The 57,671-nt window shown below is 29.2% G+C and carries 40 protein-coding genes and 1 tRNA gene; 15 read left to right on the top strand and 26 right to left on the bottom strand.

The genetic code is table 4. The annotated features are described in order from the left end of the window. Positions 1 to 15: 15 nt before the first annotated feature. Both rsmG and MOSC01_RS0101600 read right to left on the bottom strand, forming a co-directional pair. Complete coding sequence (rsmG, locus tag MOSC01_RS0101605; RefSeq protein ID WP_010321074.1) at positions 16 to 624, bottom strand: 16S rRNA (guanine(527)-N(7))-methyltransferase RsmG; 609 nt, start codon at positions 622 to 624, stop codon at positions 16 to 18. A gap of 18 nt (positions 625 to 642) precedes the next feature. Next, a complete protein-coding gene (locus MOSC01_RS0101600; protein ID WP_010321073.1) occupies positions 643 to 1,635 on the bottom strand; it encodes a ribose-phosphate pyrophosphokinase in 993 nt (330 codons plus the stop codon). Positions 1,636 to 1,718: 83 nt separating this feature from the next. Here MOSC01_RS0101600 and MOSC01_RS0101595 point away from each other — a divergent pair, with 83 nt between their 5' ends. The 5 genes from MOSC01_RS0101595 (at position 1,719) to MOSC01_RS0101575 (ending at position 4,821) form a co-directional block, all read left to right on the top strand. Continuing rightward, complete coding sequence (locus MOSC01_RS0101595) at positions 1,719 to 2,966, top strand: TatD family hydrolase (RefSeq protein ID WP_010321072.1); 1,248 nt, start codon at positions 1,719 to 1,721, stop codon at positions 2,964 to 2,966. After that, entirely contained in the window at positions 2,947 to 3,732 is a 786-nt protein-coding gene (rsmA, locus tag MOSC01_RS0101590; RefSeq protein ID WP_010321071.1) for a 16S rRNA (adenine(1518)-N(6)/adenine(1519)-N(6))-dimethyltransferase RsmA, read from the top strand. Before MOSC01_RS0101595 ends, rsmA begins: the two co-directional genes overlap by 20 nt. 115 nt (positions 3,733 to 3,847) lie before the next feature. Continuing rightward, positions 3,848 to 4,285 carry a 50S ribosomal protein L13 gene (gene rplM, locus MOSC01_RS0101585; RefSeq protein ID WP_010321070.1) on the top strand — a complete coding sequence of 146 codons (438 nt, stop codon included), beginning with the start codon at positions 3,848 to 3,850 and terminating at the stop codon, positions 4,283 to 4,285. A gap of 1 nt (position 4,286) precedes the next feature. Beyond that, entirely contained in the window at positions 4,287 to 4,682 is a 396-nt protein-coding gene (rpsI, locus tag MOSC01_RS0101580; protein WP_010321069.1) for a 30S ribosomal protein S9, read from the top strand. A 62-nt stretch (positions 4,683 to 4,744) separates the two neighbouring features. Continuing rightward, positions 4,745 to 4,821 (top strand) — tRNA-Ile (locus tag MOSC01_RS0101575). 71 nt (positions 4,822 to 4,892) lie between these two features. Here MOSC01_RS0101575 and MOSC01_RS04415 read toward each other — a convergent pair. Next, positions 4,893 to 5,753, bottom strand: coding sequence for an L-threonylcarbamoyladenylate synthase (locus MOSC01_RS04415; protein ID WP_010321068.1), 861 nt, complete (start codon positions 5,751 to 5,753; stop codon positions 4,893 to 4,895). Between the two features lie 15 nt (positions 5,754 to 5,768). Beyond that, a complete protein-coding gene (uvrB, locus tag MOSC01_RS0101565) occupies positions 5,769 to 7,763 on the bottom strand; it encodes an excinuclease ABC subunit UvrB (protein ID WP_010321067.1) in 1,995 nt (664 codons plus the stop codon). Between the two features lie 215 nt (positions 7,764 to 7,978). Between uvrB and MOSC01_RS0101555 the strand changes: the two genes are divergently transcribed. After that, complete coding sequence (locus MOSC01_RS0101555) at positions 7,979 to 9,127, top strand: hypothetical protein (protein WP_010321066.1); 1,149 nt, start codon at positions 7,979 to 7,981, stop codon at positions 9,125 to 9,127. Between the two features lie 22 nt (positions 9,128 to 9,149). Next, entirely contained in the window at positions 9,150 to 11,027 is a 1,878-nt protein-coding gene (locus MOSC01_RS0101550; protein WP_010321065.1) for a DUF2779 domain-containing protein, read from the top strand. Positions 11,028 to 11,910: 883 nt separating this feature from the next. Here MOSC01_RS0101550 and ruvB read toward each other — a convergent pair. The 13 genes from ruvB to MOSC01_RS0101475 all read right to left on the bottom strand — a co-directional run bounded on the left by ruvB (position 11,911) and on the right by MOSC01_RS0101475 (position 35,021). Then, a complete protein-coding gene (ruvB, locus tag MOSC01_RS0101545; RefSeq protein ID WP_010321064.1) occupies positions 11,911 to 12,882 on the bottom strand; it encodes a Holliday junction branch migration DNA helicase RuvB in 972 nt (323 codons plus the stop codon). Continuing rightward, positions 12,860 to 13,525, bottom strand: a complete 666-nt coding sequence (gene ruvA / locus MOSC01_RS0101540; RefSeq protein ID WP_010321063.1) for a Holliday junction branch migration protein RuvA — start codon at positions 13,523 to 13,525, stop codon at positions 12,860 to 12,862. The genes ruvB and ruvA overlap by 23 nt, the downstream gene beginning before the upstream one ends. Before the next feature lie 103 nt (positions 13,526 to 13,628). Continuing rightward, complete coding sequence (locus MOSC01_RS0101535; RefSeq protein ID WP_010321062.1) at positions 13,629 to 15,056, bottom strand: hypothetical protein; 1,428 nt, start codon at positions 15,054 to 15,056, stop codon at positions 13,629 to 13,631. A gap of 2 nt (positions 15,057 to 15,058) precedes the next feature. Next, positions 15,059 to 17,317: an ATP-dependent helicase gene (locus tag MOSC01_RS0101530; protein ID WP_010321061.1), complete on the bottom strand. Its 2,259-nt coding sequence runs from the start codon at positions 17,315 to 17,317 to the stop codon at positions 15,059 to 15,061. 2 nt (positions 17,318 to 17,319) lie between these two features. After that, positions 17,320 to 17,961 (bottom strand): RDD family protein, encoded by a 642-nt coding sequence (locus MOSC01_RS0101525; protein ID WP_010321060.1) that lies wholly within the window; start codon positions 17,959 to 17,961, stop codon positions 17,320 to 17,322. Positions 17,962 to 17,971: 10 nt separating this feature from the next. Continuing rightward, positions 17,972 to 19,321, bottom strand: a complete 1,350-nt coding sequence (gene asnS, locus MOSC01_RS0101520) for an asparagine--tRNA ligase (RefSeq protein WP_010321059.1) — start codon at positions 19,319 to 19,321, stop codon at positions 17,972 to 17,974. A 768-nt stretch (positions 19,322 to 20,089) separates the two neighbouring features. Beyond that, on the bottom strand, positions 20,090 to 22,768 hold the full coding sequence (locus MOSC01_RS0101510; protein WP_010321057.1) for an ABC transporter substrate-binding protein: 2,679 nt from the start codon (positions 22,766 to 22,768) through the stop codon (positions 20,090 to 20,092). Positions 22,769 to 22,776: 8 nt separating this feature from the next. Then, on the bottom strand, positions 22,777 to 28,872 hold the full coding sequence (locus MOSC01_RS0101505) for a PDxFFG protein (RefSeq protein WP_010321056.1): 6,096 nt from the start codon (positions 28,870 to 28,872) through the stop codon (positions 22,777 to 22,779). Continuing rightward, entirely contained in the window at positions 28,859 to 30,190 is a 1,332-nt protein-coding gene (locus tag MOSC01_RS0101500) for an ABC transporter ATP-binding protein (protein ID WP_010321055.1), read from the bottom strand. Before MOSC01_RS0101500 ends, MOSC01_RS0101505 begins: the two co-directional genes overlap by 14 nt. After that, complete coding sequence (locus MOSC01_RS0101495) at positions 30,180 to 31,589, bottom strand: ABC transporter ATP-binding protein (protein WP_010321054.1); 1,410 nt, start codon at positions 31,587 to 31,589, stop codon at positions 30,180 to 30,182. The genes MOSC01_RS0101500 and MOSC01_RS0101495 overlap by 11 nt, the downstream gene beginning before the upstream one ends. Further along, positions 31,590 to 32,555, bottom strand: coding sequence for an ABC transporter permease (locus MOSC01_RS0101490; RefSeq protein ID WP_010321053.1), 966 nt, complete (start codon positions 32,553 to 32,555; stop codon positions 31,590 to 31,592). It lies immediately after the preceding gene. Next, positions 32,555 to 33,655: an ABC transporter permease gene (locus MOSC01_RS0101485; protein WP_010321052.1), complete on the bottom strand. Its 1,101-nt coding sequence runs from the start codon at positions 33,653 to 33,655 to the stop codon at positions 32,555 to 32,557. Before MOSC01_RS0101485 ends, MOSC01_RS0101490 begins: the two co-directional genes overlap by 1 nt. Positions 33,656 to 34,070: 415 nt before the next feature. Beyond that, the gene (locus tag MOSC01_RS0101475) at positions 34,071 to 35,021 is read right to left on the bottom strand and encodes a hypothetical protein (protein ID WP_237700253.1); all 951 of its coding nucleotides are present in this window, start codon (positions 35,019 to 35,021) and stop codon (positions 34,071 to 34,073) included. A gap of 231 nt (positions 35,022 to 35,252) precedes the next feature. On the opposite strand from MOSC01_RS0101475, the gene MOSC01_RS0101470 reads away from it, so the two are divergent. Then, a complete protein-coding gene (locus MOSC01_RS0101470; RefSeq protein WP_010321050.1) occupies positions 35,253 to 36,869 on the top strand; it encodes an ABC-F family ATP-binding cassette domain-containing protein in 1,617 nt (538 codons plus the stop codon). 51 nt (positions 36,870 to 36,920) lie between these two features. After that, the gene (gene mnmE / locus MOSC01_RS0101465; RefSeq protein WP_010321049.1) at positions 36,921 to 38,249 is read left to right on the top strand and encodes a tRNA uridine-5-carboxymethylaminomethyl(34) synthesis GTPase MnmE; all 1,329 of its coding nucleotides are present in this window, start codon (positions 36,921 to 36,923) and stop codon (positions 38,247 to 38,249) included. 381 nt (positions 38,250 to 38,630) lie between these two features. Here the strand turns inward: mnmE and MOSC01_RS0101460 are convergent, their stop codons facing one another. Further along, a complete protein-coding gene (locus MOSC01_RS0101460; RefSeq protein WP_010321048.1) occupies positions 38,631 to 40,535 on the bottom strand; it encodes an AAA family ATPase in 1,905 nt (634 codons plus the stop codon). A 420-nt stretch (positions 40,536 to 40,955) separates the two neighbouring features. Between MOSC01_RS0101460 and MOSC01_RS0101455 the strand changes: the two genes are divergently transcribed. The 4 genes from MOSC01_RS0101455 (at position 40,956) to MOSC01_RS0101440 (ending at position 45,446) form a co-directional block, all read left to right on the top strand. Next, a complete protein-coding gene (locus MOSC01_RS0101455; RefSeq protein WP_010321047.1) occupies positions 40,956 to 41,822 on the top strand; it encodes an ROK family protein in 867 nt (288 codons plus the stop codon). Positions 41,823 to 41,958: 136 nt separating this feature from the next. After that, entirely contained in the window at positions 41,959 to 42,840 is an 882-nt protein-coding gene (locus tag MOSC01_RS0101450) for an N-acetylneuraminate lyase (protein WP_010321046.1), read from the top strand. A 51-nt stretch (positions 42,841 to 42,891) separates the two neighbouring features. Next, positions 42,892 to 44,736, top strand: coding sequence for a sodium:solute symporter family transporter (locus tag MOSC01_RS0101445; RefSeq protein ID WP_010321045.1), 1,845 nt, complete (start codon positions 42,892 to 42,894; stop codon positions 44,734 to 44,736). 11 nt (positions 44,737 to 44,747) lie between these two features. After that, positions 44,748 to 45,446 (top strand): N-acetylmannosamine-6-phosphate 2-epimerase, encoded by a 699-nt coding sequence (locus MOSC01_RS0101440; RefSeq protein WP_010321044.1) that lies wholly within the window; start codon positions 44,748 to 44,750, stop codon positions 45,444 to 45,446. 76 nt (positions 45,447 to 45,522) lie between these two features. Here the strand turns inward: MOSC01_RS0101440 and MOSC01_RS0101435 are convergent, their stop codons facing one another. The 8 genes from MOSC01_RS0101435 to alaS form a co-directional block, all read right to left on the bottom strand. After that, on the bottom strand, positions 45,523 to 46,356 hold the full coding sequence (locus MOSC01_RS0101435; RefSeq protein ID WP_010321043.1) for an HAD family hydrolase: 834 nt from the start codon (positions 46,354 to 46,356) through the stop codon (positions 45,523 to 45,525). Between the two features lies 1 nt (position 46,357). Then, entirely contained in the window at positions 46,358 to 47,824 is a 1,467-nt protein-coding gene (lysS, locus tag MOSC01_RS0101430) for a lysine--tRNA ligase (RefSeq protein ID WP_010321042.1), read from the bottom strand. An 84-nt stretch (positions 47,825 to 47,908) separates the two neighbouring features. Further along, a complete protein-coding gene (gene ftsH, locus MOSC01_RS0101425; protein ID WP_010321041.1) occupies positions 47,909 to 50,173 on the bottom strand; it encodes an ATP-dependent zinc metalloprotease FtsH in 2,265 nt (754 codons plus the stop codon). A 29-nt stretch (positions 50,174 to 50,202) separates the two neighbouring features. After that, the gene (tilS, locus tag MOSC01_RS0101420) at positions 50,203 to 51,096 is read right to left on the bottom strand and encodes a tRNA lysidine(34) synthetase TilS (RefSeq protein WP_010321040.1); all 894 of its coding nucleotides are present in this window, start codon (positions 51,094 to 51,096) and stop codon (positions 50,203 to 50,205) included. Next, positions 51,074 to 51,628 (bottom strand): aminoacyl-tRNA hydrolase, encoded by a 555-nt coding sequence (gene pth / locus MOSC01_RS0101415; protein ID WP_010321039.1) that lies wholly within the window; start codon positions 51,626 to 51,628, stop codon positions 51,074 to 51,076. Before pth ends, tilS begins: the two co-directional genes overlap by 23 nt. A gap of 1 nt (position 51,629) precedes the next feature. Continuing rightward, positions 51,630 to 52,094 (bottom strand): hypothetical protein, encoded by a 465-nt coding sequence (locus MOSC01_RS04120; RefSeq protein ID WP_010321038.1) that lies wholly within the window; start codon positions 52,092 to 52,094, stop codon positions 51,630 to 51,632. Then, on the bottom strand, positions 52,084 to 52,524 hold the full coding sequence (ruvX, locus tag MOSC01_RS0101405) for a Holliday junction resolvase RuvX (RefSeq protein WP_010321037.1): 441 nt from the start codon (positions 52,522 to 52,524) through the stop codon (positions 52,084 to 52,086). Before ruvX ends, MOSC01_RS04120 begins: the two co-directional genes overlap by 11 nt. Next, entirely contained in the window at positions 52,500 to 55,151 is a 2,652-nt protein-coding gene (alaS, locus tag MOSC01_RS0101400; RefSeq protein ID WP_010321036.1) for an alanine--tRNA ligase, read from the bottom strand. Before alaS ends, ruvX begins: the two co-directional genes overlap by 25 nt. Before the next feature lie 72 nt (positions 55,152 to 55,223). On the opposite strand from alaS, the gene MOSC01_RS0101395 reads away from it, so the two are divergent. Both MOSC01_RS0101395 and MOSC01_RS0101385 read left to right on the top strand, forming a co-directional pair. Further along, positions 55,224 to 55,907, top strand: coding sequence for a 16S rRNA (uracil(1498)-N(3))-methyltransferase (locus MOSC01_RS0101395; protein ID WP_010321035.1), 684 nt, complete (start codon positions 55,224 to 55,226; stop codon positions 55,905 to 55,907). Positions 55,908 to 56,125: 218 nt separating this feature from the next. Further along, complete coding sequence (locus tag MOSC01_RS0101385) at positions 56,126 to 57,502, top strand: FAD-dependent oxidoreductase (RefSeq protein WP_010321034.1); 1,377 nt, start codon at positions 56,126 to 56,128, stop codon at positions 57,500 to 57,502. The last annotated feature ends 169 nt before the right edge of the window (positions 57,503 to 57,671 follow it).

Raw genomic sequence — 57,671 nt, 5'->3', positions numbered from 1 at the left:
AGTATATTAAATTTTTTATATTTTTTTAAATGCTATAAAAATTTTTTTATCAAGATTATTAGCGAATTCTACTACCTGATAATCACAATTTTTGCAATTTTTGAGCTCTTCAAAAATTTTTGGTCCTTTAATAAATGCAAATATCGTATTTTTAGACTTGATTTTATTAACAATTCTATCGAGTTTTTCTAGATTTGCAACCGCTCGGGCTGTCACAAGATCAAAATTATCGTTTTCAATTTCTTGGACAGATTTACAAACTAAATTAAATTTAATTCCCAGAGTTTCAGATACTTTTTTTAAAAATTGGCACCTTTTTTGCATAGACTCACAAATAGTCAAGTCTATTTTTGGATCAAAAATTAAATACGGAATTGAAGGAAAACCTACACCAGCTCCGATATCTAAAATTCTTGGCTTTTCTGAAATGTTTTCTTTTTTCAAAAAATTTCTTATAAAATTCATTGTAACAATGGACTCAAGGATACCTTCTTTTCAAAGAATATCCCCTGAAAAACCAGTTAAATTAAATTTTTGATTATAAAATTCGATTAATTTTACGTATTGCTCAAGTTTTTCAAATATATCTAAATCAACAAGTAACTTTACTTTTTCTTTATACATAAAAACATTGAAAATATTTTAATTTTTGTTTGCTGAAATTAATTTTTCCTTAATTTCCTCATAAATACTTGTAATTGATTTTGAATGGATGCATGCTAGTATACTTTTTGACAAAAATTCAGCTAAAGATGTAACTAGTAATTTATCAAATTTTTCTACAAGTTGTCTATTATCGATTGAATCAGTAATTATTACCTTGTCAATATTTTCATTTTCTTGAAATTTGTCAAATCCGTGGCTAAAAACACCGTGTGTTGCTGCTAAAATTACTGATTTTGCACCTTTTTGTTTAACAACATTTGCAGCATTTATTATAGTTCCACCTGTATCGATAATGTCGTCAATTATAATGCAATCTTTATTTTCAACGTTTCCAATTAATCCTAGAACCTCAGTTTGATTTGTCCCGGTTCTTCGCTTGTCAATAACGGCAACATTTGTTTGTTTTCCTAAAATTTCTGCTAAAATTCTAGCTCTAACAGCACCACCATGATCCGGGGTTACAACAACATAATCCTTGTTTTTGCCAACAAGTTCATTTGCAAGAATATATTGGCCATGAAGTTCATCGACTGAAATATCAAAAAATCCTTGAATACTTGGATTGTGAATATCAACCAAAATTAGTTTAGTTACACCTGCTTTTTCAAGTAAATTAGCTACTAATTTTGCAGTAATTGGTTGTCTTCCGGATGATTTTCGATCCTGTCTAGCATAACCATAATATGAAAGAACCACAACAATTTCTTGAGCGTAAGCTCGCTTTAAAGAGTCAATGAAAATTAAAAGTTCCATTATATTTTCATTAACTGGTCTTGATGTATTTGCAATAACAAAAACCGTTGAATTTCTAACAGTTTCATTAGATTTTAGCAAAACTTCGCCATCAGCATAGACTGTTCGATCAATCCCTGAGAGCGGAATTCCAGTTTGAATTGAAATTTTTCTTGCTAAATCTAGTGAATTTTCCATTCCAAAAAGAATTACGCTTTTCTTTATATCTATGTTCATTTTTCGCCTTGTTTATTTTTTTATTTAGAATATAATTATATAATAAAATATAATTAATTTTAATAATATTTCGAAAAGTTATAATGTATTTAAAAATCGAGCAATTTTCACCGCGGCATTTGAATTTACTTCTAAATTCGATTAAAAAATTTAATTTAGAAGTAAATTTAAAAACTAAAAATGGCAAAACTAATGTCACCAATTTGGATTATTTCCAAAATTTTGAAAATAATCATGAATTTACTGTTGTTGACTTTGACAAAAATTTAGACTTTAGTTTAGCACATTTTATTATTTCTAAAAAAGAACAAACTTTTTATTTAAGTTTGATTTTTTTTAGTCAACTTTTGGATTCTAACTGAATTAACATTATTGGCGAATTTATACTTGATTTTATTAAAAAACACTATAAATTAGGAGATTTTTATCTTAAAATTGACCAAAAAAGTGTAGTTTTCAAAAATTTTTTTGCCCCTTGGTTTCAAGAAGAAAAATCTTCATTTTTGACATTCCAAATTAAGGAAATTGAAAAATATAACTTTACCGATGTACACTGCCATCCTTTTTTGGAATATTTTCAAAACCCAAAACAAGAAATTACCAAGTGATTTGATGATAATATTGGTCTTCTCTTTGTTGTTGGAACTTCTTGAGAGGATCTTGAAGAAATTAAACCAATTAGTTCATATTCTGATAAAATATATAAAATTATTGGAATACATCCAAATTTAATAAAAACAACAGATAATTATAATAACCTTTCAAAATACATTGACAAAAATGTGGTAGCAATTGGCGAAGTTGGTCTTGATTTTTATTATGAAAATAACCCTGGCCAACAAGAACAAATAAATGCACTTTTGGCCCAAATTGAAATCGCAAAAAGCAATAATATCGCTGTAATGTTGCATATTCGCGACAAACTTGGCGAATTTAATGCAATTAATCAAATACTTTTAATAATTGACAAATTTCCTGAAATTAACTTTATTTTTCATAATTTTTCAACAAATTATGAAAAATTTACAGAAATACTTAACAGAAAAAATTGTTATTTTTCCTTTTCAGGAGTAATAACCTTTAAAAAAAGTGTTGAACTAAGAAAAATAGTATCTCAAACTCCGATTTCAAGAATTTTATGTGAAACTGATACGCCATATTTAAGTCCCGAACCTAATCGCCAAGTTTGGCCCAATACATCTCCGCAAATTGAAAATACCTATCAAACAATAGCTAATTTGAAAAATTTAACAAAAAGGCAGCTTTCTAAAATAGTTTATGAAAATGCGCTAAAAATTTTTAAGGTAAAAAATGCTGAAAATATCGCCTAAAAAACATCTAGGTCAAAATTTTTTAAAAGATGAAAAAATTGCCCAAAAAATTGTAAGTAGTATTGACCTAGCAGATAAAAATATTGTTGAAATAGGACCTGGAACTGGTTTTTTGACTAAATTTTTAGTCCAAAAAGCTAAATTTTTGACTTGTTATGAAATTGACAAAAATTTAATTCCACTGCTTGAAAATAAATTTAAAAACAAGAATATAAAAATAATTAATGAGGATTTTTTACTTTCAGATCTGAATTTTTCAGAAAAACAAATAGTTATTGGAAATCTTCCTTATTATATAACATCAAAAATTCTATTTAAAATATTTGATAATTTTGAAAAATTTGATGAAATCTTAATAATGGTCCAAAATGAGGTTGCCGATAGAATTATTGCAAAACCAGGCTCACCATCTTACTCAAAATTATCACTAGCCTGCCAATATGTTGCTGAAGTAAAAAAGTTTTTCGTTGTACCTCCAAGTTCTTTTTTTCCGGTTCCAAAGGTAAATTCTGCTATTGTTCATTTTTCAATAAGAAAAAATTTAAACCCTGAAAAAGTTGCACAATTTTTTAAATTTACAAAATTGTGCTTTCAATTCAAGCGAAAAACATTATATAATAATCTCAAAAATTCTTTATCACAAGAGGAAATTGAAAAAATTTTTAATTTTTTCAATTTTGACCCAAAAATACGGCCACAAGAAATAAATTTTGAAACTTACGCTAGACTTTCAAATTTTTATTTTGATAATATTAAAAATAAATAATTTTTATTTTTTTGTTTTTAATTTCAAAAAATAGTGTATAATTTTAAAAATCTCCCTCCCTTAGTCGTTACATTATTTTTATAAAAATCTTTTTAAAAATTATAGAAAGGTAGTCATGAGACAAACTACGTTTATAAAACCAAATGAAGTTGAAAGAAAATGGTTTGTTATTGATGCAGAGTCACAAATTTTAGGGCGTTTAGCCGCGTTTGTCGCTAGCCGTTTACGCGGAAAACACTCTCCGCTTTTTACTCCTAACGTTGATATGGGAGATAAAATAATCATAATTAACGCTGAAAAAATTTTGTTAACAGCAAAAAAAGAAGACCAAAAATTATATTATAGACACTCTGGTTATCCTGGTGGTTTAAAAGTTAGAACCGCTAGAGAACTTCGTGCAAAAAAACCAATTGCTTTAATTGAAAAAGCGGTTTATGGTATGCTACCTCACACAAAACTAGGGGACAAACAAAGAAAAAATCTTTATGTTTATGCCGGAACTGAACACCCACACCAAGGTCAAAACCCTGAAAAATTAGAGGTCAAATATTAGAATGAATCAAGAATTAACTTATTATGGAACAGGAAGAAGAAAATCTTCAGTTGCTCGTGTTATTTTAAAACGCGGAAATGGTCATTTTAAAATTAATAACCGAATAGCAAAAGAGTACCTAAAATCTGATATTTTAATTAAAGACGCTCTACAACCACTAGCTATTACAAATACAATTTCTGAATTTGATATTCGTGTTAATGCTCATGGTGGTGGAATTTCTGGTCAAGCCGGTGCGATTAGATTAGGAATTGCAAAAGCTTTATTAGAGATTTCAGCTGATTATCGTCCAAGTCTTAAAATGTCTGGAATGTTGACGCGTGATGCTAGAGCTAAAGAACGTAAAAAATTTGGATTGAGAAAAGCAAGAAGAGCACGTCAATTTTCAAAACGGTAATTTTTTCTTCCTTTTTAAAAAAATATGATATAATTATATATTGCTATAGTTATATCACCTTCGGGAGCGTAGCTCAGACGGTTAGAGCACACGACTGATAATCGTGAGGTCGATGGTTCGATCCCATTCGTTCCCACCATATCTAATTGACTTTAAAAAAACCTTTTTTTCTAAAGGTTTTTTTTTTTTTTTATTTTTAAGTAGTAAATTTTAAATTCGAATTCACATTTTTAGATCAATATCATAAATTTTTGAGGGATGACCTGAACCACGGCCAAAATCGTAAAATTTTGTGATTTGTCAAAATAATTGGCGCGCTTCTTTAAAATTAAGAGGTTTTTGACCAGAAATATTTGCGCTAGTAACAAAAGCAGGCCCATTTTTTATAAATAAGTCTTGGCACTTTTTCAGCCTAGGAATTCTAAATGATTTTTTTTCAATTATAAAAGTAACCGCGCCAGGTCAATATTTTTTGCTTTTTTGTTTAAGAATTTTGTAATTACTTGGACTGATTAATGGCTGTATTTGCGATATTTTTCCTACCAAAGTTACGATTTTTTTGCTAACATCTCGGTTTTTTATTTTGTAAATTGCTTCTAGATCCAAATCATGATAAAACGAACCAAGTCCAACAACAGTATCTGTAGAACAAATAAATAGTTTAGAATTTTTATAAATTTGTTCCTTAAAAACGACATAATTTTGCGCAAATCAATCGCTAAATTCTTTATCATCTTCAATAAAAATGACAAGATTATTGATCTGGTATTTTCAAAACAAAATGTGGAAATTATTCAATAATTTTAGAATAAATATTTTATTTTTAGACAAATTAAGTCCGTTAGATAAATTGTTTTTTAAAATTAAATTTTGGCTTGCAAGTCAAAATAAAAAATTATTAAAATAAGAAATTTTTAAATTAAAGCAAAAATTGAATCTGATAGCTTTAGACTCCAAATCTAAAAAAAATGCTGTAAAAACAGGCGTTTTTACTTTTATTAGCATTTTTTTTAGACTATCATAAAAACATAGCGATGAGAGCGATTTATTATAAAATAATTCCAATTTCATTTTAACACTTTATTTTTAAAATTGATCTGCTTTTTGCTTAATTTCGGCAATTAGGTCCCGAATTTGAATAGCTTCTTCAAAACGGTTGGCATTAGAGGCGTTTCTCATTTCTTTTTCTAAAATTTGTATCTGTTTTTCGATCTCTTTTTTATTCATTTTTTTCTCATGAAGAACTTTGCTTAATTTTAGAGCATTTGGATTTATACTTTCAGGAATCGGTTTTTTTATTGTTTTTGGAATTATTTTATTTTCCTGATTGTGTTGTATTTGAATTTTTCGTTTAGCTAAATTGTCATTAATAACTTCTTGAATTATTTTTGTAATTCCATCTGTAAAAAGGACTACTTTTCCTGATTGATTTCGAGCAGCACGGCCAATTATTTGAATTAATGATGTTTTTGATCTTAAAAAAGAGGCAAGACCTGCATCTAATACAAGAATCAATGAAACTTCCGGAATATCAACACCTTCACGAAGCAAATTTATCCCAACAATTGCATCAAAAATTCCTTTTCGTAATTTAATAATAATTTCATCACGCTCAAAAGTTGTCATTTCTGAGTGCAAATAATAAACATTGTGTAATTTTTTTTCTTGCAAATATTTGCTAATTTCCTCAGCGTTACGTTTTGTTGTTGTTAAAATTAAAGTTCGTTCCTTTTTTTCTTTTTGCAAATCTAAATATTTAGAAATTTTTGCCATTTGGTTATCAGTATTTTCAATTATAATTTCAGGATCAAGCAATCCGGTTGGCCTTATAATTTGACTAACAACTTCGCCATCAGTTTTTTCAAGTTCATATTGAGCTGGTGTGGCTGAAACAAAAATTTTAGGCTGCCTAAATTGTTCAAATTCATGTAATTTTAAAGGCCGATTATCAAGTGCCGAAGGAAGACGGTAACCATAGTCAACTAATGTTTGCTTGCGACTTCGATCACCTTTGAACATTCCATCAATTTGTTTGATCATCTCGTGAGACTCGTCAATAAAAATTAGGGCATCTTGCGGCAAATAGTCAAGCAAAGAAAATGGTTGCTCATCTTGTTGACGGCCGTCAATATGACGGGCATAATTTTCAATTCCAGAACAAATTCCAAATTCACTTAAAGAGTCAATATCGTTATTAACTCGGTCTTTTAGCCTTTGTTTTTCGACAAGTTTATTATTTTGCTCAAAAAAAAGTAAGCGCTCTTCAAGCTCAATTTTAATAGATTCAATTGCTTTATCAATTATAGTTTTTTTAACACTATATGCAGTGGCAGGATAAATTGTATAGACCGAATAAGTTTTTATTAGCTTTTTTGAGACTGGCTGAATTGTGCTGATTTTTTCGATTGTATTGCCAAAAAATTCAACTCTGATGTTAAAAGTTTCATCTCAAGCTGGCGAAATTTCAATTACATCACCTTTTAGTGAAAAAAGTCCCGGTTTTTGCTCAACTAAGTTATTAAGATACTTAATTCGCGTTAATTTTAGGGCTAATTCTTTTGGTTTTATTTCTTGACCGACACTTATAAGCAAAAAATTATCATGATATTCATTCGGGTTTAGAGTTCCATAAATTGCCGAAACTGAAGCAACAACAATAGTATCATTTCGTTCGATTAACGAATTAAGAGCAGACATTCTCATTGCTTCAAGATCAGCATTTGTTTTACTTGTTTTTTCAATATAAACATCTTTTGAAGGAAGGTATGACTCAGGTCGATAAAAATCAAAGTATGATACATAAAATTCAACCCGGTTTTCCGGAAAAAATTCCTTAAATTCAGTATATAATTGAGCAGCAAGCGTTTTATTGTGCGACAAAACTAATACTGGTTTGTTAAAGTACGCAATTACATTCGCCATAGTAAAAGTTTTTCCAGAACCAGTTACACCCATCAAAATTTGCGATTCTTTACCAGTTTCAATGTTTTGAATTATGCTTTTTATTGCTTTGGGTTGATCGCCACTAGGTTTATAATTTGCTGTAAGGTGGAATTTATTAAATTTTTTTTCACTTATCATTTGAAATCAGACCGTTTTTTGCAGAATAAAAGAAATTTTAGCACAAATTTATTTTATTCTATTATATTTATTTTTGTGGACCTTTGCGTGATTAATTTTTTTTCTGTTTTAGACAAAAAAAGGAAAAAAATTAAATTTTAAATACTATTAAAAGCAATAATTTTAGCAATTTGTGGTATAATTTTTTTATTTAGGAATGAGAGAAAAGGGAAATTATGAAAAATTTTAAAAGAAAACTAAAATTTTTGACGCTTCAGACAGGTTTATTTTCTTCCGTGCCTGTTATTTTTGTTGCATGCTCAAATGCCGAAATTCCAGAAATTTCAATTCAGAATATACAATCAAAATCTGTCGAACTTTTGTTAAATAATATTTCACTAGCTCCACAAGAAAATTTATCTAAAACATTCAAAGTTGAATTAAGAAAAGAAAACACTGACAATTATGAGCAGGTTAAATTTTCAGCTTTTCGCGCACTCCATGAAAATAAGCCCAAAGTTTTACTAAAAATTAACAATTTAGACTCAAAAACTAAATATGTTGTTAGAATTACTCGCATTAACGGCCAAGAAGAAGAGCAATTATTTGTTCGCGGAAATGTTTTTCAAACTAATCCAAATCCAACAATAATTCCTGGTTCATTTCAAAAACTTGATTCAACTGACCCTTCGAGCCAATATAGTTTTAAGGTTTCACTTTCTGATACAACTTTGACATCACAGCAAATTGATGTTCAATATAGAAAGGCGAGCGCACTTCGATCTAATCCTGAAACACAAAGTTTTACACATAACTTAAGATCTGATCAGTCTTTATATGTAAACCTCAAAAATCTTGAACGAGACACAACTTACATAATTTCGGGACTTTATGATCAAAAAGGTAACATGCTAAGTTTTGATGAGAATTTATTCCCACTAACTTTTAGAACCGATGGTGATATCGTTGGCGTCAAAGTTTCTAATAGTAAATTCGCAGGACAAATTCATAGTGACCTTCAAAATATTGATGTTGATTTTAAAGTTAAATTTAGCCCTGGAGTAGTTAAAATTAACACTGTAAATAATTATACTCTTGTTTTTAAACGTGAAAATACAGGGGTTCAAACCGGTTTTGATCAAATTAACAATAAAGATATTGAATATTTAGCAAATTATGTCAGACCTGTAGAAAATGAAGATAATACTTTTATTTTTAGAGTAAAATTGCCTTGAAGATCACAAAATAATTTTTATAAAATTGTTGGCGGTTATAATAAGCTTTTTACTGATAGTCATATTTTTGATCAAAATCTTGTTGATTCACCAAATATTTTAAAAGTTAACCCGGCAATTTTAGAGCAAAAATTTCAAATAGATACTTAATTATTAAGGGTTTTGTATTTAAATGGAAAAAATTAATTTTTCTCATTACTTAAAATTGCATACTCAACAAAAATATTTTATTTGAAACAATCCAGATGCACAAAATTCAGATGAAATTGACTTAGATGATGATGATTTCGATCAAAAACTTTGAGATTTTGACTCTTTTCATGAAAATCAAATAAAATTTCCCGAATTGCATGAGAATATTTTTAAAAGTTTCAACAAAACATTTTACTTTTATATAAAAGAAAGGTTTGCTGACAAAAAAATTTGTCTTGTTTCTAAAATTTTAATTGATGAAAAAATTGAGCAAACCGTTGATTTTTATAAAAATCAAAAATGTGATATAATCTTTAACCCTGCATTTGAATATAAAAACGCATCGGCTAAGCCGTCAGTTTTTTTTGTTTTTAACAAAAAATTAAGTATTTTAAAACTTTCTACCTCAACTAAAGTTAAAGATTATTTAAGAGCAAATTGGGATTTTTGAATATCTAATTATATGCTTCGAGAAATCAGCGGTGATTTAAATCCGATTGATGAAGTATCTTGTTTTTTAATTAACACAGTTGAACATCCAAAAAAAAATAAAATTGAATTTCATGAAACATTCTGAATTTCAAGGTATAAATCAGCAAAAACTATATCAAAAGCTGATTCTGAAAGTGGAAATATTTTTCTTGCAAAAAAAATTGCAAAGCAAAATGGTCTTAGTTTAGATGAGTTTTGAGATAATACATTTTTAGAGAACAATAAAATAATAAAAAACTTATTCAGAAATCAAATTGAAAAAATTTCTAAGGTTAAAGATAAAAAAGTTGTTCACATGATCCCTGTCAATACTGCTATTGATGAGATTCTTGATGCTAAAAATGTAACAAAATTTACTAAACCTAGCGAAATTGATAACAGTGCCTTTGAAAAAAGTCCTAACTTTGCTTTCCTGGTTGAACAGTTTTATCCTCAACTAACCGGTATTAGCGGAACACTTTTAAATTCTAGAAGAATTTTATCACTTGTTAATGATGAAACTAAGCTCATTTCTTTTGAAAAAAATTCATATTGATATAATTTTTTCAAAAAAAGTAATTCAATAATTATTAATGAAATTGAAAATTTAGAAACCTTCATTAATAAAATGAATGGGAAAAAAATTGTTTGGTATGATTTTGAAGCTCTTTCTTTACCTTTTCCAGCTATGGATTATGCCCAACCTTTTCAACAAATTGTTACCCAAGTTTCAATTGTTGTCACTGATAATGGAGAAATTTTGCCTCAAGATTTTGACGAAACTAATGTTGTTTTTGATCCTAAAACTTATAGTTGGGATAATTTTTGCAAAATAATTGATAAAATTTATCTTGAAAGCGCTGATTTTTACGTTGTTTTTAACAAATCATACGAACTTACAAGACTTAAAGAAATGGTTAACATAATTTTTATGCATTACCAAAGTAATAATCCATATCATGAGGCAATTGAAAAAATTCAAAGATATCAAAAAAAAGTTGATGAAATAATTGCCAAAACTATTGATTTAAAGGACCCATTCTCAAAATATTGAGTTGTAATTTCTGATCTTAAAGGTTTTTACTCAATTAAAAAAATTGAAAATTTTATTAATGAATATAATTATAATTTAGATCACTTAATAACACCTTATAAAAAATTAGCTGTAAAAAATGGTCTTGAAGCAATGATTAAAGCTGTTGATCGTTATTTCAATTACATTGGAGACATGGAGTGAATAGAAACTAGAAAAAATTTACAAATTTACTGCCAAAATGATGTTATAGCGATGATAATGGTTTGAGATTTTTTAAAATTTATTTATGAAAATAGGGATAAAATGGGACATATTGAAACAAAAACACCTAAAAAGGTTGCGCTTTTTTAGATATCCCGAGTTTCCCAATTTGATAAGATAATTTCAAAAAAGTCTTGGGTTTTGGACACTTTTTTAATTTTTTTGGCAAAAGTTAATTACATATTTTCTACTAATTTATTAAGATATCAAAGTAAAAATCATACCTATTTCAAATATTCAGGTCAGTAGGAACGTCATCAAACTGGCAAACTCAGGAAAAATAACTATCAAGGCAAAACACTGAATTTTAAATCTAACACTCATGAATGCAAAATCTACTTATTAATCAAATAAAGCAAACTAAAAAAGCTAAAATTTTAACTTAAAAAGCAAAATTATAAAATATTTAAACTACTTTTTTTAGTTTAAAACACCGGCAAAAATCAATTTATGGACAAAATAACAAAAATCATAAAAAAATACAACTGCTATTTAAACTCAATGTAAAAAGAAAACTCGTTTTTATTTAAATTGAGCCTAAAAAACAAAGATTTGAAGTTTTAAAAGAGCCATAATTAAAAGCCATAAATTTCTAGATTTCTAAACGGTTAAATTTAAGGCATTCCATCATATTTAAAAATATAATGGATAATTTTCATTATCTTATTTTAATACGACAAAAAACATAACTAATTCCTCCTTAATTCAATATCAAAATTTATTAATTATTCTTAAGTGTGGTTTATTATAACATAATTTTATTTTAGACCAAGCATTTTTTTTTTTTTTTTTGCAAAAGGTTAATTTTAAAATAACAAAAATTAAGATTTTAGGTAAAAAAAGGATTTACCGCTATTTTTGCATATTTGTATTCAATAAAAAGTGAATTTTTGCCATCAAACTAGGAAACTCAGGAAAATAGGGATAAAATAGCACAAATTGAAACAAAAACACCTAAAAAGGTTACTCTTTTTTAGGTGTTTTTTTCATCTTTAGTAGTTAAATCAGTTAAATATTGCTTACCTTTTGAAGTTATTCGGCGACCTCTAGGAGTTTTTTCAATTAATTCTTTTTCAATTAGTGGCGGCTCGATTATATTAATAATTGTTTGACGATGTTCCTTTAAAACATTAGCGAGAACATCGAGTGCGACAGATTTTCCTTTAAAAATTTTGAATAGAGTATTTAAATATTCAATGTTTATTTGAGAGAGGCCTTGGTTATAAATACCAATGCTGTCAAAAGTTTTGTTAACAATTTCGCGGTCAATTTTCTTTTTATTCAAAACAAGCGCAAAATCACGAATTCTTTTTAATAAATTATTAGCAATTCGAGGCGTGTTATTTGAAAAACTAGCAATGTATTTAATAATTTCCTTGTTGATTTCCAGTTTCAAAATCGCTGCAGAATTTGAAATAATTTGAACCATTTCATCAGTTGTATAGTTGACAATTTTGGCAATATAGCCAAATCGATTTTGCAAAGGTGTTGAAATTTGTGCTAGTTTTGTTGATGCGGCAATCAGTGTAAAATGCGGCAATTTCATTCGCATAATTTTTTGTTCACCGTCAACCCCAATTTGTAAATCAATAACAAACTCCTCCATCGCTGAATATAAAAGCTCTTCAATATTTTTATTAATTCCGTGAATTTCATCAATAAAAAGAATTGTGTCTTGAGAAATATTTGCTAAAATAGCAAGAACATCGGCCTTTTTTTCGAGTAATGGTCCTTGTACATACTTAATTTTGGATTCAAGAACGTTGGCTACAATATTTGCTAGTGTGGTTTTGCCGGTTCCAGGAGGCCCATAAAATAAAATATGGTCTAAAGCTTGTTTGCGTTTTTGAGAAGATGAAATTAAAATTTTCAGTGTTTCAACCAATTTGTGTTGGCCAATAAAATTATCAAAATTTGTTGGTCTAACTTCTAAATTCTCTGGCATTTGAAATAATCTTGATAGCTTGTTCTATTAAGTTCTCGAAATTTTCATTAGGCTCAACTTTTGTGAGTGCATAATTAATTTGGTTAGGTTTAAAACCAAGCATTTTTAAAGTTTCTTCAAGTTCGGATGATGTTTTTTCTTCGACTGAATTATTTTGGAGAATTTCATCATTCAAATCATCGGTTTTATCAACTTCTTTAGAATCAGTTTCAAGAATATTTTCCTGATTTTGTTTTTTGTCATTCTCAAGAAATTTTTTGTATTTTCCATGAAATTCAAAAACAATTTGCTTAGCATTTTTTTCGGAAAGATAAGGAATTTTTGCAAGACCTTTTCAATCATTTGCGGCTATTAAATTAATTGCGTTTTGCAAACCGCTGTTAAGGATAGAAATAGCAGTTTTTGGACCAACTCCTTGAATTGAAATTAAATCTTCAAATAAAATTCTTTCACGGAAGCTTGCAAATCCGTAAGTTATTTTTGAATAATCATTTTCATATTCGTAAAGATAAATTTTTCTATTTTCATCGGTATTAAAACGGTCAATCCGCGGAACATACAGTAAATATCCACTCCCTTGATTTTCAATAATTAAATAATTTTTATTTTTTGAGACAATTTTTCCATATTGATAAATTTGCATTTTTGCTCCCTTATAGTAATTTGTTGCAACCTAAATTAATTTTTTAACTATTTTTGGCCAAAAAAAGGAAAAAATTAGGAAAAAGAAGCAAATTTTATTATTTTTACCAATAATAGAGAGGAAAATTCTTATTCCCAAAGTTAAATTTGGTTATATCTTGCTTTTTAAAAACAACTTTTACTTTTTCACGACGGGCATATTCGCCAAGCGATGAAACAACTATGTCATTTCCATCACTAAAATCGGTAAAATCATTAAGATTCTTAATAAATAAAAAAGGCGGTTTATTAATTGCTAGATAATAAAAAAGCTTAGAATCAACTATTTTTTGATAGCAAATATTAGGAATATGACTAATATTTGTTTCTGGTATATTAATTTCTGTTTCAATTAAAAATGTTAATTTTTGAAAATCAATTGCATAATTACGCATTTTTTGTGCGATTATATAATTAATTTTGTAAATATTTTGCGAATGATCATATAAAGGGTTTTGGGTTAAAAATTTTAATAATTCATCGATTTTTTGGTTGCTATGAAAGTCTAAATCAAAGACGCTATAAACAGGGTTTTTATTGTCAAATTGATAAATATGCGCAAGAAAATGATTTTGTATATTAAATATTTGTTGAGCTTGTGTTTTGCTGTCAATAATTGACTTAAACTGTTGACTACTTGAATTTACTTCGAGAAATGAGGTTTTTTTTGCTGTTATTAGGTTAAAAAATTTTTTTATTTCTATTTTTCAGTCATAATTTATTTGAGTGTCTAAATTTATAATCACTCAAGACAAAAAATTACCTAAATTATGGGCTTTTGCAAAATTTTTGTATGAATTTCTAATTTTTTCCAGCATTTTAGGTGATTTTGCACATATTTGCATAATCAAAATATTTTCAAAGTGAAAAATGGAAAAATTAGAAATTTTAACAAAAAAGGGTAGAATTTTGTTGTAAGAAATATAAAAATTTTTAGCAAAATCGTCCGTTATTTCAAAAGGAAAACTAAAGCTTACCAGAAAACTTGGGTTGGCGAAATCAAGAATTAGTTTGTCAACTAGTCGATTTTTAAAGGTTTTTTGGTATTTAGCGATATCAAAAATTGATTTTTGTATTTGGGCTAAAACAAAACCATTTTTTGATTTATCCTGAAAAAAAACTTTAAAATTATTGTTAAAAAGAAATCTTTTTTGAAATTTGATTGTAATTGAACCTTTTTTTCAATTATCAATTCGTGAAAGGAATAATTTTTGATATGGTTCTTCAAGGAGCGAAATAAAATCAGATTGACTCACCCAAAGCCCTGTTAGTAAATTGTTGTTTTCAACAATATATTTCAAACTAGGAAGTGAAAAAACATCGCTAACACGGATTCTTTTTAAATCAGAATCATAAGTGAAAGGAATTAAAGGGAGAATTTTTGTTTTTTTATTATTGGCAAAAAGTAAAACTATAATCAAAAAGCAAACAAAAAAAATACTAATTAGCAAAATTAGCGCAACTATTAAATAAGTTTGAATTTGTGGAGACATTTTTACGAAATTTTTTCAATGGACTTATGAGTTTTAACAAGTGTTTTTATCCCTTTATCACCAGGAATATCGAAAAATTTGACCAAAATTGAGTCAGCGCGCACTTCCAAAATGATTCCTTTACCAAATTTTAGGTGAGCTATATGATTTCCAGGCATAAACTCGACATTTTCTGAATCAGTTTTTTGGTAATTAAGCTTTCCAGTTGCATCAAGTTTACGAAACTGATAAAATTGTTCAGCCTTAATTTTCATCTCTTTAATAAATGGAGAAATTGAATTTTGACTAGATTTTCAACGACGACCATGATCATTATAAAAAGTACCACGAAATCCGTTTGTTATATATAAAACTTTTTTTGCCCTAGTTACTGCGACAAATGCTAGCCTTCTTTCTTCTTCGTATTCACTCTCAAGATTTTGGTCAATAACTTTTTGTGAAGGGAAAACTCCTTGATTCATACCAACTAAAAAAACATACTCAAATTCAAGCCCTTTTGAAGAATGAACTGTTAATAAATTAATTCGATTTGGGGTTTCGGTTTGTTCAAAATGAGAAATAACTGCAAAATCAAGGTAATCGGCTAATTTTTTGTTAGGATTTTGGATTTGCCAATTATCAAGTGATTCATAGTATTTTTCCAAAAGTTCTTTTGTGTCAGATTCTTGTTTAGGATCTTTGATTGAACTAAAGTAGTTAATTTTTTTCAAAAAAGAGTCAAGAACTTGCGAAAAAAGTTTAAAAACTGTCGGATTTTTTTCTTCAATTTCAGATTTGAATCGTCTTGCGGCGGTTATTCTTTCAAAAAGATTTTTAATTTTGGCTTGATTTTCAATAGTTAACGGAATTTTACCATGTTCTTCTTTTAAATTGATTTTTCCTGAATAGTATTTAAATAAAAAATCGTACAAATTAAGTTCAAATTTAGCTGCTAAATCATTTAATTTACTAATTGTGATAGCGCCAATTTTTTTGGCCGGCACATTAATAATTTGTTCAAAAGCATAAGGGTCAGAATTTTCAATGACTTTTAAAAAATAAATAGCTTCACGAACTTCTTTTTTTGCAGCAAGAGGAGAATTTCCGTGTTTTATATAAGGGATATTGTGGGCATCAAGTTTGTCAATAATTTGTCGAAAATAGAAATTTGAGCGCGCTAAAATTGCAATGTCTCGATAATTTACTTTGTTTTTTGTAATTAAATTTTGGATAGTCTCATAAATTCAGTCAACTTCAGCGCCTCTTTCATTACCAAGATCTTCAAAATGAATATCAATCTTTTCAGTTGAGTGAGCTACTAAATTCTTTTTTATTCGGTTTTTATTATTTGAAATTAAATGGTTAGCCGCATCAAGAATATTTTGTGTTGAGCGGTAATTTTTGTCAAGAATTACTGTTTGTAAATCAGGATAGTCATTTTCTAAATTAAGAATAAGCGATGCATCAGCACCTCTTCAAGAATAAATAGTCTGATCAGGGTCGCCAACAACAAATAATTTTGTATTATCCTTAATAAAAAACTTTAAAATAGAGTACTGAATTAACGAGGTGTCTTGAAATTCATCAACAAGCACAAAGTCAAATTTTTTCTGTCAACGCTGGGCAATTTGTGGATTTTTTTCAAATGCTATTTTGGTATAAAGTAATAAATCGTCAAAATCAATTATGTTATTTTCCTTTGTTTTTTCAATATAATTTTTATAAACATTGGCCTTAATTAATTCAACTTCAGTATTTGCTTGCTTGAGTGCTTGGCTTGGGGATTGCTCTAAATTTTTGGCTCTTGAAATAAATTCAATCGCTTGAAATGCGGTAATTTTTTTATCATCTTTTTCTTCAGATGTTTTAAGATTTGCGCCTAAAAGTTTTTCTATAATTTTACGCTGATCTTGCTCATCAATTATATTAAAACGATAGTCATTTATTTGAATTTCATCAATTTCAACGATATTTTTTGCTTCAGTTCGCAAAATCAAATTGCAAAGCGAGTGAAAAGTTAAGATTTGGATATCTTTTGCCTTTTCGTGAACAAGTTTTTCTACACGTGTTCGCATTTCTTCGGCAGCTTTATTTGTAAAAGTTAGAGCCAAAATCCGATTGGGATATGCCAATGATTCATTAATAATATAGGCAATTTTTTTTGTTAGAACAGTTGTTTTTCCTGTTCCAGCACCTGCAACAATTCTCAGATGCGAACTATTGCTAATAACAGCGATTTTTTGTTTGTCATTTAGCTGTGAAAGAATATTTTGTGATGACATGATTAATTAACCTCCCAATGAATTGGACTAAAATTTGCATGAATTGATCTTAAATAATCCGCTTTTATAGGCGTTTGTTTCAAGCAAATAGTTGTTTTAGAAAAAGAATCAATAATTGTTAATTTTTTTGAACCTAAAATTGAGAGGTTGTTTACAATTAAGAAGAAAAAGTTAATTTTTGAAAATAAAGCGGGAAAACTTAAGCTAACTTGTTGAAAAAAAGTTAAATTTTGGCTTGAATTTTTAAAAGTTTGGAAAAAGTTAAGATCAATTCCGAAACTCAGATCTAAAATAATTGAGGAAAATAAAAGCGAAAATATTCAATTAAGACTTAAAAATGCTTCCCTTTTTAGTAAAATTCAGAATTTTTTTAAAAAATTAAGGTTTTCATCGAAAAAAACAACTTTAGTTTTTGTTAAAAAAAGTCCAATTGTTTGCTTTAAAAAAATAATTAAAAAAATGCGATAAAAAATTACAAATAAAAAAACACTTAGAATTCAAAGATAAAATTTTATTTTTGACCATTCGGTTAATACTAAAAATAGGTAAAAAAATACTAAAAAAGTAAGAAAAAGAAATACAAAATCAATTAATCCTGCAAATAAACGTCTTCAAAAACCTGCTTTTACAAAATCAATTTTCAATTTTATCCTCTTACATTAAAATATTTTTATTTGTTCTTGGGAAAGGTATTACATCGCGAATGTTATCAATTCCAGTAACAAACATTAGCAATCTTTCAAAACCAAGGCCAAAACCACTTGAGCCCGGGTTACCAAATTTACGCAAATCAAGGTATCATTGAAAATCCTCAACTTTCATGTTCAATTCGTTAATTCTTTCGTGTAGTTTTTCATAACGAACTTCACGTTGGGAACCGCCTATTAACTCGCCAATTCCTGGAACTAAAAGATCAAAAGCTGCTACAGTTTGGCCATCATCGTTCTGGTGCATGTAAAATGCTTTTAGAGATTTTGGATAATTAATTACAACAACAGGGGCGCGAAAAATTTGTTCACATAAAAACCGTTCATGCTCAGTTTTTAAATCAGCACCAAAAAACAAGTTTTTTTCCTCGAATTGATCTTTGTGATCAGAAAGTAATTTAATTGCCTGTTCGTAAGTTACTTGTGCTACTTGAGAATCACAAAATTGAATTAAACGTCGGCGAAGGTTTTTATCACCAACTTTTTCTAGAAATGCAAATTCATCTTTGTTGCGAATTATTACAGATTTTATTACTTTTTGAAGCAATTTTGTCGCTAATTCAATAATTTGTTCAAGATCAAAAAATGCCACTTCAGGTTCAATCATCCAAAATTCGGCAGCATGTTTTCTAGTATTTGATCGCTCAGCGCGAAATGTAGGGGCAAAAGTGTAGACTTTTTTAAAACCAAGAGCATAGGCTTCAGCATGAAGTTGACCTGTAACGCCTAAAGTTGTTTTTTTGTTAAAAAAGTCTTTTTGCTCATCGTCAACAATAAAAGTTTCACCAGCACCTTCACCATCGTTTGAGGTTAAAATTGGTGCTGAAAAATTAACAAATCCTTGACGACGAAAAAATTTATGAATTTCATAAAAAAGTGAAGATCTTAATCTCATTATCGCACGAAAAAGTCGAGTTCGGTGACGAAAATGTGGAATTTGTCTTAAAACTTCCAAGGAAATTTCTTGATTTTGAATCGGAAAATTATTGTTATAATTGCGGCCTTTGGCCTCTAAATCCTCAACTAAAACCTCACCATTTTGTTGGCGTTCAGGAGTGCTTGAAAAAACGCCACTAATTTCAATAGCTTCACCAATTGCTAAATTTTCTACTTTTGTAAAGTCAATATTATCACTCTTAAGAACACATTGTAAATTTTTAAATGACGAACCATCATTTAGTTCGACGAACATTATTTTTAGATTACCGCGAATATTTGTAATTCAACCTTGAACTGTAATTTTCTTCTGATCATACAACTCAGGATGTATAAAAATTTCATTAATTGATACCGACATTTTATTTACCCCATTTTTCAAATATTAAATATTATACCAGAAAATACTGGTATTTTATTTATTTTTTTAACTTCTATAAAAATTAGACTAAAATCCCGAGTTTCCAGTTTGATGAGATAATCTTAAAAAACTTTCCGGTTTTGGAAGCTTTTTTAACTTTTTTAGCAAACTCAGGAAAAATAACTATCAAGGCAAAAACACTAAATTTTAAATCTAACACTCATGAAAGAAAAATTCAACTACTATTTAAACTCAATGCAAATAGAAAACTCGTTTTTATTTACATTGAGCCTAAAAAAATATATGAAGTTTTGAAAGAACAATAAAAAAAGCCTTAAATTTATAGATTTCTAAACGGTCAAATTTAAGGCATCCCATCATATTTAATAACATAATGGAAAATTCGCACTGTCTGATTTTTTAGACAAAAAACATAACTAATTCCCCCTTAATTCAATATCAAATTTATTAATTCATTCTTAGTGCCTCAATTATAACAGAATTTTATTTTTGACCAAGCATTTTTTTTTTTTTTTTACAAAGGGTTAATTTCAAAATAATAAAAATTAAGATTTTAAGTCAAAAAAACCGTATTTACGGGTATTTTTGCATATTTAATTTCACTAAAAAGTGAATTTTTGTCATCAAACTGTCAGACTCAGGTATCTACCACATTTTTTAAATAATAAATACTATACCAGAAATTACTGGTATTTTATTTATTTTTTAACTTATTTGAAAATTAAATTAGATTAAAAATTGCAAATTTTAATCCTTACCATCTTCAGGAGTTACAAAATTGACCTTAATATTCTCAACGTCAAAAGCAAACTGGAATGAATTACCTGATCCGGCCCTAATTCGGTTGATAGTTCAAAAAGTATCAACCTCCATAATTGGAATAATTGGCGAAAATTCACGAATTATTTTTTCAAAAACCAACACAAATTCAAAAACTCTATTCTGAGTTCAACCTTCACGTCTTTCCTGAGGAGTAAAAATTGCATTAAAGAATGAATCAATTCTGTTGTTATATTCATCTAATGACTCAGAGAATTCTGGAACTAAAATTGGTTTATTATTATAATCAGTGGCAGGAATTTTTTGATCTACATCAAGGTAGACTTGTTTAAAAACAGTGTTTCCTTGGGCGTCAACTTTCAATTTTCGGGTAATTAATTCTTCAAATTTCTTTAAAAAAATGTCAGAAATTTCGAGTCTTTTAGCAATTTCAGCCCTTTGCTCAGGTGAAATTTCATTTCACATTTTTCAATAAGTCATTGAAGAGGCTGGATTTGATTCAAGTCCTGAGAATTTATTATCACTAGGTGAAATTTCATCTGTGTTGAAAAACGCTTTTATATATGAATGAGGTTGAGAACCACCGATATTGAAAAAGTCAAAGTTTTTCATTGTTAAATCAAAGTCACCAGTTGAAAGTCTTTGTTGGTAAATTCCATCAGGAAGTCTAATAGGGTCAATTTCGATAAAATTATTCGTATTTCGGGCTAAAATATCCTGCAGACCGATAGCAACTTTTTCTTCGGCATCATCTTTATAAATGAAACTCAATTTAACTTTTCTAACGGTCGGATTATTTTTTTTGAATCTTTCAAGGAAAAAATTTGCAGCTTGCGGACTATAAGAAGTATCAACTCGTGGCACAGATTCAAATCAAACTCCTTTTGCTAAATGTGAGCCATAATTTTGGGCTAAAACTGGAAATTCAATTTGTTTTCCGTTTGAGTCTAAAAGTTCTGAACGGTAATTTCTGTTTTCTAAAAAGGTCTCTAAGGGATATCCTCGAGCTGTTAAAATACTGTCAAAATTAGTTCAAGTTGTCTGTGGAAAAGAGTGGTCAAGACCGTATAAATTAAGTAAATCAATCCGATTTATTCCATAAAAAATAACTTTTCGAAGATCTGAATCTTGAAGGTAAGATTTTCCTTTTTTGACATTGTCCAAATTAACTTGAATTCCGATTGTCCCATATCCAGTTTGTTTTTCCATGTATTTTCTTGTTTTTTCTTCTGATCAGAATTTGGACTGAAATGTTGAAGGAATTTTAGTTTTTGCAATATAACCATCAAGGAAAAGTGAAGATAAAAGTTCAGGTTGTTCGGCAAAAAAGACTTTAATTTTATTAGGAACAGTTTTATCTGATGAATAATAACTTTGTTTTTTTGTTAGAATCATTGAACCTTGAGAACCTAAATTAAGTTCAGAAATATCAAAAGGTCCGTTAGTTAAAAATTTAGATAAATCGGTACCAAAATTATTAATTCCACCAGCATGAATCTCAACAAATTCACGGTTTATCGGGAAAAATATATCAGGATAAACGATCTGTCTGTACAAGTTAATGAATTTTTTTGCCGCTGAGTCTTCAAATTGAATTCTAAGTCCATATTCATCCCCAGGCAAAAAATCATATCTTGGAGTTAAATTAGGACCATCAAAAATTTGTGAAGGGTCTAAAAATGGGTTTTTGGTTAATTTAATTACAGATCTTTGCCCATTTTCGACAACATTAATTTCAGTTGAATTAGCACTAAAATCGGGATTTAAAGACAAGTTAGCTTGAACTAATTCAACAGCTTCTTTATTGGTCATTTGTTCAAAAATTTGACCTGTGTACATTCCAAAGTTTCGCGCCTCTTCTCTGAATTGAGCAACATATTCTTCATCGCCTGGGTTTTGTGATTCAAAAACTTTTTGGTCAAAATCAAGACTAACTTTACCAGTTTTTTCGTCTTTTATGTACCTTTTTTGACCAAAGGGATTTAGATAAGGATTAGCAAATTTTGAGACATAATCTTGTTGTAGCGAGATCATTCGCTGGGCATTTTTAATATTTGTTGAAAGAACTTTAACTAAATTAGGTGAAGCGACATTAATATTTAGTACATATAAAATGTAGTCAATAAAATTTTGGGCAATAACAGGTTGATTATTTGACCATTTTGAAGCACCTTTATTCAAAAAAATTGAGGTCGAAACGATTGATTGAGAAGCGTTTTGAATTCCAATAAAAGATTTTGAGCCACCACTTGAAGGAGCTATTGACCCAAGTGCCAAAGAAAAATCGCTAATTGGATAAGAAGAACCATCAGCACTAATGCTTGCTGGAGTTTGAAGAATTTGATCTGCAGATGCACTTTGAAGATTTGTGCTATAAAGTTCAAAGGTAATTGAAGGCAAATTTAGCTTTGCTCCGTATGAATTTGAAGCAGATGGACCTGGTTTTACAAAAGATTCAACTAAAGAATTGAGAATTTGGTGTGAAGAATTATTCTTTACATAATTTAGAGTGTTAATTGTTGTTGTTGAAACTCCAAAGTCAAATTCCTCCCGATTTCTTTCAAGAGCAGAAGCACATGAGAGCAAAGTAAATGTGGGTATTGCAACAAAAGTGTTTAAAATCAGTAACTTTTTAAATTTATTCATATTAGCTCCTATTTAAATTGAGGTCTGATTACAAGGAATGATTGATTTGATTTTTGTTCAATATATGTTGGGGCTAAATTGAAGTTTTTACCGTTTTCAGCAAGATATTTTGAATTTCCTAATGTAAATAAGTCTTTAATTTCTTGCCTGTTTTCATCTGAAAAGTAAATTCTAAATCTTTTTAGACCGTCAATTCCTGGTCTAAGAAGTGCATTTTTGAACTCACCAATAATTGACCAAGATGAAATTCAAGAGCTATATCCTTCGTCTTTTAGCGTCCATTTTGTTGATAAATCAGCTTGTTTTTTTAGATAAAAAATGTTATTTGTAGAATCACTCACTAATTTGATATAGAATTTTTGGGCTGTTTGTTCATCTTCAAGAGTTAAATATTTAGCTTTTTGGGCATCTTCATTTTTTAGAAAACCTCAAAAGGCAACTTTATCTTGTTTAGAATCACGCCAAATTCCTGAAAGCGATCTTTGGCCAACACCTTGAGTTTTGAGAGAATAATACCAAAAGGCTTCTGGTCTGTTTGTTACTTTTTCACCTTTTAGGTTAGTCATTCGAATTGTATTATCCTCAACAGGTTCCAAATTGTCATCATACAATTCTCAATTTAGCACTTTTCTTTGGAAGCGATCTTTAAAAAATCCATTATTTGTAGAAACATTTTGATTTATATAGCCATTTCTTCAACGAAGATTTCCAACAACCGGTTGAATATTTGCTCTACTAAATGTTTGTGAATCGCCAAGTTCACCTTTGTAAGCTGAAAGTACTCGAGATAATTCAATTGAAGTTTGAGCAAAAATATCATCTTTTTGGCTTTTAATTTTGGCATTAACTTCCTGAATTCTTCCTTGATTTTCGATGTTTTTTAAGGTTTTATCAATGAATTTTTCAGGTAGTTCTTCACTTTGGATTTTTTCAATTTCGGCCTTTTCTTGCTGACTAAACTCAAGAACTTGATCATAAAGTTGTTTTTCTTGTGCTTTTTTGAAACTTTGTGTTAGGTTTTGGTATAAAGTATTTAAATTTTCAGAATTTTTTGAAGTTACATAGTTAGTCAAAAAATAGTTAGTAAATGGACTAATTAAAGTTTGAGAGTATGCCTGGGCGATGTCAAAAGCGGGAATGAAATTTTTAATCCATTTTCTCGTATAAATTGCGTCAACAAAATACTCATTTCCAGTATTAGATTCAGAGATATTTTTATAACCTGGCATAATATTATCAAGCGTTTCGTCACTTGGAGAATAATGAATTTGAACATAGTCTCTTGTTAAAGATTCGGGAAAATTATAGACATAATTACTGAAAAAATCGTCAGGTTTTGTCTCAAATCTAGCTGAATTTTTTGACCGAAGTCATGACAGTTCAAGATCTGTATTCATTCGTTGGAATCGTTGGAATAAGCCATCAATTGTGTAGTCAACAACGGTTTTTGTCCCTACTAAATATTGCAATTTAAACAAATCAAGGTTGGTAGCTTCAATATTTTTTTGTTCCAAAAAGCCTTTGATTCATCTAAATACTTCTGAGTTTTCAGAGTTATTTAAATCTGAGTCAACGAAAGATTCTTCATCTAAAACCAAAGAATTTGTTTCATCAAAACCTGCAAAATCAACCCCTCTAATTTCAATTCTATCAAAATTTGTTAGTTTCCCAAATTTTGTTGACGGTAAAGTTGCTCGTGTTTTTCGGGCAAAATTTTTAAATCCCATAAAACCAACAGATGATAAAAATAGGTGATCAATATTTTTGTTATCTATTTTTGTATTTTTGATTAACAAGTTTAGAGTTGATTGCTCAAAGGCTTCCATTAAATCGTTAGCAAATTTTTGCAAATTTTGTTGTAATTCTTCTTGAGAAATATCAAAAATTGAAATTAATTGTTCAATTTTTGAGTCAAATTTTTCGCTTTTAGTTCATTTAGGCGCGGGGGTTTGAGTCTGATTTTGTTTTAATTTGAAATTTTTGGACAAATTATCAAAACTATATTTATAAAGGTCAAACTTGGAATTAACATAGTCAAAATCTCAATTTCTAACAAATTCACCGTTAATTTTTGAAATTCTAAGCGCAAATGGATCAATTGAAATAAATTCTATAAAATCTGAAATTGATGTAAATTCTGTTTGCTTATTTTCGTTTTGATATGCAAAATAGTTATTTTCATAATCAAAACCAAAAACAGTTTTATCTCATGCATCGAGGTAAATTTTGGATTTATCAATTGTTGTACCTGAAACATTAAATTTAAAATCTTCAGCAATTCCAAAAAGTGGCTTTTGAGCAGTCACTTGTGAAAATTTTAAAAGATTTCCAAGAGGTGAAGTCCAACGTTCTGATAATTGTTTTGTATGGTCAAATTCGCTTTGATCAAGAACATTATCAATTTTAGTTTGAGTTTGAACACCGGTATAAAAGTCATATTTTGGATTTTGATAGTATTGATTTCCATTTACTGAAATGATTTTTCCAAAATATGAACTAGCAAAAATCGGACCATTAGTTAAAATACTAAGATTATTTTGTTGTGTTTGTGGTAAATCATTAAAATTTTCTAATGTTACAAACAACTGTATAGGAGAAATACTTTGCCCACTTTGGTCGGTGAATTTTATAATTTTATCTAAATTTTTATATAGTTCAGAATTAAGTCTTAAAGTAAAGAGTCTAGTTAAAATTCCTGCTCCTGCTGCCGAACCAGAACTTGTACCGTTTTTTGAAAATGCCTCAACTAAGGTTTGGAAATAAATAGTGTATAGCCTTTCAAGAAGTGAGACTATTTGGGGTATTTTTGAAAAAAGTGAGTCTTTAAAACTCGAAATGTTGCTTAAATTTGCATGTAAATCTGAATCTTTTTTGCTAGAAACGTTAAGCATTGAGTTAAGAATCGGTTGAAGTTGGTTTTGTAAATTAAGTGTTGTTCTGAATTGTTCAAAAGCTTGGGAAATTTCATTATTAGAGGAATCAGGTTGAACTCCCTTGAATAATTTGAAAAAATCAAGGAATTTAAAGCCGGCAGTTCTTTCTTTATCTAATAATTCCCTTGCTAAATTCGCCACACTATCGGGAATGTTAGGCAAAAGTTGAATTTCTACCAAAAATTTTGACAAGTCAAAAACTGAATCTGGAATTTCAACACTGGCTTTTAAATTTTGAGGGTTTTCACCGATAATTGTGCCAAAAAATGCTTGATTTTCAACGGGGTTGTGCAAAATTGAATCAAGTGTTTTTTCAAAAGCTGGACTTGAAGGTGAAAATCTAGTAAATGATTGAGCACTTGAATCTCACCCATTATCGCGAAAGTTTTTAACTATGTTAGCCTCAAAATTATTCTGAATTTCACGGATTTTTGCCTGTAATTCACCGAGACTTTCAGGATTTTTGAAAGTTAAAGGATCAATTACTGGCTTACCATTTTCGTAAAATAAGTGAACTTTTAAATTTTTAAAAGTTCTTCGGTCAGAACTTGGCTCAAAATCAGCGACATGGATTTTACCTTGTGCGTCAAATTGGATTTTATTTCCAGCTCCATCAGTTAATGAATTAGCAAAAATGCCTTGAATATCGTTAGAATTTATAAATCCATTTTGGTTTTTAGCCTCTTGATTTGATTCATCTTCAGTAAATTCTTGCGAAGTTGAATTTCTATTTCGGAAGAATTTAGAAGCACCTGAAATTCCAGGATTTATTGTCCCTGAATCTGGATCAATTGAGTTTAGAAGAAAAAGATCATATAATTTTAGTTTTCGAATATCTGCAGCAGTTTTAAGCCCATCAATAGTTTGTAGGAATCTACGAGATTTTTTAGAAATTAACTTATCAAGATCTTGATTTTCTTTGGCGCCAAAAATTTCAGATTCATCCTCAAAGTTATTTTCGCTGTCAAAGCTAAAATTTGGATAAATTCCTTTATCTTCGGGGTTCAAACTTGGAGTTGCTTTTCGCAAACTTAGGCCAGAAGATCTTGCATTAAGATATTGTTGAAGAACATCAAAATTATAGAAAGACTGTAAACTTATTCCGGTATTTGTCGAAAGAGCATTCAAAACAACGTTTAAATCTGGATCAGAATTGTCTTGGGCATAATTTAGAGTTTGATGGTGTCCATATTCATGAGCGCCAACATATTTTAAATAGTTAATTCCAGTTGTTTTAAAAAATGGTGAAGATGCTTTTAAAAGTGCAATATAAGGAATTCTTGATGAATGTGAATAACCAATAAATTCGCCATGTTTTGTGGTATATTTTTTTAGTCCTGTGTTTGGGTCAACTTCAGAATCAACATAAGTACCAACAAGATTTTCGCCATTTGTTGATTTATGTTTTAAAACTTTATCAATTAGTCCATCAAAAATTTCACCATAAAGTTGATAAACTTTTACTGTTTGTCCGTCTTTTAGAGTTTCTATTTCCTGAATAACCTTTGGAATTGCCCGGTTTTTTCAGTCAACAGCAATTTTAAAACTATCAAATTCTTCAAGACTTTGAGCATAATTTGGGCTTGATGGGTCTAGATTAAATTTGATTGTTTTTGTTGAACCTTCAGGGTCTTTTGGATCTGTTAGTTCAACTTCTAATTCATGATTTGATAATTTTTTGACTGACTTAATTTGGTATGATGATCACAAACTAGCATCAAATTCAGCCAAAAATTCGTTTTGCGCCTCAATTGAAGGACTTTCAGTACCAGATCCAAGTGGAAAGAATAGCCTATTTTCAGGGCTTTTTTGATAAATACCAATTGTTTTCCCAACTGGGTGATTTATATTATATAGGTCATAAAATCCGTTTTTAACAATTTCATTAACTTTTTCGGAAATTTTTGTAGCTAACTCAGCAGCAATAAGTGTTGAAATATCAGGATTTACATTTTGGGTTAGTATAAAATCAGTTGTTCTTTTACCATTAGCAGGAGTTTTTTGGTCTTCAGAGATTGGATCAGGCTCAAGACCTTCAAGGTCTAAAGAAAGAACTCCGCGCGGTACATTATTGTCATCATTTTTCAAATCAGACCTAATTGTATTTAAAATATCACGTATTTTATAAGTTTTTTTAAAATCTTCGGGAAATTTGAAGCTATAATTTTTAGGTAACTGAATTTCCTTTTCATGCGCAAACATGAGAATTGCGAGTTCAAATTTTTTCTGTACATCCTCAATTGTTTGGCCTGCATTATTAAAAACCAAAAAATTCTCTGGCTCTTTAATTTTTTCTAATTTAGCTAAAATTTCTTGATCTTCAGCGAATGAATTTTTTAAAATTTTAACTAAATCATAAAGATAAATTGTCTCATTTTTAACAAGATCAGTGGCTGGAATTCCAGCAATAACTTTGGATTTGTCATAATTTGCTAAAACTTGTTGTTGTGGAATTGTTCTAAAATATTCATCAAGCGATTCTTTTGAAATTGCATCATGAAAAATTTTGTAAGTTAAATTATCAAGTCCATTACCTTTTCCAGCTATTTCTGAATAAATTGGAAATGAACCAAAAAATGAATCAGGATAAAATTCTATTTTTGCTTCTTCTTTTCTAACAGCAGAGTGTTGACCTAATAATAAGTTATTACCTGACCGTGTTACCCCTTTTTTTAGTGCAAAATGTTGTAATGTTAAAGCATCAGGGCCTCAGGAAACATTTTTATTGAATCATTTTGCATATTCAAAAAACTCTGAAGGTGAAATAGCATCCCAATACTCATTAACAAATTTCATAACTCCTAATTGGAGTTCAAAAATTGGAGTTTGACGGTTATATGTTTGGGCAAATCAATCTGCAAATTCTGATTCTGAAAAAATTCTTTTTTCAGATTTAATATTTGAATTTAAAAAAATACCGTATTTGCCGTCTTTATTGTCTTCTAAAGGTGCAAAAGTAGCAATTTTTTCACCTTGGGCATTCAAAAAATTAGCATAAACTAACTCATCTTGTTTAATTTCATTAATATTGTCTGAGGCAACATCAAGATTGTAAACTCCAAGTTCGTTATTGTTTGCATAAAGTTTAATTCCGCCGATAATTCCGCCGGCCGTTGCCGCAAGTCCGCCGCCAGCGAGCAAATAACTGATTAAAATACTAGTTTTTTTCATAATTATAGTCTCCTAATTTCCAACGTTTTACTTCAGAAAAAGTGGCTAAAATATAATGGTTGTTTCCTAAATCAATCCACTCAGGTTGGTTTGATTCTGAATAGTTATGCATTTTTGGATCATAAATAAATCCAGCAAGTGATTCTCCTTTTGATTCAATTGTTGGGATTGATTCAATCAATGATTTTGTATAAGGGTGTAAAAATTTTTGGGTTATTTCTTTTGTTGGGCCGATTTCTAAAATCCGACCTCGATAAACAACAGCAATTCGGTCTGAAATGTATTCGACCATTCGAAGATCATGGGAAATGAAAAATATTGTTAAGTTGTATTTTTCCTTTAAATCTTTAAAAATGTTGATTATTTGGGCTTGAATTGAAACATCAAGTGCCGAAATTGGCTCATCAGCAACAAGAATTTTAGGTCTAAGTAATAAAGCCCGGCAAATTCCAATTCTTTGTTGTTGCCCTCCTGAAAATTCTAATGGGAATCTAGATAAAACCGAACTGTCAAGACCAATTGAGGCGAGCATATCTGTAACGTATTTATAGGTTACATCTTTTGTCGGTTTTTCCAAAAAGTTCTTTAAAAATAGAGACTTTTTTTGGATAAAGTCAACAATATTTGGGTGAATTGAGCTAATTTTTTTCAGGTAATTTATTAAATTAGCAAATAAATCTGCGACTGAAATTTGGGTTGTGTTTTTGTAAAATTGATCGCTAATTTGATTGATTAAATTTTGCGGAATTTTTTGGCTTTTAAGAATTTTTACTAGATTTTCAAAGGTGTTTTGGTAATAATGTTGTGAAAATAGTTGCTTTATTGAACCTTTTTTTCGCTGTTCTAGGTTGACTATTCCTTCGGTGACTACATCATAAATATTTTTATAAGGATTAAGTGAAGAAAGTGGATCTTGAAAAATCATTTGCACATTTGAAACTAGTTCATCAAGAATTTTAGCGCGGATTTTACGAGTATTTTTTGGTAACTCTAAATTGTTAATAGTGATTTTACCAAAACTTCGAGGAACCAAACCTGCGAGCGCTGAACCAGTTGTTGACTTTCCTGAACCAGACTCGCCAACAAAGGAAAGAACTTCACCTTCATAAATATTGAAGCTTATGTCATGAATAACTTTGTTTTTTCGATTACCAGTTCCATAGGTAATATCGACATTTTCAAAGCTAACAATTGGTTTTTTGTCGCTAGATTCAAGCATTTTTTTAACACCAGGAGTCAGCTGACGCCAAGTTTGGCGGACAATCTTACCAAAAAAATAAGTGTTTTTTTCAAGATAAAATTTAGAATTATTGCTCATTATTTTGCCTCATTTTTTGAAATTGGAGTCATTTTTGGTAAATAATTTTTGGTGGCATAACTTTTGGTGCTTTTGGGTCAAGAAGTGCTGATTTTATACGGTGAGTTGGACTTATTTTATAAAATTTTGGTTCAACAAAAAAATCTTGTTCTAAAGCATAATCATTTCTAACCGCAAATGCATCACCGACAATTGAATTTAATGAAGAAGGAACTACCCCACGAATTGACTGTAAACGATCGCCTTTATTTACGTCAGGCATTGAAGTTATTAGCCCTCAAGTATAAGGATGTCTTGGATTTAAAAGAATTTCGTCTCTTGTTCCTTCTTCAACCACTTGACCAGCATACATAATTGTAATGTAATTTGCAAGTGAAGCGACCACTCCTAAGTCATGGGTTATAAAAATGATCGTAATTTTTAGTCTTTTTTGCAAATCACGGATAATATCAAGAACTAAAGCCTGAACTGTTGTATCAAGTGCTGTGGTCGGCTCGTCCATAACAATAATTTTAGGCTCAAGCGAAAGAATTGCTGAAATGACAATTCGTTGAATCATTCCACCTGAAAGTTCATGAGGATATAATTTCATAACCATTTCAGGATTAACAATTTTTGTCATTTTTAAGTATAAAAGTGCTTTTTCATAGGCTTCTTTTTTATTTTTGACAATTTTATTTAACAGCATTCCTTCCATTATTTGTTTGCCAATTTTTTTGGTTGGATTCAAAGTTGACATTGGATTTTGGAAAACAGCAGAAATTATTTTGCCTCGGTAATTTGAAAGTTCTCAAGCACGAAAGTCAAAATTATGAACTGGATTGTTAAATAATCTTATCTCTCCTGATTCAACAACAGCATTTTCGCCAACAAGTCCATAAAGACAAGAAGTAATTACCGATTTTCCTGAACCAGACTCGCCAATTATTGCATGAATTTTACCTTCATAAAAATCAATTGAAGCATTACGAATTACAATATTTCGAACTGAAGGATTAGCTGGATTAACAAAGGATAAATTTAAATTTTTAATTTGGGCAACAATTTTGTACTTTTTATCGCCAATTTGTTTGTAGAGAACATTTTTAGAAAAAGCTTCAAAATCAAAATGGGAACGGTTAAAACTTGTGTGTCAATATTGTTGAATTCTATTTAAAATAGCTTGGATTTTATAGGATTTTTTTGATTTATAATATTTTTTTATGTTAACTTCATAAGCCAAAAATTCTTCTTTAAGTTCAAGGAATTTTTCTTGATATTGTTTTTTATCCAATTTTTTTTGTTCTAAAAGTTCTAAGTCTTTTTTAAACTTTTCTAAATTTTTTGCTAATTTATAACACAATGTTGGATTCTCGGCATTTTTGCAATCAGAAAATTTGGCCAAAAAATAAGAAATCATTTATCTTTGCCTCCTTAGAGCGTCTTGAACTGAATTTCCGATCATTTGAATTGACGAAGTTAACAAAATTAAAAAGAATGAAGGAATTAAAACATAGCGAGGATACAAGGTTACAATTGGAATTCCTGAATTAATTGCATTTCCTAAAGTTGGAACGTTTGGTAATGAAAGACCAATAAAAGCAAGACCAGTTTCACCAAGAATAGTACCTGGAATTACAAAAACAATATTTGTAATTAAAAGTGGAATAATTACTGGCACAAAATTAAGGAGAATTTTGTAAGAAGGAGTCCCTAAAACACGTGAGGCAATTACTCATGTAAAGTTTCTAGCTCTTTTTATTTGGGCACGAACTTGATTTGCAAGACCGATTCAGCCAGTAAGTGAAAATGATAAAACTAAAACTCAAAAGCTCGGGCGTAAAACTAATGTCATCAAAATAATTACTAAAATTGTTGGTATATTTGAAATTATTTTAATAATAAAGGTAAAAATTTTATCAAAAAGGTCAAAATTACCCATTAGTGTTCCAAAAAGAGTACCAAGAGCAACATCAAAAAGCGCAACAATGAAACTTAAAATTAACGAAAACTGCAATCCGTGTCATAAAAATGCCCAAACATCACGACCTTGAGAATCAGTACCTAAAATAAATCCTTGTGTAAAATAGTTTAAATTTTTCATATTAGGTCGAAGTTCAGTCGGCGATCCGGTTGTAAAAGGAATAATAATCGCTAAAATTAACATGAAAATAATAGTAACAATTCCAAAAACACCTGAAAAGGAACGGGAAAATCTGAGAAAAACCTCATAAAAATTATTACGGGGTTTGCCAAAATAATTACGATCAAAACTTTTTGACTGGGCCACCATTAATTTTCACATTTGGTATGAAAAGGGTTGCAAAAATGGATTAGGTTTTAAGTTTTGGTCAATATATTTTTCAATTGACGGAAATTGATTCATTATTTTGCCCTCCTTCTAATTCGCGGATCAAGCAATTCGTAACTAATATCACGTAATGTATAAGAAATTATTGTCAAAAGTGAGTAAATAATTACTAAGAAAAGAATAATATTATTATCTTTTGACTGAATTGCATCAATCATGATCCCACCAGATCCTGTAATTAAAAAGATTTTTTCAACAAAAATTGATCCAATGAAAGAACCTAAAACAACTAAAGGGAAAAAGGTTGCAATTGGAAAAAGAGATGCCTTAAGTGCGTGAGTTCAGACAAAACGATTTCTTGTTAAATTTTTTAAATATGCAAATTTGGCATGCATAGAATTTAACTCATTATTAAGTTCAAATCGAATGTATCGCACATAACTAATTACAGATCCAATTGAAAGGGCGATTGCAGGTAGGACAAAAGTTGAAAAATCCTGTATATCAAAAATATAAGGAATTCCGGCTTTTTGACCAAAAATTAAAAGAAAAATTGCAAAAACTAGCGAAGGAATTGAAGAAAAAATCGCTATTCAGACTGTGGCTAAATTGTCAAGAAACTTTCCTGGATTTTTTCCAACAGCAATCCCAAGCGGAACTCCAACTAAAAGTGTTAAAATAACTGAAACAATACCTATTGAAAAGGATGTAAAAAACCTTTGCCAAATAAAATCACTAATTTCTACACGAGGTCTAAGACTGTATGAAATTCCAAAATCAAAATTGATAAAATTTCAAAGGTAGTTGAAATATCGTTGCGCTTGGGGCAAATCGAGTCCATAAAGTTGTTTTTCCGCTGTTTTTTGAGCCTCATTTAGGCCATCAAGAAAACCTGGCTCACCTGGAATTGAGTCAATCAAAAGAAAAACTAACGTTGCAACAATTCAAGCCACTATTACAAATTCGAAAAAAATTTTTACAATTTTTTTCGAAAAGCGGAAAAAAAACGAGTCAAAACCCAAATGTTTGAATAGTGGATTTTTCTTTTTCTTTGTTGGCGGAATAGTATAAATATAATTATAATCAATATTTTTTGTGCTTATGCCTTGGATTGAAGGACTTGCACCTATTTTTAACAGATCTCTGCGATGTTCACCATCATTTTTTAGCGTCATTTTTTTCCTCATTATTTAGTTTTAAATATTTTTTAAATAAAAAAACGGGTTTTTGGCCCGTTTTCAAATTAAATTTAATATAATTTTTAAAATTTTACAAAATTAAATTTGAAATGGGCGAGTTTTTAATATTTTTAAAAATATTTTTATTTTTGTATGAATTAATGGATTTATAAAAAACATTGAAAAAAGAATATGCAAAAAAACTGATTTTTTTAGAAAAAATCACTGATCTAAACTGTCACATATTAAAGATATTTAAAGTGAATTGCATATTAATTTCCTTATTACATAAAATACAATTAACATTTTAACACAAAAAGTAAAAAATTAATCAAAATATTTTTTTTTTTTTTTACAAAAATGATTGTCTTATGTAAAAAACCTAATTTTCGTATTTGCAAAAGCTTTTTGATTAGTTAAATTCATAATCAAATTTAAAATTATCACTTTCAAAATCAGCAACACTGCCTTGATATGGAATAGCAAAACTTTGAATAACAACTCGAAAAATAGGGTCTACGTGTGAAATTTGGAGCGGACTTTCGGGTATTTTTGGATTTGCATCAGAAAAATTAAAACTATAATCAGCAACAGATTCAGGTTGGTCAATATTATTAATTAGCTGTAAATCATACTCAGAATTTAAATTATCTTTTGAATTAAGCTTAATTCTGAATGGATTTTCTAAACTTTGATTATGCCAGTGAAGCCTTAAAATAGGGGTTGGTTTTGTGTTTGGGGCGCTTAATTGTCATTTTTTATCAGATTTTGCGCCAGTTTTTTCATTAGTTTGAAGATTTGAACTGCTAAGAGGGGATGAAAAAATAAATTTATAGGCATTAATTAAAAGATAATTCTTATTGTCTTTTTGAATAATATTTGGTTTTAATAACTTAGTTTCAATATAGCGCCAATTTTGCGTAAAAATTTTTGAAATTATTTTATGTTTTTCAAAATTATCTTGATCAGAATCATTTAATAGGTTGGTATTTTCGTCATTTATTCTTTTACCCGAATAAACTGCGGATGTTTTTTGAAAAATATTTTGCAAAAAATTTGGATTAGTTTCCTCAGATGAGTCAAAGTTGTCCTGAAAAGCTAAAATTCGATTTTTATTGTCAAAAACAAAACTTTTTACAACATTAGAAGAGTAAATTTTGCTTTTTTCCTCGGGCAAAAGATTAATTAAGCTAGGTTTATTTAAAAATCATTTCAACCTAATAGCATTTACTTCCGAAACATAAAGATCAAATGAACGCGGTTCACGTTTTTGGAATTCATCCTTGTTTTCTGGAATTGGAATAATCACTGATGGAATAGAAGAAATATTTGTTTCTGTTTTTGTTTGAGAACAGGAAATCAAAAAGATTGGCAAAATTGCTAACCCATTGAAAAATTTATAAATATGTTTTTTTATTACCACCAAAACCTCGCTTTTTAATCATTTTTTTTAGCTTTTTCAATCTTTATTGAAAATTAGAGGTCTAATATTAAATTTTAGAAGTTATTTTTATTAGCTTTTTACTTTAATTTAATAAGAATTGTAATATAATTTTTAGATATTTTATTAAATTATAATTTAAAGAGACTCAAAATGATTGAAATTAAGGATTTATCAAAAATTTTTGCTGATAAAGTTTTATTTCAAAATGTAAATTTAAAATTTACAGAAGGAAATACTTATGGAATTATCGGCGCAAATGGAGCCGGAAAATCAACTTTTTTAAAAATTTTAGCTGGCTTTATCGAACCTTCATCAGGATCAATTCAAACATCACAAAATCAAAGAATTTCGGTTTTATCACAAAATCACTATGAATTTGACGATTTTATTGTTACTGACGTTGTAATAATGGGAAACCAAAAATTATACCAAATTCAACAAGAAAAAGATCAAATTTACGCAAACCCGGATGCAACTGAGGCTGATTATAACCGCGCTGGAGAACTTGAAGAACAATTTGGACTCTTAGGTGGTTGAAGTGCTGAAAATGATGCTCAAATTTTACTTTCTGCACTTGAAATTCCTAAGGAATTTTGATACTCAAAAATGTCAGAATTAAAATCTTCCTATAAAGTCAAAGTACTTTTAGCAAAAGCGCTTTTTGGAAATCCTGATATTTTGATAATGGATGAGCCAACTAACCACTTAGATTTTAAAGCTATTAAATGACTTGAAGAATTTTTGATTAATTATAAAAATATTGTTCTAGTTGTTAGCCACGATAGCGATTTTTTGGATCAAGTTTGCACTCATACTGTTGATATTGATTATGGTGAAGTTAAAATTTTTACTGGAAATTATAGTTTTTGAAAACAGTCTTCTGAGTTATTAAAAGAACTTCAAAAAAATGCTAATGCAAAAAAAGAAGAGCAAATTGCAAAATTAGAGGCATTTATAGCAAAATTTTCTGCAAATGCTTCTAAATCTGCCCAGGCAACTTCACGAAAAAAATCCCTTGAGAAAATTCAGCTCGAGGAAATTAAACCTTCATCGCGAAAATACCCTTACATTCGTTTTAATGTTTTTCCAAAACCTGGAAAACAAATATTAAATGTTGAAAATTTAAGTTATAAAAATCCTGAAACTGGCGAATTTTTATTTAAAAATGTGTCTTTTACACTTTTGCCAGGCCAAAAAATGGTAGTTTTTGTTGATGATGATTTGATAAAAACTAAATTACTTGACATTATTGCCGGAAAAGAACCACCAACTTCTGGGACAATTACCTGAGGTTCAACAATAAAATTTGATTATTTGCCAGCAAACACAGATGATTTTTTTAATTCAGATTTAGATTTAATTTCCTGAATTTCACAGTGACCAATTTTTAACACACAAGATGAAAATAAAGACAATTCAACCCATAGAATGCGTGCTTTTTTAGGAAGAATGTTTTTTAGCGGTGACCAAGTTTTTAAAAAAGTCAATGTTACATCTGGTGGAGAAAAAGTTCGACTAATGTTTTCAAAAATGATGTTAAGTGAATCAAATTTTTTAATTTTTGACCAACCGCTTAATCATCTTGATTCTGAATCAATTGATTCTTTCATTGAAGGTTTAAAAATTTATGATTCAGGAGCAATTTTTACAACTTACAACCTTGCCTTAATAAGGGAAGTTGCAAATGCGATTTTGGATATTAAGCAAGATTCAGCTGTGTTTTTTCAAGGTTCGCTAGCTGAATATGAGAAAAAAATAGGAATTTAGTGCATAAAAGTACTTTTTTTAACTTTTAAATTTAATTTAGGAATATATTAAATGGTTTTTGATACTATTTGTGCGATTGCTTCAGGGACAATAAATCAAGCAATTTCGATCATTAGAATTTCAGGGCCAAATGCCTTTAAGATCATGGAAAAAATTTTTACCGGGAAAATTGGCAATTCCATGGAAATAACTTTTGGCTGAATTCATGATAATCAAACTAAAATTGATCAAGTTTTAGTTTTATGATTTGCTGGAAATAAAAATTTTGTCGGTGAAGAAACTGTAGAAATAAACGCTCATGGCGGAGTTTTAAATACAAATTTAATTCTTGAAACTATTTTAAAAACTAAACTCGCTAGACTTGCAAATCCTGGAGAGTTCAGTTTACGTGCTTTTTTAAATGGGAAAATTGACCTTGTTAAAGCTCAAGCGATTAATGATTTAATTCATGCTCAAGTTAAATCGCAACACAATGTTGCTCTTAAACAGTTTTCTGGTGTAAGTTCAAACTTTATTAAAAAACTAATCCAGCAAATCGAGGAAATTATCGGGACTATTGAGGTAAATATTGATTACCCCGAATATGATGATGTTGAAATTCTAACAAATCAGATTCTTATTCCTAAAATTGATGAATTAATAAAAAATTTTAATGAATTAATAAAAATAGCCGATAATTCAAGACTAATTTATGAAGGAATAAGGACATCTTTAATTGGCGAACCCAATAGCGGCAAGTCCTCGCTTCTAAATGTTTTAATTGACGAAAATAAGGCGATAATAAGTGAAATTCCTGGAACAACTCGCGATATTGTTGAAGGTAATTTTGTGATTGACAATTTGCTTTTTAAAGTTTTTGATACTGCCGGAATTAGAAAAACTAAGCAAAAAATTGAGCAAATTGGAATTAGTAAAACTTTTGAAAACATGGAAAAATCTGATTTAATTTTACATGTTATTGATGCAAGTCAAAAAAAATCTAAACATCTTGATTTAGGTGAAAAAATTAGCGAAAATCAAGTATATTTACAAGTCTATAATAAATCTGACCTTATTGAAAATAAGGAAGAATTTGCTGATAAAATATTAATTAGTGCTAAAAACAAACAAATTGATAGCTTAATTGACAAAATTAAAACTATTTTTGCCTTTTTGGGAAAAGAAAATCAGTTTGTCGCTAATTCATTCCAAATTTCACAGATAGAATTGGCAAAAACAGCGATTATTGAAGCCAAAAATAGTCTAGAATCTGGTTTTGGGCCTGAAATTGCAATTGTAGATTTGCGTAACGCTTGAAGAGAATTGCAAACTATTTTTGGCAGAACGGACGATGAAAACTTGCTTGATTCAATTTTTTCACGATTTTGTCTAGGAAAATAATAAAAATTCCTACTTTAGCATGATCGTATGACGGCATTTTATCTTTAATAATGAACAATTGTGCGCTAAATTTGATCACACGAGCAAATTTTTATGCTAATTTAAGGCGTTAAAACCATTCTTTTTTAAATATTTTGTGTAAAATCAAAGTTTGCGCCTCAAAATAAGTCTTTTATATCGTGATATTTTAAGAAATTTTTTAACCTAAAAATCATTTCTTTATGACTTTTTATCCAAACGTTTTGTTTTTTAAATTAACAGGAACTGTACCTAAAATACTATAAATATACGTTGCACTATCAAGTAAATTAAAATTAGTGCTGTTAGCAATTATAAATCCGATAGAAAAATCTTATTTTGAAGATTTGTTTCTACGTTAATTTATAGCAAATTTTTGATTCAAATCAGTAATTTGTTGATTCTCAATAGTTTTCATATGCTCCATGATCTTTTTTTGGCTTGATTTTGATTGAGATTTTTTTCTTTATACCGGCCTTTAGAGATTGTTTCTGCAAGTTTAACTCTAAAATTTTCTTGATTTTTGATTTTAATTTTGTACTTTTCATTTTTTTTAACATTCCACAATATACCTTCTTCCTTTTCTAAGGCTAGCATATATGAAGCGGTTTGTAAAAAATGAGCAGTTGTTAAATCGCTAACAAATTTAAGTTCATAAACTATTTCATCCTTGATAACATCAGCTTTTCCGCTAACTTTCATTGTAAAATTATTTATGTTATTATTAAATTCTAAGGAGCAGGGTTCTTGAATTTTTTCGTTCCTACTAAGCTCCTCTGATAATCTTTTGTGCATTTGTTGAATAGCTTTATCATTGACAAAATTTCGTTGCGCTTGTTCAATATATCTTTCTTTGCCTGTTTGCAAATAACGATAAAATAGTATTAAATCGTTTAATGATTTTCTATTTTTAATATCAATAAAATCATTGTATTCGTCTCGTCGTGGTGATTCCTGGTTCTTATCATGGTAGTTTGGAATTAAATTTCAAATTTTCTTAACCATATAGTAGCTATTAAAATAATTTGCTTCAAGAAAAATCCCAATACATGGACTAAGATCGATAAACCCATCGAGGTTTTTTACCTCTATTACGGTTTTATCATCAGTATGAATTTGTTCTACATCAAGCATTTGACGCATTTCGATTTTATCTTCATCATAATTATTTTGAAACATTGTTGACATTGAATATTTTTCTAGCCTATCTTTTTGAGGTTCACTAGATAGGGTTTTTATAAGAGTATCTTTGTCAAATATTTTATCTTCGTCATGGTCAGGTGGCTTTAAGAATATGATTTTTTCTTTTCCTCTACTTGCCGCTACACAAAATAGATTTCTTAAAATTTCATAATTACTATCTATCTTTTCTAAACGTTTAAATCAATAACTTTCAGTAAAATCAAAAATAACACAAATAGGTCTTTTTATCCATTTTGAGCTATCGAATGTTGTAAAAATAGCCGAATCTTTTTTGGGAAACAAATTTACATCTCTTTCTCTTGTAGAAACATAAACGGTTTTTTTATCAAAAATAGCACTATGATTTTTTTCAAGATAATTTAGTACTTTTGACATTTGTCCATCATTTTTGCCTAAACATAAGATATCTGAAGGTTTTTGCTTAGATAAAAATTCCTTAATTTGGTCAAGGTCCATATATTCGACCTGGCAATTTTCATTAACCCCATTAATTGTTTTATTCCAAACTTTACTCAACATATTAGCATAATCTTTAGGCATTGTAAAAGAAAGTGTTAATGAACATTTTTTATATGATACTAAAAATTTATCAATAAAATTCTCAACATCTAATTTAGTGTTATCATAAATTTTTTGTTTAATATCCCCAACAGCAACAATTTGGATGTTAGGATTTTGTGTTTTTATTCTTTCTAATAACAAGGATATTAGAAACCCAATATCTTGATACTCGTCAATTAATAAAACATCAAAGGTTCCAACAGATATATCATGGTCTAAAAATATTTTAATTGGATTCCCGGAAGAACGATGTTGTTTGGGTAACATTGAACGCGCAAATCCATGATAATCTTCTACCGTAATTTTTTTCTTTTTAATCTTATTTTGAGCTTCAATTTTTAATAGTCAATTGTAGGTTAAGTACAAAATCTCTTTACCTGGAAATCGATTACACAAAGCTTGAATTACTGTTGTTTTTCCACTCCCAATGCAACCATCAACCAGAACATTTTTGCCTTTTAATGCTAAATTAATCACTTTCTGTTGTTGCGGTGTTAGTTTCATAAATGCAAATTAGTCTCTTTTTTTCCATCCATAATTACTTTTTTATTAAGTAAAATCTAATAATTTCAATATAGGTTTCTATTTTCCCTAATTGATTCTAATTTTTTAGCTATTAAATCTTGCAAAACTAATTCAAACAGTTTTTTTAGTTTTTAACGAGTAAATCTCTATCGCCTTTAAATCCTACAAGACCAATTTAATTAATTAAGCAATTAATAAATTATTTTATCATAAATCTTGATTTTTCGAATTAGCTTGGAATTACTATAATTTCAAAAAAATTTTTGGCACTGATTTATTATTATCCTAATTTATTTTGCTTTTATAAGTTATAATTTTTAAAAGAAACAACCAAATTTATACTAGCAAAATTTAAAAAATGCTATAAAAATAAAGGTTATTTTAAAAAAGAGAGGCAAAATGGACAAATTCATTCTTTTTGATATTGGCGGCACAAACATTAAAATGGGAATTATTGATAATAACAATTTTTTTCACCAAACAAAAACTTTTAAAACCAATATCAGTTCAATTCTAGAGAATTTAGAGGAAATTATCAACTCAATTTTAGAAAAGTCAGATTTTTCTAAAGACATAAAAGGAATCGCTATTGCTACAATGGGCGGGGTTGATGTTGAAAAAAAGAAAATTATTTTTGTAAATCATAAAACTTTACCATATTTCGGCAGCGATTTTTCTATTTTAGAAAAAAAATTTAATTTGCCTGTTGTTGTCGAAAATGACGCAAATGCCGCTGCAATTTCTGAAAAATTTTATCACAAAGGCCTAAAAAATTACGCAACAGTTACTTTAGGGACTGGCGTTGGAATTGGAATTGTCAAGGATGAATTAATTCGAGGTGAAAATTTTCTTGCTGGTGAATTTGGTTATCTAATTTATGAGGGTCAAAGACTTGATGATTGACTTTCTTTTAGTTTGCTTGACAAAGAAATTAATAAACTTTATAATATTAGAATTTCTGAATATGAAAAGTTTGATAATTTATACAAAAGTAACGTTAATTTTCAAAAAATGATTGATGACTATTTCCAAAAAGTTGTTGACTTTACCTATCAACTTGCAATTTTTCAAAATTTAGAAAAAATCTTTATTGGAGGCGGTTTTTCCTATATAAATAAGAAATACTTTGCAAAAATTCAGCAAAAATTCCTAAAAATGTTAGAACAAACTCCTTATAAATGCGAGCTTTTGATCGCAGAATCCAAAAATAATGCCGGTATGCTCGGTGCTTTTTATCTTTTAAGGCAAAAATTTAATCTTCAGTAGATAAATTAACAAAAATTAACAAAAATAAAGAAAAATCCCGTTTTAAAAAAATACGGGTTTTTTTATATATAATTATTTTATATACAAAAAATAGGAAAATCAATATAAAAGATTTTTCTATAAAAAGGAGGCTATTATGGAAAAATATCATGGATTTTTCCCCGCTTTAATAAGTCCTTTTAATGAAAAAGGCGAACTTATGACTAAAAATCTTGAAGATATTCTTGATTTTTTAATTAATGTCCAAAGGGTTGACGGTCTTTATGTCACTGGATCAACAGGTGAATTTTTGTTAATGTCTGTTGAAGAACGACAAAAAATTTATGAAATTGTAGCTAAAAAAGCAAAAAATAAGGTAACTTTAATTGCTCAGATTGGAAGTTTAAATCTTGAAGAAGCAATCCAACTAGGAAAAAAAGCTAAAGAACTTGGTTTTGATGCAATCAGCGCAATCACACCTTTTTATTATAATTTTTCTTTTGATGAAATCAAAAACTACTACGAAGAAATTGCAAAAAACGTTGATTTATCGATGTTTATTTATTACTTGCCCCAACTTGCAGGTTCAAAAATTAACATTGAGCAATTTGGTAGCATTTTAAATCTTAAAAATGTTATTGGCTGCAAATTTGGCTCAAATGACATCTTTTTGTTCGAAAGACTAATCAAAACTTATCCAGAAAAAAATTGAATGTATGCTTTTGATGAAGCTTTTGGACTTGCTTACCTTTTAGGGGCTCGTGGATTTATCGGTTCAACTTATAATACAAACGCAATTAAGGCAAGAAAAATTCTTGATTTGGCAAAAAAAGGTGATTTACTAGCCTTTAAAAATGAAATTCATGTTTATAATGACTATATTCAATCACTTTTGGAAGTTGGACTAATGCAAACAATCAAAGCAATTATGCAACTTTATGGTGTTGATGCTGGTTATAATCGCCTTCCTTTTAAAAAAATTGACAGCAAAACATTAAATCAAAAGGCAGTTGAAATTAAAGAAAAATTTCTAGACTAGGTTCAACTTTTTCAAATTTTTAATTATAAAAAGTTGAGAAAGGGGGAAAATATGGAAGAAACTAAATCAAGTTTTTCAACAACTGATTGAATTATTTTAGCAATTTATATGCTTTCAATGCTATTGCTTGGATTATTTTTTTGGTATCAAGAAAAAAATAATAAGCAAAAAAGCACTGATTCTTATTTAGTAGCAAAGTCAATTAAAGTTCCATCAATTGTTATTGCTCTTTCAATTTGGGCTACCGGGCTTTCGTCCCTTACATTTTTAGGTCTTCCCGGACTTGCTTTTAAAACAGGATGAATGTGATCTGTCGGCCAAGTAGCAATAATTTTGATAACTCCGGTTTTAATTAAATGAATTATCCCTTTTTATCGACAAATTACTGCAAATACTGCCTATGCTTATCTTGAAAGTCGTTATAATTATTTAATTCGGGCTTTAAGTGGCGGTTTGTTTGCTATTTTTCACATTTTTCGGATTGCAATTGTTTTATATATTCCGGCACTGACTTTGTCACTTTTTGTTGATTTAGATATTTATTTAATCATCGGAATTATGGCAATAGTCGTAATTTTAAACACTTTTTTAGGTGGTTTTAAAGGTGTTTTGTGAACTGATGCAATCCAAGGTCTCGTTTTACTTTTAGGAATTATTTGCATCCTCATTTTTGGATTAGTTCAAACTGATTGAAGTAAAAATGATATTTATCAGTCAATTTTTAACGCCGGTCAATGAAAAATAAGTGCCGCTAGTGGTGGTATGTTCCTTCTTTTTCTAGGAAAATATGTCGAAACTATTTTCTCCTATACGGCATCTCAGGATATTGTCCAAAGATATAAAACCTCAAAATTCATTTCAGGAACTAATAAAACTATCTATATTAATGCAATTTTAACTTTTATTACTATTTTTGTGTTTTATGGCGTTGGTTCAATGTTATATAGTTACTTTAAATCGCAAGGTTTTGATGTTGATGCCAAAAATGCAATTGACCAAATTGTTGGTCGCGAAGGTGCGGCAAATAATCAACTTCTTTCATTTTTCATCATAAAAGTCTTACCAACCGGTCTTTCTGGTTTGATTATTGCCGCAGTTTTTGCCGCAAGTCAATCGACAATTTCATCTTCAATGAACTCGCTAGTTAATGTTATTGTTAGTGATTTTATTCAACCAATTCGTAAATTCCGGAAAAAAGCACCTATAAAAGACCGAATAATGTTGATTATTTCAAAAATTTTAATTACATTTTTTGGAATTCAAGGAATGTTAGTTGCTTTTCTTTTGACATATTCAGGACAAACTAATTTATTTGACCTTTTCCTTGCAATAGTTGGACTTTTTGGTGTGCCAATTGGTGCGGTTTATATGTTAGGAATTCTAACTCGAAGAACAAATTCTTTTGGCGCTGTTCTTGGAATTAGTGTTGCTTTTATTACTGCTTTATTTTTATGAATCTTTACAAACAAAAGACTTGTTCCCGAAAATTTAGTAATTCAATTTGCTAGCGAATATGTAGCGCTAATTTCCTTTTTCCTTACAATTATTTTTGGTTATTTTGGATCTCTAGTTTATACTTTCTTTAGTAAAAAAGAGAAAAACTTAACAAATTTAACAATTTGAACAAAAACACCTGAATTTGATCAGCTAATTGCCTTAGAAAAGCAAATTGCAAAAAATGATTCTAAGTTGCAAAAAGTTGCAAAAAAAGTTGCAAAAACTGTTCCAAATTTAATGCCAAAATGGTATCAAATTCTAATTTTTGGACATCCTAACTATAGAGAAAATGAGACAATCCAATCAAATCAAGAATTTTCTCAAATTGAAAAAGCTCAAAACGAAAAATTAGTTGAATATGAAAAAATAAAAGAAAAATTAGCAAAAATCACTAATTAAAAGGTAAAAAAATGCGTCTTTTAAAAAATAGTTTTATTGTCTCATGTCAAGCGCTCGAAGATGAGCCGCTTTTTGGGGCAAAAATAATGCAAAAAATGATGAAAGCTGCGCTTTTAGGTGGGGCTGATGGTATTAGAACTTCACAAATTGACAATGTCAGAGATTTTTTTGAGTTAAACCAAAAAGTACCGTTAATTTCTTTAATTAAAAAAACATACACAAATTCAAGCGTTTTTATTACTCCAACTTTGAGTGAACTCAAAGAATTAATGCAATTTGATAACCAAATAATAGCAATTGATGCAACTTTGCGCAACAGACCGGCAGAAAATCTTGATGAAATTGTTGATTTTTTTCATAAAAATCGAAAAAAGAACCAATATTTACTTGCAGATTGTGCTGACTATGAAGATGTTGAAAATGCAATTAGATTAAAATTTGACTATGTTGCCCCAACTTTACGCGGTTATACAGAAACAACAAAAAACCACAATAATATTGAAAATAATTACCAGTTTTTACGCTGAATGGTTCAAAAAGTGCGCAATACCGGTATAGAAGTTGTTGCTGAAGGTGGTTTTAATGAGCCTCAAAATGTAATTGACGCTTTTAAAATTGGCGCCCATTCAGTCGTTGTTGGTTCAATGATAACTCGGCCTTATGTTATCACTAAATTTTTTGTTGACAAAATTCGTAAAGAAATTAACTAAGAATTTAAGGTTTATTTTAAAAATAAAAGCTTCTTGTTGATTGATTCAAGAAGCTTTTTTTTAAATTTCATAAATTTTAGGCAGAGAATAATTTGTCTTGATTTTCTAAAAGAATATCGATAGTTCTTGCGATTGTGTCAGATTTACAACTGCCAATTTTTCTCGAGGCTACCTCAATTAAATCAGGAGTTGCATCTTGCATAGCAAAACCGTATCGGGCTAGTTTTATCATTTGAAAATCATTTGAACTATCACCAAAAGCAACTAAATGGTCAGTTGTTAGATCATTTTTAACTAATAAATCTGAAATTGCACTTGCTTTATCAACGTTTAATGGGTTTATATCAAGAAAAATTCTGTTAGTTATTGTTACTTTATAATGATTTTCCAGTTTTTTAGACCATTTTTTATACAAATCTTTTATTAATTTTTCATCATTTCGAAAAGCAATTTGAGTTATGGGATCAGTTTCAATAATTTCTAAAATTTCAAAATTATTTACTTTAGTGTAATAATTTAAATCCATTATATGTTGCTTTTTTAGCCAGTCATAACTTTTTTGCGAACAATATTCAAAAAGTCGATGTGGGGTAGAAAATGCACAAATTGAATTAGATTCTTGACAATCTTGAAATAAATCAAAGGCAACTTGCTTTTTTAGTGTTCCGTTATTTATTGTTTTTTTAGTTGCAATATCATAAACTAATGTTCCATTATTTGAAACTAGGTAGTGAAAATATGGGTATTGTTTTGCTAAATCTATGCAGGCTGAAAGTCCTCTTCCAGTTGCAACAACCAAAATATGCCCTAATTCATAGAGTTTTTTTAGCATTTTAACATTTTCAGGGTGAATTGTATTGTCATAACGCAAAAGTGTGCCATCAAGATCAAAAGCAAAAAATAGTTTCATTTTAGTCCTTTTTAGATTTTAGTTGCGGGAATAAAATTACAGAGCGAATAGACACATTATTTGTCAAAAGCATTACAAGACGATCAATTCCAATTCCACATCCGGCCGCAGGGGGCATTCCGTGTTCAAGGGCTTGAACAAATTCATAGTCAATTTCACTAGCTTCATTATTTCCTTGTTCTTTTTCAGCCATTTGAGCACGAAAACGACTTAGTTGGTCAATAGGATCATTTAATTCGTCAAACATATTTGCAAATTCTTTTGTAGCAATAAACAGCTCGGCTCTGAGTGTGAAATTTGGGTTTTTGGGGTCAGATTTTGCCAGAGGCGAAATTTCAATAGGATGACCGGTAATAAAAGTCGGATTTATTAGTGTAGGTTCAACAAATTTTTCAAAAAATTCGTTAATTAAGTGTCCTTTTGTAAAAAAGGGCTCGATTTTTATAGCATTTTTTTTAGCTAATTCAACAAGTTCAGAAAAATTTGCACTTTTTAGGTCAAAGCCCATTTTTTCAGAGGTAATTTGAACCATATCATATCGGGCAAATTTTTGTGAAAAATCAATTTTATTTTCACCATATGAGTGATCTAATTGATTTAATCCAAGTTCTTCAAACAAAAAACGAATTAAATTCTCAGTTTGATCCATTATCCTGTTTAAATCTGAATAGGCCTGGTAAAATTCAATTGAGGTAAATTCGGGATTATGAGTTGTGTCAAAACCTTCATTACGAAAAATTTTCCCAATTTCATAAACAGCATCAATTCCACCAACTAACAATTTTTTTAACGGCAATTCAGTTGCAATTCGTAAGTAAAAATTTTGACTTAATGAATTATAAAATGTTACAAACGGTTTAGCCGAAGCGCCACCTAAAACTGGTTGCAAAACAGGAGTGTCAACTTCTAAAAATCCTTGTGAGTCAAAAAACTTACGAATTAAGGAGATAATTTTGCTTCTAACAATAAAAGTTTGCCTTGATTTTTCATTTACTAACAAATCTAAATATCGCTTACGATATTTATCATCAGCATTTTCAATTCCATAATATTGATCAGGCAATGGGTGGAGTGATTTTGCTAAAATTGAAAAAGTTTCTGCTTTAAGACTTATTTGATTTGTTTTAGTTTTAAATAAATATCCAGAAATTTCAACTATGTCACCAAGGTCTAAATTTGAAAAAATAAACTGATTTTGTGTTTGAAAATCCTTATTTGCATACACTTGAAATTCTAATGATTGACTATAAATAATGAAAAACGGGGAGCGTTGGCGAATAAGACGACCTGCAAAAGCGACTTTAATTTGGTTCTCAACAAAAAAATCATGGCTTTTTTGTTGATATTGTTTAATTATTTCATCCAAATTATCATGCAAGAAAATTGATTTTGGATAATTAAATCCATTGGACTGTAAATTTTTAAGTTTTTCAAGGCGAAATTGTTGTTGGTCGTTTAATTTTGACATAGTCTTATTCCTTAAAACGTCAATTTAATTCTGAAACTATTTTCAGTATTTCTAAATTTTAAATAAAAATGAAGAAAATTTTAATTAGTCTTGATTTGGGGTAGAGTCTGAATTTTCTTCTTGATTTTGTTCAGGGTTTTGTTCAGGGGTTTTTTCTGATTTCTGTTCAAGATTTTCTTCTGATTTCTGTTCAAGATTTTCTTCTGATTTTTGTTCAGGATTTTCAACTAAATTTTCTTCAGGATCTGGGTCTACTGATAAAAGTTCATTCAAAATATCAGAAGGTTTTATAGCACTAGTTTGAACTGGGTCTGATTTTGGAAGTGGCTCAAGAGTTTCGGCTAGTTGTTGAATTTCTTCATAAACAATTGTCTCTTTTTCTAATAAAGTATCCTTGATTAATTCAAGCAAATCTAAATTATTTTTAATTGTCTCAGAAGCTTGTTTATAAGCATTAGAAATAATTTGGCGAATTTCAATATCAATTTCGTGACCAACTTTTGAAGAAAATGATGTATTTTTTATATAATCTCTTCCTAAAAATGGCGATGATTGATCTTGCTCATACTGAATTGGACCAAGTGATGACATTCCAAGTTCGGTAACCATTTTACGGGCAATTTTTGTAGCTTTTTCAATATCATTACCAGCACCAGTAGAAATTTCTTGTTCGCCATATTTTATTTCTTCAGCTGCTCGACCACCCATAAATGCCGCAATTGTTGCTAAAAGTTCTGATTTTGTACTGTTATATTTTTCTTCTTCAGGAAGCATTAAATTATAACCACCGGTATTTCCACGAGGAACAATTGTAATTTTTTGAACTTTTACCCCGGATCTTAATTTTAAACCAACAACGGCATGCCCAGCTTCATGATAAGCAACCATTATTCTTTCTTTTTCAGTTATTACGCGATTTTTCTTGGCAGGCCCACCAATTACTCGGTCAATTGCCTCGTCAATTTGCTCACTTGTAATGACTTGAGTTTTTTCACGAACTGATAAAAGTGTTGCTTCATTTATAACATTTTCTAATTGGGCTCCTGAAAATCCAGGAGTTCTTTTGGCAATATTTGCAAGTGTAATATTTTTAGAAATTCTTTTACCTTTTGCATGCAATCTTAAAATTTCTTCACGTTCTCTAACATCAGGAAGCCCAACAATTATTGAACGGTCAAAACGACCTGGACGTAAAAGGGCTGGATCAAGAACATCGGTTCTATTTGTTGCTGCTATTACTAAAAGTCCGGTATTTTCAACCATACCGTCCATTTCAACTAGAAGTTGATTTAGTGTTTGTTCTCTTTCGTCATTACCACCGCCAATTCCTGAACCACGGGAGCGTCCAATTGCATCAAGCTCATCAATAAAAATTATCGCCGGAGAGTCATTTCGTGCATCTCTAAATAATTCACGCACCCTTTTTGCTCCAACTCCAACATATAATTCCACAAAATTAGATGCAGAAATGAAGAAAAAAGGTACATTTGCCTCACCTGCGGTAGCTTTTGCAAGTAATGTTTTTCCTGTTCCCGGAGGACCTCCTAGCAAAATTCCACGTGGAATTTTTGCACCAGCGCTAGAATAACGACCAGGATTTTTTAAGTAGTCGATAAATTCAGAAATTTCCTCTTTGGCCTCAACATTTCCTGCAACATCAGTGTATTTTTTATCAGATTTAATACGGATTGCTTGATTTTTCCCTGGATTGAAAAATCCTGAACCTCCTTGAGAATTTTTGTTCACACGGAAAAATAAAAAAGCAAATAATAAAACTGGTAAAAGTGCTGGGAGAAATGAGAGAATATATTGTAAAATTGTTGTAGATGGTCTATCGGCTGAAGAAAAAGAAGGCAAATAGATATTATTATCGGGTACTGTTGCGCCAATTGAATTATAAAGACTATTAAGAAGACTCTTTGTTGCATCTGTAAGATTTGTATAATTTGACGCAGCTGTTTTAACTGAAAGTGAAACTAATTCTGAATATGTTGTAATATTCGAATTTTGAAGTTGATTTTTAATCACGGGGCTAAGTTCAGCAGCACCAGATTGGAATTTTGTAATAACAGCAGGATTTGCTATTACCGAATAAGCAATTGCATTTCCTCCTTCAGATTCAACTACACGAATTCGATAAGCATTAATATCAAAAATAATTGAGTAAAAGAAATTATTATCGGTTGTGTTTTGGGCATTTTTAATTAGCTGTTCTTCGAAATGAGATAAGCTTTTAACAGTAAGCCTGGGTTGCAAATAATAATACATAAGATAAGCAATTCCTGCTAAAGCCAAAATTAAAAGAACAATTCAACCGGCCGATGGTTTCCTTTTTTGTTTTACTTGCATGATTTTCCTTTCTAGTTCAACAAATCTTACTAAATTTTACTAGATTTTGCATATATTTTTAGTTTTTTTTTAATTATATAGTTATTTTTTTTTATTAAAAACGATCCATTGGGTGTTTTAGAACTAATAAAGTCAATTATTGAATTGATTTTTCCCTTTGATAATTTAATATTGTCAAAATTTTGGTGCAAATATAAAAAGATAATTTCTGGTTTTTTTCGAATTTTTTGGAAAAAATAAGCATGGTATTCTGTATTTTTCCACTTTTCAAGAGTTTTATAATTTTTTTTTAGTTCTATTAATTTAAAAAAATTTGCAATGAAATGAACAGAAAAAGTAAAAAATAAAGAAAAAGTGCTTAATTTTTGTAATTTAAAGCGAATCGCGTTCCTTCTATATTTGTTTGTGAAATTTGAATCATCATCAAGATAAGGGATTTTTCTTTTTTTACAACTATTAAGAATTCTTTTTTTTGTGTAAAAATACAAAAGTGGTCTTGAGATTTGCATTCCAAAAAGGAAATTTTGTCTGCGGATTCCCCAAAATGTTACTAGCTTTTTTTGTTCTTTTTGCAAAAAAATTGTTTCAACAAAATCATTTCAGTGATGAGCTACAAGTAATTTTGTGCATCTAAAATGTGTATAAACTCGGTAAAAAAACTCGTAACGAACCTTTCTTAAATTTGCCTGCAAATTTCCTGAAACAGAAAAACTATCGAAGGATAAAATTTTAAGCATTAAATTATATTTTTGGCAAAATTTTGCGACTAATAAAGTTTCAAAAATAGCCTGTGGCCTTAAATTATAATTGACATGAACAACAATTATATCTTTATTTTTATATTTGTCAAGCAAAAACATTGAATCAGAGCCGCCAGAAACTGCAATTAAAAATTTTTCTTTAGGCTTTGTTTTTGTTAGCATTAAATTTTTGAACCGTGGTCATAAAACTATTTGATAAATAAAAAATAAGAATGTCAGCAGCTTGGTCAATAACTTGTTTAATTTTAATTTTGGCTTGATTTTCAAAAGGACTAAGGACGTATTCTTTAGAATTTTCGGCGCGGGAAATACCAATTTTAAGCCTTTTTATATCTTTAGTACCACATTTTTCAATAATATTTTCCATACCTCTCTGCCCGCCTGCGCTTCCTGTTGCTCTAATTAGTGCCTGGCCAATTTCAAAATTCATATCATCATAAACAATTATCACATCCAAAATATTAATTTTGTAAAATTGGACTAATTCAAAGACAAAATCACCTGATTTATTCATATATGTTGTTGGTTTTGCAAGAATAAAATCACTTGTTTTACAAAAAACGCCATTTTCAGTTTTTTGATCAAAGGTCAATCCGAGTTTTTCAGCTAATAAATCAAGAACTCAAAATCCCACATTATGTTTTGTTTGAGCATATTTTTCGCCTGGATTACCAAGTCCAACAATTAGTTTCATCTTAATTTACCTTTGATTTTATAGCTTTTTTTGTTTTATTTTTTAATTCAGGAACTCTAATTGCTTCTTTATCACTAAGTTCCTCAATTATATCATCATATTCGGTTTCAGGCGAGAAATTATTAAAAAAAGTAAAAGGATCAATTGGCTTATCTTCAAATATGAACTTATTTGTATCAAAAAATTCATTAATTTGCATCTCTAGAATTTCAATTGTTTGGTCGTCAAATTCAACAAAGGTTTTTGTAGTTTCTCAAGTATTTCTGTCAATTTCAAAAGCAAGAATATTTTTTTTCTCATCAAAAACAACAGAAAAAATTCGTAAATCTTCAAATTCAGTATAAAAAAGTGAATAAAGTTTTTCATAAGCTGGATTTGTTGAATTTGAAATTTCTTTTGCGATTATTACTCGCTGTGGGTCTGAAAGGTTTATTGGTTCTTGAGTTAAAGTTTTTTTATTTTTCATATGCATTTTGTGTTTGTAAAAATCTTTCAAGTATAATTTGAGCTGCTAATTTGTCAATAATTTTTTGCCTTTTTTTAAAGGACAAACCTGAGTCAATTAAAATTGAGTTGGCCTCCTTGGAAGAAAGTCGCTCATCTTGAAAAAAAAGCTGTATTTGATAGTGTTTTTTTATTAATTGGGCGAATTCTTCGACCATAATTGTTCTTGGAGAAATTTTACCTGATAAAGTTAAAGGATAACCTAAAACAAGAGTAGAAATAGAATATTGATCCAATCAAAAACCAATTCGCGCGATAACTCTTGCAAAATCATACCTATTAAAATTATATTGCTCAAGGGGTAGTGAAATTTTCCAATCTGAATCAGAAATTGCAAAGCCGCAAGACTTAACCCCTAAATCAAGTGCTAAAACTCTGGGTCTAATGCTCATAAAAGCTTAATTATATCGTCTTTTATAGGTTTTTTCTTGATTTTTGCCTGAGCTATTTTAGAATTTCCACCCCCTGCACCATCAAAAATTTCTAGAATTTTTTCAAGAATGATATTTGATTCTAAGTTAAAAGATGCAACTGTAATTAAATAATTTTCGTCTTCAAGATTTGTAGCTAAAATAAAGGTTGATTTTGGGTTTTTTTGCCTAAAAGTAGCTGCTGATTGTTTTAAGTTTTTGGAATTAAATTCCAAATCAATGTAAAACTTATTTTGATTAATGTCAACAAAATTTTCTGAATTTAATTCTAATGATTGAGAAATATCTTGATTTTTTAAGATTTTTTTATATTGTTCTTTAAGGTCTTCTTCAATTTTTGTTAAGTGCTCAAATTCTGAATCTAAATCAGTAAAACTTGGAAAATCAAAGGTAAAATCTTGACTAATTTTTGCAATTTTATTAACTAATGAAGTAATTTGAAACTTCAAGAGTTCAATATTTTGTTCTAAAAACTCAACATTTTTAGCAAAAGAGCTAACAGCACGAATCCGGTAAATTCCTGAACCCTTAGTTTGGCAGGATAAAATTGTGAATTTTTCTAATAATTTAGTGTTTTGAATGTGAGTTCCGCCACATAAATCTGTTGTAATTCTAGGAAAAACCACAAGCCGAAGCGCATTAGGATCCATGTATTCTGATTCTTCTAATGTCATAATTGCATTTAGTTTTTGGGCTTTTTCTAGGTTTGTTACCAAATATTCACGCCGAACTTGTTGACTTATATATGAATTTACACGGTTTTCAACAGATTTTATTTGTTCTTTTGAAGGTTTTTGAGCACAAGGAAAGTCAAAAGTCAGTCTTTCTTCATTATTATCAGAACCAAGTTGCTTAATTTGAGGGCCAAATTCTGCCCGAAGTGAAGCAAATAAAAGGTGAGTTGCCGAATGGTTTCGTTCTAATTTTAAGCGGTTGTCTGAATTTAGTTCTAAAATTACCGGTAAATTTTTTGATAGTTCACCTTCAAAAACATGGACATTATTTAAAAATTTGTCTTTAAAAACATCAATAATTTCAATTTTTTTGCCATTTTGAATTATATATCCTTGATCATGTTTTTGACCACCCGCTGTTGCATAAAATGGAGTTTTTTCAAAAATTGCATATGAAATTTCACCCTCGTTAGTTTGGTCAATTTCATTAAATTGATTTGCTAAAAAAGCAATTTTTGTTTCTGTTTTGTGAAATTCATAACCTATAAATTCTGAAATTTGTGATGTAACTTGATTTAAAGAATCAATAACTTTTCCCATACCTTTTTTGATATTTGCCCGGGAAATTTGAGCGTGTTTTTCGCGATATTCTTCTAATGATTTAAGGTCAAAACTAATATTTTTTTCTTGAAGAATTTCCTGAGTTAGTTCAGGAGGAAATCCGTAAGTAACAAAAAGTTTAAAAACAATTTCTGGAGAAATTTGACCTTCAGTTTTTTTTATCTCATTTTCTAAAAGTTCATGACCAATTTCAAGAGTTTTTATAAAGTTTTTTTCTTCATGGTAAATCACGGACTCAATTTTTTCAATATCAAAATTAGAGTCTAGTGTTTTAGCCACAATTGGAACCAATTTGTGTAAAAACTCTTCTGAAATTCCTAATTTTTTCCCGTTTCAATAAGCTCTTCTAATTAAACGCCTAATTATATAGCCTCGGTGTAAATTTGATGGCATAACTCCATCATTTACTGCGGCACTTATTGCGCGAATGTGGTCGGCAATTAGTCTAAAACTTTTATTAATTTGGGCTTGTTTTGGATCTTTTTTAAAATAATTTTCAATATCGTATTTAAAATTAGTGTACTTTTGAATTTCTGCAATAATTGGTAAAAAAAGATCTGTGTCATAATTAGTTGGACCATTTTGCAAAATTGAGACGATTCTTTCAAAACCTGCACCAGTATCAATATTTTTTGACATTAATGGCGAATAATTTTGCGCACCGTCGTTATTAAATTCTGAAAAAACAATGTTTCAAATTTCAATAAAACGGTCATTTTCGATGTCTTTTCTTATTAACTCATCACCACGAGCATCAAATTTTTCACCACGGTCAAAATAAATTTCGGTACATGGGCCGCAAGGGCCTTGACCTAAGTCTCAAAAATTAGTTTTTTTACCACCAGGAATAAGTCTATTTTCAGGAAAACCTAAACTTTTCCATTTATTTAAAGTCTCAAAATCACTATCATAATATGTTATATAAAGTTTTTCAGGGTCTAATTCTAATCATTTAGTCAAAAATTCAAAGGCAAAATCAATCGCTTCAAGTTTAAAATAGTCACCAATCGAAAAATTTCCTAACATTTCAAACAAAGTATGATGTCTTGAGGTTTGACCAACATTTTCAATATCATTAGTTCTTAGTGCTTTTTGCGAATTAACAAGTCGTTTTGAAGGTGGAATTTTTTTACCAATAAAATAATCTTTTAACGCCGCAACCCCTGAATTGATTCAAAGAAGTGAATCATCATTTTGGGGAACAAGGGGTTTAGATTCTATAAGAAGATGATTTTTTAGTTGAAAAAAATCAAATCAAAGTTGACGAACTTCATTAGCTGATAATTTTTTCATTTGTTATATCCTTATAATAATAATTTTACTTAATTTTTAGGATTTGTAAAATTTTATAATAAAATTTTATCTATGTTCCGTTTTTTTGTTAGTGAAAAACAAGAAAATTTTTTTATTCTTGATGATTTAAATTTAAATCATATTAAAGTTGTGCGAATCAAAAACGAAAATTTTATCTGTGTTTACAAAGGTGAATTTTATCTTACAAAATTAGTTCAAAATTCAAACAAAGCTGAAATTATTGAAAAACTTGAAATAAATAATGAACCTAAAAACAAGGTTATTTTAGCACTTGCAATTCTAAAGACAAAATCCTTTGAATTTGCAATTCAAAAAGCAGTTGAAATTGGAGCCAGTGAAATTTGACCGTTTCTTAGTAAAAATGTAAGTCAAAAATTAGAAGGAGACTTAAGAAAAAAATTAAAAAGATGAGAACAAATTTGTCTCCATAGCGCACAACAGAGTTTTCGAAATTTGATTCCAAAAATAAATTTACCTATAAATTACAGTGATATTTTAAAAAATTCAAGTAATTTTAGTCAAAAATTAATCGCCTTTGAAGGGCAAAAAAGCCAGACAAAAATAGACCAATCGCAAAATGATACAATTATAATAATCGGTCCTGAAGGCGGTTTTGACCAATCAGAGATAGATTTAGCCCAAAAATTTGATTTTAAAGTTGTGTCTTTAGGCAAAAGAATTTTACGCTCTGAAACAGCAGCAATTTTTTTATTAAGCAAATGCATAAATGATTAATTTTTTAGCAAAAAAGTGGAAAAATCTTCGAAATTTAGCAGTTTTTTCTAAAATTTCGAAGATTTTTTATTTTAACGCTTTTTAGCAACCCTTTATCTTAATCATTATTTTGTAAATTATAACGTAATTTTAATAAAAAATTGGAAAAACATTGTATAATTTAATAAAATTAAATTTAATTTTTTTTACTCCCGAAAAAACAAAAAATAGGAGATTTTATGAAAATAATATCAATTGGAACTAACCATGCCGGAACTTCATTTTTAAGAACCCTAAAAACTATTTACCCACAAGCAGAACTTGTCTCATATGATAGAAATACTGACATTTCGTTTTTAGGTTGTGGAATTGCACTTTGAGTTTCTGATGAATTTAGTGATCCATCTGGACTTTTTTATTCAAGTCCTGAACAATTAAAATCAATGGGAATCGATGTTCATTTACAGCATGATGTTCTCGAAATTGACCGTGAAAATAAAATTATTACCGTTAAAAATTTAGTTAGTGGCGAAATTTTTAAAGACAGCTATGATAAATTAGTTTTTGCCGGCGGAACTTGGCCGATTATTCCACCTTTTGAGGGGATTAATCTTGAAAATATTTTAGTTTCAAAAACATTTACTCACGCACAAGAAATTAAAGCAAAAGCTGTTGATCCAACAATTAAAAATGTAATTATTATCGGTGGTGGTTACATTGGTATTGAATTACTTGAAGCTTTTCACAAATATGGCAAAAAAACAACACTAATTGACATGCAAGATAGAATTATCCCTAATTATTTTGATAAGGAATTTACTCAAAAAATTGAGGATAAAATTGTTGAAGAAGGTATTAATTTACAATTTAATCAAAAAGTTGTTCGCTTTATTGCCGATGAAAGTGGAAAAAAAGTTGCTTTTGTTGAGACAGACAAAGGCAAATATGCTGCCGATTTAGTAATTTTAGCTATTGGATTTTCGCCAAATACTAAAATCTTAACAGACGTTGAAAAAACTGCTAATGGTGCAGTCAAAGTTGATGAATTCCAACGTTGCCTAAGTGATAAAGATCTTTATGTAATTGGTGATTCAGCTTCAATGGTTCACAATGTAACTAAACAACACGCTCACATTGCTCTTGCAACAAATGCCGTAAAATCAGGGATAGTTGCTGCTTTCCACATCGCAGGACGTGAAGATATTCCTTTCCCAGGTTATGTTGGAACAAATGCAATTTCTGTTTTTGGATTTAATTATGCCTCAACTGGGTATTGTGAAAATGCTTGTCCAAAAATGGGCTTGGATAATGTTGGTGTTGAATATCTCGAAGACTGAGATCGCCCAGAATTTATGCAAAATAAATCTAAAGTATGAATCAAAATCGCTTATGACAAACCAAGTCTAAAATTAATAGGGGCTCAAATTGGTTCATATGGAAAAGAATATAACCACACTGAAGTAATTTATTTCCTTTCACTAGCAATTCAAAAAGGTCTAAAATTACCAGAAATTGCTCTTTCAGATTTTTACTTCTTGCCTCACTACAATAAGCCATTTAACTTTGTAATCCAAGTAATTTTAAATGCGCTAGGGCTAAATTACAATAAAAAATAAAATTTTCAGTCCAAAAAAATTAACTAAAAAAACCAGTTTTGACTGGTTTTTCCCAAATTAAAAATATAAATGCAACACATACGTATTTTTAAAATCGCCAAACGGCGATTTTTTTAAATGTTAAATCACCATGTTATCATTAAAAACCTCTAAAGCGGATTTTCAATTA

Source organism: Mesomycoplasma ovipneumoniae SC01, from assembly GCF_000218525.1.
Lineage (GTDB): Bacteria > Bacillota_I > Bacilli_A > Mycoplasmatales > Metamycoplasmataceae > Mesomycoplasma > Mesomycoplasma ovipneumoniae_A.
Note: the sequence above shows the minus strand (reverse complement) of the source record. Positions and strands in the feature narration are given on the sequence as shown.